The organism is Microcoleus sp. Z1_A1 (assembly GCF_036700305.1).
Classification (GTDB): Bacteria; Cyanobacteriota; Cyanobacteriia; order Cyanobacteriales; family Microcoleaceae; genus Microcoleus.
Window position 1 is genome coordinate 1 of sequence record NZ_JAUBOR010000018.1, and the last position, 57671, is coordinate 57671.

Annotated in this window: 56 protein-coding genes; 29 read left to right on the forward strand and 27 right to left on the reverse strand. The window is 45.9% G+C overall.

Features of this window, described 5'->3' with window-relative positions:
• Positions 1-130: 130 nt before the first annotated feature.
• From QT973_RS13895 to QT973_RS13925, 7 genes are all read right to left on the reverse strand, one after another.
• Positions 131-2026, reverse strand: a complete 1896-nt coding sequence (locus QT973_RS13895; protein ID WP_333391542.1) for a hypothetical protein — start codon at positions 2024-2026, stop codon at positions 131-133.
• A 425-nt stretch (positions 2027-2451) separates the two neighbouring features.
• The gene (locus QT973_RS13900) at positions 2452-3291 is read right to left on the reverse strand and encodes a HEAT repeat domain-containing protein (protein WP_333157467.1); all 840 of its coding nucleotides are present in this window, start codon (positions 3289-3291) and stop codon (positions 2452-2454) included.
• A 237-nt stretch (positions 3292-3528) separates the two neighbouring features.
• Positions 3529-3801, reverse strand: coding sequence for a phycobilisome linker polypeptide (locus QT973_RS13905; protein WP_333055307.1), 273 nt, complete (start codon positions 3799-3801; stop codon positions 3529-3531).
• A 172-nt stretch (positions 3802-3973) separates the two neighbouring features.
• Positions 3974-4843: a phycobilisome linker polypeptide gene (locus QT973_RS13910; RefSeq protein WP_333209621.1), complete on the reverse strand. Its 870-nt coding sequence runs from the start codon at positions 4841-4843 to the stop codon at positions 3974-3976.
• A gap of 193 nt (positions 4844-5036) precedes the next feature.
• Positions 5037-5852, reverse strand: a complete 816-nt coding sequence (locus tag QT973_RS13915) for a phycobilisome linker polypeptide (protein WP_333209623.1) — start codon at positions 5850-5852, stop codon at positions 5037-5039.
• 148 nt (positions 5853-6000) lie between these two features.
• The gene (gene cpcA / locus QT973_RS13920) at positions 6001-6489 is read right to left on the reverse strand and encodes a phycocyanin subunit alpha (protein ID WP_006631256.1); all 489 of its coding nucleotides are present in this window, start codon (positions 6487-6489) and stop codon (positions 6001-6003) included.
• Positions 6490-6591: 102 nt separating this feature from the next.
• Positions 6592-7110: a phycocyanin subunit beta gene (locus tag QT973_RS13925; RefSeq protein WP_332948147.1), complete on the reverse strand. Its 519-nt coding sequence runs from the start codon at positions 7108-7110 to the stop codon at positions 6592-6594.
• 1280 nt (positions 7111-8390) lie between these two features.
• Here QT973_RS13925 and QT973_RS13930 point away from each other — a divergent pair.
• The 6 genes from QT973_RS13930 (at position 8391) to QT973_RS13955 (ending at position 18271) form a co-directional block, all read left to right on the forward strand.
• On the forward strand, positions 8391-11213 hold the full coding sequence (locus QT973_RS13930; RefSeq protein WP_333055312.1) for a cation-transporting P-type ATPase: 2823 nt from the start codon (positions 8391-8393) through the stop codon (positions 11211-11213).
• A 439-nt stretch (positions 11214-11652) separates the two neighbouring features.
• Entirely contained in the window at positions 11653-12885 is a 1233-nt protein-coding gene (locus QT973_RS13935; RefSeq protein ID WP_333055313.1) for an AAA family ATPase, read from the forward strand.
• 585 nt (positions 12886-13470) lie between these two features.
• Entirely contained in the window at positions 13471-13869 is a 399-nt protein-coding gene (gene psb27, locus QT973_RS13940) for a photosystem II protein Psb27 (protein WP_333055314.1), read from the forward strand.
• A gap of 358 nt (positions 13870-14227) precedes the next feature.
• Entirely contained in the window at positions 14228-15871 is a 1644-nt protein-coding gene (locus tag QT973_RS13945; protein WP_333313642.1) for a family 10 glycosylhydrolase, read from the forward strand.
• Between the two features lie 425 nt (positions 15872-16296).
• A complete protein-coding gene (locus QT973_RS13950; protein ID WP_333274541.1) occupies positions 16297-16920 on the forward strand; it encodes a restriction endonuclease subunit R in 624 nt (207 codons plus the stop codon).
• A 73-nt stretch (positions 16921-16993) separates the two neighbouring features.
• Entirely contained in the window at positions 16994-18271 is a 1278-nt protein-coding gene (locus QT973_RS13955) for a bifunctional sterol desaturase/short chain dehydrogenase (protein ID WP_333391545.1), read from the forward strand.
• A gap of 158 nt (positions 18272-18429) precedes the next feature.
• On the opposite strand, the gene QT973_RS13960 is transcribed toward QT973_RS13955, so the two are convergent.
• A complete protein-coding gene (locus QT973_RS13960) occupies positions 18430-19029 on the reverse strand; it encodes a glyoxalase-like domain protein (protein WP_333055319.1) in 600 nt (199 codons plus the stop codon).
• Between the two features lie 120 nt (positions 19030-19149).
• Here QT973_RS13960 and QT973_RS13965 point away from each other — a divergent pair, with 120 nt between their 5' ends.
• Positions 19150-19554 (forward strand): gamma-glutamylcyclotransferase, encoded by a 405-nt coding sequence (locus QT973_RS13965; protein WP_333055320.1) that lies wholly within the window; start codon positions 19150-19152, stop codon positions 19552-19554.
• Positions 19555-19574: 20 nt separating this feature from the next.
• Here the strand turns inward: QT973_RS13965 and QT973_RS13970 are convergent, their stop codons facing one another.
• Positions 19575-20243 (reverse strand): response regulator transcription factor, encoded by a 669-nt coding sequence (locus QT973_RS13970; RefSeq protein ID WP_333055369.1) that lies wholly within the window; start codon positions 20241-20243, stop codon positions 19575-19577.
• 290 nt (positions 20244-20533) lie between these two features.
• Complete coding sequence (locus tag QT973_RS13975; protein WP_333055321.1) at positions 20534-21136, reverse strand: ATP-binding protein; 603 nt, start codon at positions 21134-21136, stop codon at positions 20534-20536.
• Between the two features lie 202 nt (positions 21137-21338).
• Here QT973_RS13975 and QT973_RS13980 point away from each other — a divergent pair, with 202 nt between their 5' ends.
• The 4 genes from QT973_RS13980 to QT973_RS27050 all read left to right on the forward strand — a co-directional run bounded on the left by QT973_RS13980 (position 21339) and on the right by QT973_RS27050 (position 24556).
• A complete protein-coding gene (locus QT973_RS13980) occupies positions 21339-23777 on the forward strand; it encodes an NACHT domain-containing NTPase (RefSeq protein WP_333055323.1) in 2439 nt (812 codons plus the stop codon).
• An 88-nt stretch (positions 23778-23865) separates the two neighbouring features.
• Complete coding sequence (locus QT973_RS13985) at positions 23866-24147, forward strand: type II toxin-antitoxin system ParD family antitoxin (protein WP_333055324.1); 282 nt, start codon at positions 23866-23868, stop codon at positions 24145-24147.
• A complete protein-coding gene (locus QT973_RS13990) occupies positions 24144-24458 on the forward strand; it encodes a type II toxin-antitoxin system RelE/ParE family toxin (protein ID WP_333055325.1) in 315 nt (104 codons plus the stop codon). The genes QT973_RS13985 and QT973_RS13990 overlap by 4 nt, the downstream gene beginning before the upstream one ends.
• Positions 24443-24556 carry an NACHT C-terminal helical domain 2-containing protein gene (locus QT973_RS27050; protein WP_445243033.1) on the forward strand — a complete coding sequence of 38 codons (114 nt, stop codon included), beginning with the start codon at positions 24443-24445 and terminating at the stop codon, positions 24554-24556. Before QT973_RS13990 ends, QT973_RS27050 begins: the two co-directional genes overlap by 16 nt.
• Positions 24557-24772: 216 nt before the next feature.
• Here QT973_RS27050 and QT973_RS13995 read toward each other — a convergent pair whose 3' ends face one another.
• The 3 genes from QT973_RS13995 to QT973_RS14005 all read right to left on the reverse strand — a co-directional run bounded on the left by QT973_RS13995 (position 24773) and on the right by QT973_RS14005 (position 26762).
• The gene (locus QT973_RS13995; RefSeq protein WP_333055326.1) at positions 24773-25378 is read right to left on the reverse strand and encodes a zf-HC2 domain-containing protein; all 606 of its coding nucleotides are present in this window, start codon (positions 25376-25378) and stop codon (positions 24773-24775) included.
• A 139-nt stretch (positions 25379-25517) separates the two neighbouring features.
• The gene (locus QT973_RS14000; protein ID WP_041622468.1) at positions 25518-26177 is read right to left on the reverse strand and encodes a sigma-70 family RNA polymerase sigma factor; all 660 of its coding nucleotides are present in this window, start codon (positions 26175-26177) and stop codon (positions 25518-25520) included.
• Between the two features lie 93 nt (positions 26178-26270).
• Positions 26271-26762 carry a molybdenum cofactor biosynthesis protein MoaE gene (locus QT973_RS14005; protein WP_333055327.1) on the reverse strand — a complete coding sequence of 164 codons (492 nt, stop codon included), beginning with the start codon at positions 26760-26762 and terminating at the stop codon, positions 26271-26273.
• Between the two features lie 636 nt (positions 26763-27398).
• Between QT973_RS14005 and QT973_RS14010 the strand changes: the two genes are divergently transcribed.
• Positions 27399-27803, forward strand: coding sequence for an SH3 domain-containing protein (locus QT973_RS14010; RefSeq protein ID WP_333055329.1), 405 nt, complete (start codon positions 27399-27401; stop codon positions 27801-27803).
• Positions 27804-28083: 280 nt separating this feature from the next.
• On the opposite strand, the gene QT973_RS14015 is transcribed toward QT973_RS14010, so the two are convergent.
• Positions 28084-29064: an aspartate carbamoyltransferase catalytic subunit gene (locus QT973_RS14015; RefSeq protein WP_333055331.1), complete on the reverse strand. Its 981-nt coding sequence runs from the start codon at positions 29062-29064 to the stop codon at positions 28084-28086.
• A 32-nt stretch (positions 29065-29096) separates the two neighbouring features.
• Here QT973_RS14015 and QT973_RS14020 point away from each other — a divergent pair, with 32 nt between their 5' ends.
• Entirely contained in the window at positions 29097-29234 is a 138-nt protein-coding gene (locus tag QT973_RS14020) for a hypothetical protein (RefSeq protein ID WP_333055332.1), read from the forward strand.
• A gap of 469 nt (positions 29235-29703) precedes the next feature.
• The gene (locus tag QT973_RS14025) at positions 29704-29922 is read left to right on the forward strand and encodes a DUF4327 family protein (RefSeq protein ID WP_193973492.1); all 219 of its coding nucleotides are present in this window, start codon (positions 29704-29706) and stop codon (positions 29920-29922) included.
• Between the two features lie 144 nt (positions 29923-30066).
• Here the strand turns inward: QT973_RS14025 and QT973_RS14030 are convergent, their stop codons facing one another.
• The 6 genes from QT973_RS14030 to QT973_RS14055 form a co-directional block, all read right to left on the reverse strand.
• Positions 30067-31308, reverse strand: a complete 1242-nt coding sequence (locus QT973_RS14030) for a protein kinase domain-containing protein (protein ID WP_333055333.1) — start codon at positions 31306-31308, stop codon at positions 30067-30069.
• 803 nt (positions 31309-32111) lie between these two features.
• Entirely contained in the window at positions 32112-34415 is a 2304-nt protein-coding gene (locus tag QT973_RS14035) for a serine/threonine phosphatase (protein WP_333313651.1), read from the reverse strand.
• A 481-nt stretch (positions 34416-34896) separates the two neighbouring features.
• Positions 34897-37473, reverse strand: coding sequence for a DHH family phosphoesterase (locus tag QT973_RS14040; protein WP_333391548.1), 2577 nt, complete (start codon positions 37471-37473; stop codon positions 34897-34899).
• A 118-nt stretch (positions 37474-37591) separates the two neighbouring features.
• Positions 37592-38407: a PD-(D/E)XK nuclease family protein gene (locus tag QT973_RS14045; RefSeq protein ID WP_333055337.1), complete on the reverse strand. Its 816-nt coding sequence runs from the start codon at positions 38405-38407 to the stop codon at positions 37592-37594.
• Positions 38408-38423: 16 nt separating this feature from the next.
• Positions 38424-38792, reverse strand: coding sequence for a DUF433 domain-containing protein (locus QT973_RS14050; RefSeq protein ID WP_445243032.1), 369 nt, complete (start codon positions 38790-38792; stop codon positions 38424-38426).
• Positions 38793-38889: 97 nt separating this feature from the next.
• Entirely contained in the window at positions 38890-39558 is a 669-nt protein-coding gene (locus QT973_RS14055; protein ID WP_333233680.1) for a Uma2 family endonuclease, read from the reverse strand.
• Between QT973_RS14055 and QT973_RS14060 the strand changes: the two genes are divergently transcribed.
• Positions 39557-39691, forward strand: a complete 135-nt coding sequence (locus tag QT973_RS14060) for a hypothetical protein (protein WP_333055341.1) — start codon at positions 39557-39559, stop codon at positions 39689-39691. The two genes, QT973_RS14055 and QT973_RS14060, sit on opposite strands and share 2 nt — an antisense overlap.
• A gap of 14 nt (positions 39692-39705) precedes the next feature.
• Here the strand turns inward: QT973_RS14060 and QT973_RS14065 are convergent, their stop codons facing one another.
• The 3 genes from QT973_RS14065 to QT973_RS14075 all read right to left on the reverse strand — a co-directional run bounded on the left by QT973_RS14065 (position 39706) and on the right by QT973_RS14075 (position 42804).
• Positions 39706-39966 (reverse strand): hypothetical protein, encoded by a 261-nt coding sequence (locus tag QT973_RS14065; protein WP_333055342.1) that lies wholly within the window; start codon positions 39964-39966, stop codon positions 39706-39708.
• Between the two features lie 321 nt (positions 39967-40287).
• Positions 40288-40872 carry a PAP/fibrillin family protein gene (locus QT973_RS14070; RefSeq protein WP_333391550.1) on the reverse strand — a complete coding sequence of 195 codons (585 nt, stop codon included), beginning with the start codon at positions 40870-40872 and terminating at the stop codon, positions 40288-40290.
• 255 nt (positions 40873-41127) lie between these two features.
• Positions 41128-42804 carry a glycosyltransferase family 4 protein gene (locus QT973_RS14075; protein WP_333391552.1) on the reverse strand — a complete coding sequence of 559 codons (1677 nt, stop codon included), beginning with the start codon at positions 42802-42804 and terminating at the stop codon, positions 41128-41130.
• Between the two features lie 412 nt (positions 42805-43216).
• Between QT973_RS14075 and QT973_RS14080 the strand changes: the two genes are divergently transcribed.
• The 9 genes from QT973_RS14080 (at position 43217) to QT973_RS14120 (ending at position 53472) form a co-directional block, all read left to right on the forward strand.
• Entirely contained in the window at positions 43217-43456 is a 240-nt protein-coding gene (locus QT973_RS14080; RefSeq protein WP_190659900.1) for a DUF3134 domain-containing protein, read from the forward strand.
• A gap of 130 nt (positions 43457-43586) precedes the next feature.
• Complete coding sequence (mraY, locus tag QT973_RS14085) at positions 43587-44702, forward strand: phospho-N-acetylmuramoyl-pentapeptide-transferase (protein ID WP_333055345.1); 1116 nt, start codon at positions 43587-43589, stop codon at positions 44700-44702.
• Between the two features lie 331 nt (positions 44703-45033).
• A complete protein-coding gene (locus tag QT973_RS14090) occupies positions 45034-46017 on the forward strand; it encodes a glycosyltransferase (protein ID WP_333055346.1) in 984 nt (327 codons plus the stop codon).
• 498 nt (positions 46018-46515) lie between these two features.
• Positions 46516-48375 (forward strand): NAD(P)H-quinone oxidoreductase subunit F, encoded by a 1860-nt coding sequence (locus QT973_RS14095; protein WP_333391554.1) that lies wholly within the window; start codon positions 46516-46518, stop codon positions 48373-48375.
• Positions 48376-48479: 104 nt separating this feature from the next.
• The gene (locus QT973_RS14100; protein ID WP_333055348.1) at positions 48480-49199 is read left to right on the forward strand and encodes a carbonic anhydrase; all 720 of its coding nucleotides are present in this window, start codon (positions 48480-48482) and stop codon (positions 49197-49199) included.
• 290 nt (positions 49200-49489) lie between these two features.
• On the forward strand, positions 49490-51043 hold the full coding sequence (locus QT973_RS14105) for an NADH-quinone oxidoreductase subunit M (protein ID WP_333055349.1): 1554 nt from the start codon (positions 49490-49492) through the stop codon (positions 51041-51043).
• Positions 51044-51194: 151 nt separating this feature from the next.
• Entirely contained in the window at positions 51195-51581 is a 387-nt protein-coding gene (locus tag QT973_RS14110; RefSeq protein WP_333209654.1) for a NirD/YgiW/YdeI family stress tolerance protein, read from the forward strand.
• 109 nt (positions 51582-51690) lie between these two features.
• Entirely contained in the window at positions 51691-53013 is a 1323-nt protein-coding gene (locus tag QT973_RS14115) for a CO2 hydration protein (RefSeq protein ID WP_333209656.1), read from the forward strand.
• A gap of 252 nt (positions 53014-53265) precedes the next feature.
• A complete protein-coding gene (locus QT973_RS14120) occupies positions 53266-53472 on the forward strand; it encodes a hypothetical protein (RefSeq protein WP_333055353.1) in 207 nt (68 codons plus the stop codon).
• Between the two features lie 41 nt (positions 53473-53513).
• Here QT973_RS14120 and QT973_RS14125 read toward each other — a convergent pair whose 3' ends face one another.
• A complete protein-coding gene (locus QT973_RS14125) occupies positions 53514-53984 on the reverse strand; it encodes a hypothetical protein (protein WP_333055354.1) in 471 nt (156 codons plus the stop codon).
• Positions 53985-54165: 181 nt separating this feature from the next.
• On the opposite strand from QT973_RS14125, the gene QT973_RS14130 reads away from it, so the two are divergent.
• The 5 genes from QT973_RS14130 to QT973_RS14150 all read left to right on the forward strand — a co-directional run bounded on the left by QT973_RS14130 (position 54166) and on the right by QT973_RS14150 (position 55619).
• Positions 54166-54378 (forward strand): helix-turn-helix domain-containing protein, encoded by a 213-nt coding sequence (locus QT973_RS14130; protein WP_006631307.1) that lies wholly within the window; start codon positions 54166-54168, stop codon positions 54376-54378.
• 87 nt (positions 54379-54465) lie between these two features.
• On the forward strand, positions 54466-54678 hold the full coding sequence (locus QT973_RS14135; protein WP_333209659.1) for a helix-turn-helix transcriptional regulator: 213 nt from the start codon (positions 54466-54468) through the stop codon (positions 54676-54678).
• Positions 54679-54753: 75 nt separating this feature from the next.
• Positions 54754-54966, forward strand: coding sequence for a helix-turn-helix domain-containing protein (locus QT973_RS14140; RefSeq protein WP_242717445.1), 213 nt, complete (start codon positions 54754-54756; stop codon positions 54964-54966).
• A gap of 87 nt (positions 54967-55053) precedes the next feature.
• Positions 55054-55266, forward strand: coding sequence for a helix-turn-helix domain-containing protein (locus tag QT973_RS14145; RefSeq protein ID WP_006631308.1), 213 nt, complete (start codon positions 55054-55056; stop codon positions 55264-55266).
• 158 nt (positions 55267-55424) lie between these two features.
• Positions 55425-55619, forward strand: coding sequence for a hypothetical protein (locus QT973_RS14150; protein WP_333055357.1), 195 nt, complete (start codon positions 55425-55427; stop codon positions 55617-55619).
• A gap of 38 nt (positions 55620-55657) precedes the next feature.
• Here QT973_RS14150 and QT973_RS27055 read toward each other — a convergent pair whose 3' ends face one another.
• The 3 genes from QT973_RS27055 to QT973_RS14160 form a co-directional block, all read right to left on the reverse strand.
• Positions 55658-55783, reverse strand: a complete 126-nt coding sequence (locus QT973_RS27055) for a DUF6939 family protein (protein ID WP_445243099.1) — start codon at positions 55781-55783, stop codon at positions 55658-55660.
• A 111-nt stretch (positions 55784-55894) separates the two neighbouring features.
• Positions 55895-56434, reverse strand: coding sequence for a cold shock domain-containing protein (locus QT973_RS14155; RefSeq protein ID WP_333259958.1), 540 nt, complete (start codon positions 56432-56434; stop codon positions 55895-55897).
• 137 nt (positions 56435-56571) lie between these two features.
• Positions 56572-57657, reverse strand: coding sequence for a DMT family transporter (locus tag QT973_RS14160; RefSeq protein WP_333211114.1), 1086 nt, complete (start codon positions 57655-57657; stop codon positions 56572-56574).
• Between the last annotated feature and the right edge of the window lie 14 nt (positions 57658-57671).

Genomic DNA, 57671 nt, shown 5'->3' on the forward strand with positions numbered 1-57671 from the left:
GGCGTCCCGCCCGTCCTTTTTGGACGGGCGGGACGCCCATCCCACAATAACAATTAAAATTGTAAGTTATTTAATTCGCGATCCTTAGTTAAAGAGTCGAATCCGCAAAAAACTCGACTCGATACCCGCGCTAGGAATTCTTGCGCTGTGCATCCTCACCGCCTTGGCGCTTCCGATAAGACTTAGCCCAAGCATAGCGCTGCGGATTTTTTTGCAGCAGATATTCCACAACTTCCCGACGCTTCTCATCCTTAGCATTTTTGACAACCTGCTTGAGTTCGGAATCTATATCTTCTGATTCAGCACCGCGTTTAATTGCCTCGTTAAACCAACGCTCACCCTCTGAAAATTGACTCCGCTCAAAACAAATAGCTCCCATCAAAGTGTAAGGATGATGACTCTGAGGCTGATACTCAATAGCTTTGAGCGCGCACTTTTGTGCATCATCTAATTTATCAATATCTCGGAAAGCACCGCCCCTCGTTGTTAGCAAAGCGGACTTGAGCTTATTTTCTTTGATTTGGTCGAAGTCCAGATTTTCTGTCACCTGCAATGCACTTTCCGGTTCATCTGCCTTGCGCCAATGACTGCTGGCGTTGGGCAAGTTCCATTTATTTCCAGTGCGCTCATATTCCTCCTCATAGAAACGCGCTTCAAGCCTGTGGTAGGCAATAGCAATCCTTCCATGACTAGCTAAAAGTTTCTGTTGTATTAACTGAACAACTAACACAGGATCTAGACGCTCTTCTTTCTCCAATTTTACCATGATTGCGTAAAACGGATCGAAAGGGAAATCACGATCTATAATCCGATACTTGACCTTGAGAGCAGCAAATTCCTTTTCTTGGGCAAAAGTAATTACATCCTCACGTCCATTCTGTTTCACCCAATCAATATCAGCCTCACTTAAATGCTCTCCCGATTGGATTTTGGATTTCAGACTAGCAACATAGTTTTCAATAGCAAAAGTAATTACATCATCACGTCCATTCTGTTTCACCCAATCCAAATCAGCCTCACTCAACTGCTCTCCCGCTTGAATTTTGGACTTGAGACTAGCAGCATATTTGTCAAGCGCCAGAGTAATTGTCTCAGTTAGTTTACGCTTTTTCAGAAAGTTAATATCCGGCTCACCTAGCGGATTTTCTAAATCAATTTTTTTGAGAACTTTATACAGATGGCTAGAGAGGGATGAATCCTCATAAGTAGTAGCTTTATACTTAACTTTCAGTTCAGCAAAGTGCCGTGTTTGTTCCATCTCCAAAACAATGCTAAGCGTTTCGCTAAGTTGATGCTCTTCCAGCCAGTTAAGTTCTGACTCGCTCAACTGCTTATCTGCCTCAAGATTTTTCAGGATGGGATACAACGGACTTGATACAGATGTTTCTGGGTATTCACTAGCTTTGTACTTATCCTTGAGTTGGGCAAACTCAGCTTCTCTTACAGCTTCTTTTTCTTGAAGAATTCCCAGGGTGTCAAATAGTTCTTGTTTCTTCAGCCATTTAACCTCTGAATCATTTAACGGTTTTTCAGCTTCTAGTTTATTCAAAATTTGATAGAGATGACTTTCAGGCAATGAGTCTTGATGTTTTGTGGCTCGGTACTTAGCCTTTAGTGCAGCAAATCGCGCCATATCTTCAACGATAGCAACTGTTTCAGTAAGCCCGTGTACTTGTTGGAGATATTTAACTTCTAAGTTAGTTAGCTGATTTTCTGATTCAAGTTTCCAAAGGATAGGATACAAAGCACTGGACATGGGTACCCCTCTGGTTACTTTAAACTTAGACTTGAGTTGAGAAAATTTAGCATCGAGTTTTTTGGGTTCTTCCTTCTTACGTTGTGGCTCTTGCTCGATAGCTTTTCTTGTTTCCAAAAGCTCATGCTCTTGTAACCAAATCCACTCAAATTTAGTAATTTCCAATTCTAAATCAGCTTTTCGCAGAATGAGATACAGAAGACTAGAGGGAGATGAATCTTCATATTTTGTTGCTTGATACTTGGACTTCAGCGCTGCAAAATGTTGCACCTGGACTTCAAAAGCGTCGTTGCTCATGGTGAATCCCCCGATTTATACTTCTAGCCGCTACACAACCATCTCCCAGCATTCCGCGATCGCCCGCAGTCAAAACCCAAACTTTTTTAACTGAAAACTCATCCAGATGGTAATATTATTTTAACAGTTCGGTTTCACCAACTACAGCTACAAACCTCAGTATTTTCACTGAAATTTATAATAATTAGTACCTAAAGCCCCCTCCCTCATTCCATCAAATAATCGGTCATAGATTCACCCGGATCAAACCGATAAAATAGTTTTCAACTCCATGAAATACAGATATGCGGTAGGCCAACAGCACGGCGCTGTCTCCTGAAATGTGCTGTCTCCTGAATGTAGGGCAGACAATTGAGAATCGCTACAGCAATCCTATTTCAGTTGTGAACTAATTTTTTTTAAAGTAAACTATCCATTAAATCCATAACGCGGATAGCCTCATCTGACAAAGATAGAGATTCTTGTTGATTGAGGTGATGCTCCAAAACTCCTTTGAGCGCAATCAATTTCAGGCTATTTTCTGCTAAAGTTTCAGAAATAGCTTGCGCTCCCGGCAAATAGCCGATCGCCCCCAAGTCCATCAAAGCCGATCGCCTCAACTGCAAATTAGCCCCATTCAAAGCACTTACCAACCGCTCTCCGTAAACCCGCTCACCAGTTAACTGATACATCGCCCGCGCCGCAGCGTACTGCACCCGCTCCACAGAATGTTCTAAAAAAGGTGAAATTAGGGGTATTGCTTCTGTCGCTTGCAGGGTTCCCAAAGCTTCAATTACCGAGTCGTAAGGTTGCACGAGGTGCGATTTTCCTGGCACTCGCACAGCCACAGCTACGCCCCCATCCAATAGCTTCATTAGCGGCTCAATAGAATCGCGATCTCCCAGCATTTCTAGAGCTTGAGCCGCCGCTTCCCGCACGTAATAATCGGCGCATTCCAAACAGCGAATCAGGGCAGGTAAGGCTTGTTTGTCGCCCAATTTACCCAGGGCCCGCGCCGCATTTCGCAATAGGGAATAGTCGCCGATTTTCGTTTGTTCTGACTCTTCTTCCAATGCGGCAATTAAAGCTGCAATAGCTGCCGGTTCCTTGACTCGAAATCTGCCCACCCACCAAGCAGCATAATACCGGAGACTGTAATCTTGGGAGTGCAAATTTGCGATCGCCTGTTCAACAGTTAAAGACTCGCCCTCAGCTACACCCGCCGGCGGTGAGTCGGATTCGTAATAATTCATAGTCATTAGTTATTAGTTATTAGTTATTAGTTATTCGGCTCTTGAAATGGCTGCTATCCAGAAAAAACCTGCAAGGGTTAGGGAAACTGGCCGATTAAAATCGCTACTAAACAGACAAAACCCGCCGGGGCGGGTTACATTAACTCTTAGTCCGCTTGGAGTGGACGAAAGTTTGTCTAGGAGCGATTTTCATCGCCCCTTCTAGCTTGTGTCGGAGCGATTTTCATCGCCCCTGCAACCAAACTATTGGTGATCGTGGGATGATTCATGGGATGATTCTGCACCCGCGTTTAAAGGATGAATGCTGACAATTTTCCCGCCCATGCGAGTAATCCGCTGCATTTCTTGATTCATCCGATTGTAAGGCACAGTGATAAATGTACTCGCGCTCGATCGAATCGAATAATCCACATTATCTGTTTCATCGCTTTGGCGCAAGCCGACAACTTCATACCGAAAGCAGCGACTAGCCGAAGCTGTATTGCCACTTTTTCCAGCTACAATTTGACCCAACATAAGCTTCTTGGTAATTGGTAATTGGTCAGTAGTCCTTAGTCCTTAGTCCTTAGTCCTTAGTCCTTAGTCTCTAGTTCAGAATTTACGCAGAACCTAATTATGTAGGTTTCCGTGCACCTCGCACCTTACGCAGAAACTAATTATCTAATGACTAATGACTGATGACTAACAACTAAATTGGAGTAATGCTGGCGATTTTCGCGCCCATGCGTTGAAATTTCTGCATTTGCGAGGACAACTCCTCAACAGGTACGATGAAAGCCTTGCTGCTGCGGCGCACGCTGGGATATCCGCCCGTGCGAATGCCCGAAACTTCCACGCGCACCAGCCGCCCTTCTTTGCCGTAAGCTGCCGCACCGCCGAAAGTGCTGGCGGGAGTTACGTTTCTGGCGGAAGGCCGATATGCCCAACCTTCGTTACCGCCAGAAGGCCCAACTACAGCCGTAGCGGTGTTAGTGCCGAGTTCGACAGCTAAGCGAGAGATATTGCCTTCTAGCTGAGATGTATCGCTGTTTGCATAGCCCCGATACAACCGGAACATCCGGGTAAAACCGACGGTTTTTTGACCGCGCTGGGTGTTAAAGCCGCGGTAGTAAGGGACGATACTTTCGCCAAAGTTTTCTTGATACTCTACTGAATCGATGTAAGAATCAATATCAGCGTCGTAGCCTTTTGTTTGGTACAAATCTAAGTGCTCAATTACTTCAGATTCGTCGTAGGTAGCGCGACCGAGCAAGTGTTTGTAGTTTAGTTCGATCGTCCGAGTTTGGAAGCTGTTGTAGAAAAACTTGGTTTTGTACAGTTCTGACTTAGCTACAGCGCGTACAAATTCTCGTACACTCAAACTGCCGTCTCGCAGCAAAGACTCGGAACTTGTAAGTCGCTCGGATTTCATTAAATAGTCGTTGCCGAGCACCTGACGGTAAACGGCACGAATCACCGTTTCAACGTCGTCTTTGGTGTAGTTCGGGCGCAATTCTACCTTCGGCGCATCGCTCAATGCGGATGTGCCCAGTCTGGACGCTGCTGTTGTAATCGCCACCAGATTTTCTCCTAAATTATTAATGACAAAAGTTTTATGCTTCGTTGCACTTGAAATTTTTAGGACTAAGGATAATATGCCTCAAAGTAGGGTGTGCACTGCACACCTTACCTATACATATAAAATTGAATAATTTTTTAGCCTTAGTCCTAATTTGCTAAAGACGTTTCACAAAAACGTCAATACACAAACTTTAAGCTGTGGTAATACTTACCACTTTGCCGCCACGTTTGTTGATTTGCTGCAAGCGGCTCGAAAGTTGCTCGTAAGGCACGAGATATTCGGTAGTAGTCCGCCGCACTTGGGGCAGAAAATTACCCGCACCTTGCATTGCGGTGACTCGGTAGAGTTGGTCGCGAGAACCGCCGGATGTGCCGCCAAGGGCTTTTCCGGTGGAGGCCGTGTATATCGGCGAAGCCATATTTCTCGCTACTTCCCAAGTCAGCCGGGCTTGGGTTTGGTTTTGCGATCGATCGCTGGAAGCAAAACCCCGGTACAGTTGAAACATCCGGTTAAAACCGACGGTTTTTTGACCTCTTTGAGTCGCGAAACCGCGATAGTAAGGCACTACACTTTCGCCAAAATTTTCTTCATACTCAACGGAGTCAATGTAAGAATTAATTTCAGCTTCGTAGCCTTCTGCATTGTACAAATCAACGTGGAAAGCAATTTCCGACTCGTCGTAAGGAGCGCGGCCCAACAAATGCTTATAATTAAGCTCAATTAACCGCGTTTGCGAGTTCGGATAAAAAAACTTTTTCCGATAGGTTTCGGAATGTGCAATTGACCGCACAAAATCTTTCACTGAAATCTGCCCTTGCAGCAGCAGAGATTCAGCACTGGTAAGTCGTTCGCTCGACATTAAATACTCGTTGCCTAAAACTTGGCTGTAAGCAGCGCGAATTACTGCTTTCGCATCCTCTTGCGTCCAGTGGGGGCGCAGTTCTACCCGTCCCGCTTCTTCAAATGCTTTTATTCCCAACCGTTCTGCAGCTGCTAGTCCCGCCATCTTCGCTTCTTCCTTTTTTGCTGTAAAAATTGAAAACTGCTTAAAAAAGTATTTGCAAAACTAGGCTTGGATCGCAGATGCCCGGAATTGTAAACAACCGCTAACACTTAAGCTAACAGCAGCTTACAATCCCGGGCATCACGCAAATCTAGCTCAGAGCGTTGATTGCGTAGTCGATGTAGGAATTCGCTTCAGTTGCAGCGTCGCCACTGAGACCGTGGTTGCCTTTGATGTACTTGAGAGCTTCAACGTACCAGCTAGGAGACAATTCAAATGTCCGGTTGATTTCGTCAACACCTGCAATCAGGTACTCGTCCATCGGACCTGTGCCACCTGCAACTAAGCAGTATGTTACCATCCGCAGGTAGTAGCCGATGTCGCGAGAACACTTGGCTTTACCTGTTGGGGTAGAAGCGTAGTTCGGGCCTTGCATTTGTTGCGTGTACGGGAATTTGTTGTACACAGCTTGAGCTGCACCGTCGATCAAACGCTGAGAGTTGGCGGTCAACGCTTTGGCTGCTTCCAAACCTGCTGCTGCTTGGCGGAAACGGCCGAAGGCGACTTGCAGTTCAGTGCTGCTCAGGAAACGGCCTTGAGAATCGGCTGCGGTTACTGCTTCAGTCAAAGGGGTTTTCATTGTTCTGGTTTCTCCCTAATGTTGTGTTGTTTTTGTACAAAAATGATTGTTTGCAAAAATGCGATGCTCGCTTCTTTACAAGAAAGGTTCGCTTGGCTATTTTTAGCCGACTGCACTAGCTGCGCGGTCGAAGTAGCTGCCGATTTCAGACATTAGCGAGCTACAATCACCACGGGTAACACCGTTGGGGTCGTTAGCGATCGCAATTGCTGCTTCCTTCATTTTTTGCACACCGGCTGCAACTGAGCCACCGGGAACTCCCAGAGCTTGGTATGTTTCACGCAGACCGTTCAAGCAGCGGTCGTCCAAAACGCTGGCGTCGCCTGCAAATGTTGCATAGGTGACGTAGCGCAAGATGATTTCCATATCGCGCAAGCAAGCTGCCATGCGGCGGTTGGTGTACGCATTGCCACCAGGAGCGATCAGTTGTGGCTGTTCGGCGAACAGGGTGCGAGCTGCATTGGCTACGATGCTGGATGCGTTGCCGGTGATGCGGTTTACTGCATCAATCCGCTTGTTGGCGTCGGAAACCATGCTGCTGAGAGCATCTAGTTGACCCTGAGCTAGAAATTCGCCCCGAGCGTCAGATTGGGAAACCACTTTTGTAAATGCGTCAAACATGAAAGAACTCTCCTACTTGAGTTAATTGAGTTTGGTTGCGGTATAAAACCGTTAAGTTAAATTTGTTCAGGCTACGAGTGCCTGCAAGGGTTGAAATTTGATGCCAGCTAATCTGCTGGTCCGATCGAGTTTTCCCTTTCCGCTACCTGCACTATTGTTACATCGTAACGGACGTTTAAGAAACCTTAGAAATTTTAACATCTTTTATGAGATGCGACAAACCTTGTCAATCAGTGTTTTTGTTAACTTTGGCCTGTCGTTTCAACCCTCTGATAATCTTTATACAACGCCCGCCCATCTTTGTTTATTACAAATTATTACAGAAAGTTATCTCTCTAAGAAGGGAAATGTCTGGGTGGAGAAGTGCAGGCTAATCTCCTTCCTGCGATAGATGCGGGGTTGCACAACCCAACGCACAGTTTGCTTCCCTCGCCCCAGCAGTCGCGGTTGAACCGCCCCGAACCCTCTCGTGGGCCGATCGCCTTTGTTAGCTTTCTGTGGAAAAGCGGGATTGTTAAGAAGTGTTAAGTAAATTAAAGTTTTGGTAATAGAAGGCTGGGGGAACAGGGAAAAAACCAAAAATTCTGCCCAATGTCAGGAGGCCTGCAAAATTCGGTGTGGGAAAAATCCCCAAGATTGTGAAGCCCCTCGCCAGAGCCTCAGCTTTTGCCGGAAATATCACCATTTGAAGAGTAAACTCAGCCGTTGGGCATTGGGTAAAAGCCGAAGAAATTGCTAATTTTTAGTAGTAAGGTGGATAGGTGCTATCAGATACATTTAACCCGGTAAATCCAGGATTGCGCCTCGATATACTGTGTATGGCAGATCGGGCATCGCTTTTAGCGATCCCTAATAGGGAGGTATCTCTCAAAGCTTTCAACAAAATATTGAAAGCGCTATTCAATGCGTTACGTTTTTGGGGGCTGAGCCGTTACGCTTACTACGAAACTTTTTCGCTTAGTCCGATGCTTCGGCGCTGGTTTTAAACGGTAGCCTATCCTATTACATACTGCCAATGTCTACCGCTATCTTCTAAGAGTTTACAAGAATTCGTTTACTATACGAAAACAGCCGTAGGTCTACAAACGGCGCGATCGAGCCACCAGACGCATTGAAGTTAAAAGCTTTTTGCTTCCCCGGCATCGAAGCGCCCAAAACGAGTAGCAAGTTAAACAGTTTTTTATTCAGAACTCAAAACTCTCTCTCTGTAATCAGCCAGATGGATCGGCTGTAGCTGTCCGGCCGCAACCACCTTTATCCCCCATGCTCGATCGTAATTTATGTCTTCAAATTCTCCCTCTTCTTGGCACACCGTAGCAATTGACCAAACTCTCCAGCAGCTAAGCAGCAACAAAGACGCTGGCTTGAGCAGCAAACAGGTGTCAGAACGCTTGCAGCAATACGGCCCCAACGAACTCGAAGAAACAGGAGGCCGCAGTCCGTGGTCGATTTTTGTCGATCAGTTCACCAACATCATGTTGTTGATGCTGATGGGTGTGGCCGTGATTTCGGGTTTTTTGGACATCAGGTCGAATACTTTTCCCAAAGATGCGATCGCCATTTTTGCGATCGTCATACTCAACGGCATTCTCGGCTATTTCCAAGAGCAAAGTGCTGAAAAAGCCCTCGCAGCCCTCAAAAACCTCGCTTCCCCCCTAGTCAGAGTCCTGCGGGACGGCAAAACTTCGGAAATAGCCGCCAAGGAACTCGTACCCGGAGACGTAATGCTGTTGGAGGCTGGGGTAAAAATAGCAGCAGACGCACGCTTGATCGAAACATCAAATCTGCAAGTCAGAGAATCTGCTTTGACAGGAGAAGCCCTAGCAGTAACCAAGCAAGCCGATCTAGAACTTCCAGAAGATGCTTCCTTGGGCGATCGACTCAACCTGATTTTTCAGGGCACAGAAGTTGTTCAGGGACGAGCAAAGGCGATCGTCACCAACACCGGAATGAAAACTGAACTGGGCAAAATTGCCACCATGCTTCAGTCAGTAGAAACCGAACCGACTCCCCTGCAACAGCGGATGAGCCAGTTAGGAAATGTTCTAGTCTCCGGTGCCCTAACCTTAGTCGCAATTGTCGTCATCGGCGGCATGATTACCTTCCAAAACGGCGGCATCGGGTTCGATACCAGCAGGTTTGAAGAGTTGTTAGAAGTTTCTCTAAGCATGGCTGTGGCTGTGGTTCCCGAAGGACTCGCAGCAGTCGTGACAGTTACTCTGGCACTCGGAACTAGGCGGATGGTGAAGCGAAACGCCCTGATTCGCAAACTCCCTGCGGTAGAAACTTTGGGTTCGGTAACTACCATTTGTTCTGACAAAACAGGTACTCTGACTCAAAATAAAATGGTAGTTCAGCTAGTGTCTACGGGCGACTGCACTGTCGCCGTCGCAGGGGATGGCTATGCCCCGATCGGAGATTTTACCGATCGCCTGACAGCGGCCAAAATTAATAATTTAGAGGAATATCCAGAACTCGAATCTTTATTAATTGCCTGTGCAGTTTGCAACGACGCAGTATTGCAACAAGAAAAACAAGAATGGCAGATTTTAGGCGACCCCACAGAAGGAGCTCTGCTTTGTGTAGCGGGAAAAGCAGGCATTTATAAGGAAAAACAGTCTCAATTGCTGCCGCGGACGGCGGAATTTCCTTTTTCTTCCGAACGCAAGCGGATGAGCGTGATTTGCGAAGTGCCCGGCCGATCAGGACATTCGGGATTTCCCGCAGAAACAGGACAGCAGTCGAATTATTTGATGCTGACCAAAGGTTCTCCAGAGTTGACTTTGGAGCGCTGCAAAGGCATTATAGTCGGCGATCGAGTACAACCTTTAACCCAGGAAATGCGCGATCGCATCCTCGTCGAAAACAACAACATGGCAAGCGGCGGTTTGCGAGTCCTCGGGTTTGCGTACAAACTCTGGGAAAGCCTGCCGCCCGAAGGTTCTGAGGAAATTAGCGAACAAGACATGATTTGGCTGGGACTCGTCAGTATGCTGGACGCCCCGCGGCCGGAAGTGCGGGAAGCTGTGGTTAAGTGCCGCAATGCTGGCATTCGGGTGGTGATGATTACAGGAGACCACCAGTTGACTGCAAAAGCCATCGCCTACGATTTAGGTATTGCAACAGAGGGCGATCGAGTTCTCACCGGTCAAGAATTAGAAAAGCTCAGCCAAGAAGAACTCAAACAGCAAGTCGAACAGGTTAGCGTTTACGCCCGCGTCTCCCCAGAACACAAATTGCGGATTGTCCAAGCTTTGCAAAGTTGGGGCAAATTTGTCGCCATGACCGGCGACGGCGTTAACGACGCCCCCGCCTTGAAACAAGCCGATATCGGCATCGCCATGGGGATTACCGGCACCGATGTCAGCAAAGAAGCTAGCGATATGGTGCTCCTCGACGACAACTTCGCAACTATTGTCGCCGCCGCTGAAGAAGGGCGAGTGGTTTATAGCAATATTCGCCGCTTTATTAAATACATTTTGGGCAGCAACATCGGCGAAGTTTTGACAATTGCGGCCGCACCTTTAATGGGTTTGGGAGGAGTGCCGCTGACGCCGCTGCAAATTTTGTGGATGAACTTAGTAACAGACGGCGTTCCCGCTTTGGCTTTGGCGGTGGAACCGGGGGAACCGAACGTGATGAAAAGGCCTCCTTTCAGTCCGCGAGAAAGTATTTTTGCGCGGGGTTTGGGTTCTTACATGATTCGGATCGGGATTATTTTTGCAATTTTGACGATCGCAATGATGTCCTGGGCTTACGGATATACTCACTCTCCCGGACACGGCAATCCAGATGCTTGGAAAACAATGGTGTTTACAACTCTTTGTTTGGCACAAATGGGTCACGCGATCGCAATTCGGTCTAACACTCAGCTAACTATCGAGTTAAATCCCTTGACTAATATTTTTGTTTGGGGAGCTGTGATTGTTACTACTGCTTTGCAATTAATGCTGATTTATGTTCCGCCACTGAGAGCATTTTTCGGCACTCACTATTTGTCGCCTTTTGAATTGCTAGTTTGCTTCGGTTTCAGCGCTCTGATGTTTGTCTGGATTGAAATGGAAAAACTGTTTGTGCGCTTTTACAACAAATCTAGGAAATAGTGTTAACGGCTGACGGATAGTGAGCTAAGTTTGATTATTAGCTAGAGCGCTCGATTGGGTACTAAGCTGTTGGGCATTTAAAAGAGGATAGTAGGGTGCGGATCGTACATAAGTATTTCCCATATCCCGCCAGTGTTCGCGGATGACGCACCCTACCTCTATCGTTATTGGTTTAAATGTGTAACAGCTTATTTTCAAGAAGATCCGCCAGGGTTGAAACCCCTGGCTCACAGCGAAAGTCATTGCTACGAAAACTAAATAGATTGTGTCACAATTAAACATTTATTAGTTCGTTATAATGTCATTACGAATGCAACGTTCGGCGAAAATCGCCATCGTAAAGGCTCACGGCTACCAACCCTTAATGTTCGCCCTACGATGACTGTATTACAATTACCAATTACCGATTACCAATTATCGATTACCAATTACTAATATTATGTATTTGAAAACGCTGCACCTACGGCAGTTTCGGAACTACTTCGATCAAAAGGTAGCGTTTGACGCTCCCAAAACAATTTTAGTAGGAAATAACGCTCAAGGAAAATCTAACTTATTAGAAGCGGTAGAGTTGCTTTCTACACTAAAAAGCCACCGGGTAGGGCGCGATCGCGATTTAATACTCGACTCAAAGCCGATCGGGCAAATTGATGCTACACTCGAACGTCAAACCGGAGCGATCGACTTAGCTTTAACTCTTCGCTCAGGGGCGCGTCGGACACTGAAGCTCAACGGTGAACCGCTGCGCCGCCATTTAGACTTTTTGAGCGTCTTAAATGTAGTGCAATTTTCTTGTTTGGATTTGGACTTAGTGCGGGGCGGGCCCGAAGGAAGGCGTAATTGGATCGATCGCCTAGTCATCCAGTTAGAACCGATTTACGCTCACATTTTGCAGCAGTACAACCAAATTTTGCGCCAGCGAAACGCTCTGTTGAAACGTTCTAAAGAAATCAGGAAAGCGGAATTTTCCGACAGTTTTGACAAGATGCGATTTATTGCACCCGAAAGTCCCGAACCAGAAAATACAGAAGACTTACCAATTCCCAATTCCCAATTCCCCATTCCCAGTTCAGAATTAGCTTTGTGGGACGCGCAGTTGGCGACAGCGGGCGCTCGCGTTATCCGCAGGCGCGATCGAATTTTGGAGCGTTTGATGCCTTTAGCTCGAAATTGGCACCGTTCAATTAGCGGTTCAGCAGAAGTTTTAGATGTGAAATACGATGCTAATATTGAAGTAAGTTCAGAATTTATCGCTAAAGACAATCTCGAAGGAGTGCGGCAAGCATTTTTAGAGAAAATTCAAAAAAGGGCGATCGCAGAACAGTTTCAAGGAACCACTTTAGTCGGCCCCCACCGCGACGACATTACATTTACCATTAACAATACCCCAGCTCGTCAATACGCATCCCAAGGTCAGCAGCGAACTCTGGTATTAGCATTAAAATTAGCCGAACTGCAGCTTATTGAAGAAGTCGTCGGCGAAGCGCCTTTACTGTTGCTCGACGACGTACTTGCAGAACTCGATCTGAGTCGCCAAAATCAACTTTTAGAAACAATTCAAGAACGATTTCAAACTCTGATTACTACAACTCACCTAGGCGCTTTTGATGCTCAGTGGCTGCGACAAACCCAAATTCTCTCCGTCGTTGCCGGACAAATCAATCGATTTTAGATTTTAGATTTTAGATTTTAGATTGACAAATTTTCTGTTTCATGGTATGAGAACAAAAAAAAGTAGAAAGTGGCATTATTACCTCAATTCGAGATAGGATAAAGGTTAATTTTGATTACCGCTTTCGCTTCCATTTTTGTAAACCTTGTCAACGACCCAGGTCTAAAGACACTGGGCTTCTAGCCTAAGACTTAAACCACAGTTGACCAGACTAAGTACCTCGCGTACTACGTTAACGGTAAGAGTTTAAAGACCTACCAAGGGATGCGAAGCTAGTTCCTTGCTCTAGAAATTTAGGATTAAACAGACTTATTGGGTTAAATCAGTGTCCTAGATATAGTACCGGCCGTTAACTTTGTCGAAGCTAACATTACCCCGAAAGGGAGGCTCATAAAAGAGCGAACATTATGCGTACAGGGTTGCGAAGTTTGAGATGGTAATTGTCCCATCGAAAGTACACTACAAAAGTACACCGAATCTAGCAATCCCAAGGCGGTAATGGAAAGATTCACGCCGGTTTCAACCGCCGAGTCGTTTCCCTCTCAGCACTCTTCGTGACTGAGTTTCCCACTTACCGAATTTTTTATGAAGCATTACATTTCCCGTCTGTTAGCCCTGGTATTAGTTGTTGTCATCGGCGTAGCGGGCTGTACCAATGTTCCCGCCACTCTGAGTGGAGATTATGGCCAAGACACATTAGCATTAGTGAACAGCTTGAGAACAGCGCTCACTTTGCCAGAGGGCACGCCGGAAAAAGCAGCCGCTCAAGCCAAGGCTCGCACGAGTATCAACGATTTTTTTGCTGAATACCGCCGCGATCCCGCTCTTACCAAGCTGGCCTCTTTCACGACAATGCGGACGGCATTAAACTCTTTGGCCGGACATTACAGTTCCTATCCAAACCGTCCCGTTCCTGAAAAATTGAAAAAGCGTCTTGAGTCAGAATTTCAGCAAGTAGAAGCTGCTCTTAACAGAGGAGCTTAATCTCAAAATTTAGGATCAAGGATAAATTTCACTAATTCATCTTTCATCCTTGATATTTGAGTGTTAACAATTTTTAGTAGAAATATCAACTGCTTTTAGCGCCCACTGTATTCAGGCGCTTTTTTATGCAGCAGTTAGGGAAAAAATACTGCAAAACCGTTTAATCGCGGAGTCTTGTCTTACCCGATCGCCCTTATTGAATTTAAATAGCCGCCAGATAGAATTTGCACTGTGCGATCGACTTGTGCCATAACTAGGTCAACAGAAAAAAGTAGAAAATTTGTAGCTGCTTGTGGAGCGCGATCGCAAAAATGCGATTGCCACCCAATTTAAACCAGAAACCCCATTCAACTCTCCCATGAAAATTGCACCAACTCGCATCGCGAATTTTCAACACCAGCGACGCTTTTTAAGTGCGGTAACTGCTGTTTTAACCAGTAGCATCATCAGCCAACTTGTGTGGCCGTTTATCGGAAATCAACCAGCTTTTGCCCAAACATCAGCCTATTGCCAATTATCCCCAGAACAGGTAAATCAAAAAGAAGACTTGCGCCGCGCCGCCCTGTCGGGAAAACGGGAATCTCAGCAAGCATATTTTGCTGTTTTGAACAAACACGCGCGGGAAATAGCAGAATGCCGTAAAAAAACTTGGCCCGAAACCCAAGCAGTTTGGCTGCGTTTGTATCCCTGCGATGTCAGACCCGGAGAACTCGATCGAGTATTAGACAAAGTTGTGAATAAAGGCTACAACCAAGTCTATGTCGAAGTGTTTTACGATGGTCAAGTGCTTCTCCCAGTTGCAGACAATCCTACGGCTTGGCCTTCTGTTGTGAGAAATCGCGGTTACGAGAAATACGACTTGTTAGAAAGGGCGATCGCCAAAGGCAAACAACGAGGTTTAAAAGTTTACGCCTGGTTATTTACCATGAACTTTGGCTATAGCTATGCTCAGCGTCCAGACAGACAGCAAACCCTCGCTATCAACGGTAAAAATCAGACAAGTTTAATAGTAAGCGAAGACGCAGCAATTAACCAGGACTTCGGAGAAGTTCCGGGCAATCAAGCCTTTATCGATCCGTACAACCCACAAGCACGGCAAGACTATACTTTGTTAGTAAATCAAATAGTCAAGCGCAAGCCCCAAGGAATGTTATTCGACTACATTCGCTATCTAAGGGGCATCGGGCCCGCTTCAGTTGCTACCAAAGTTCAAGACTTGTGGATTTACGGCCCAGCATCGCAGCAAGTTCTTTTGCAGCGGGCTAGCAATCAGCAAGGGCGAGATTTAATTCAGCGATATTTGACTAAAGGATTTATCAATACTACTGACGTTCAAGCAGTAGTCAAACAGTATCCAACTGAGCGAGAACCTCTTTGGCAGGGTCGAATTCCGCAGGCGATGTCAGTAGCAACTCCACCTTCTAGAAGCCAGAATGCCGCATCAAGATCGGCCTCAACAAATCCCGCCCCTAACAAGCCAAACCCTGCAACTCCCACACCAAAACCGACACCGCGGCTTCCCGATACCGGCACTCTGCAAAAAGACCTGTGGAAACTGAGTGTTGCTCACGCCGTTCAAGGGATTTTAGATTTTTTTGGACTAGCTATTCAGCCAGCTCAAAGGATGGGAATTCCTGTAGGAGCAGTGTTTTTTCCTACTGCAAATCAAGCGATAAATCAAGGGGGATATGATTCGAGATTGCAGCCTTGGGACAGCTTTCCGGCTGCCGTAGAATTCCACGCCATGTCTTACGGAAATTGCGGGGATGTAAGCTGCATTGTCCCACAAGTGCAGCGGACTGTAAGTTTAGCGCCTCCGGGAGCAAAAATCATTCCTGCCATTGCTGGAGATTGGGGAAAACCTCTCAAAAATCGACCGTCTTTGGAGATTCAAATGGCGGCAATTCGCTCGGCGACTCCGCAAATTAATGCGGTAAGTCATTTTGCTTTTGGGTGGCAAGAACCGGAGGATGAAAGGGCGCGGCAAACTTGCCGATTGTAGATATATTCCTGGACGAAAAGGGTGTCATCATCTTGTTTTATGGTTGCGGAGCCTAAAAGCGTAGATTTTGGATCAATAAACCGGGTTTTTCTATCGGAATCGGCTGCGAACCACGATTGATTTGCCTAAAAAAACCCGGTTTTTGCCTCAGTATTGATTGAGTGCGATCGACCTTTTGCAAAAAAAATAATTTACCCAACTTTTAAGCTAGCTGAACAATCAGGCATAATGAGATTGTTCAAAAATTGCTGGAAATGCAAGCGGGACAAAAACAGCGAATTGCCGATCGCAAATCCCAATGAACAGACATCTGGGCCAAATTAACTTACTCAGAATTTCATCTGCGTTCATTTGCGTTCATCTGCGGTTAAAAATCCAAATTCTGCTAAACTTATTAATAACCATAAAAGCCTTGCTTAATCATAATGCAAAAAGTACAAGCAAGAGATATCAACCTCCGCTATCTAATCGATAACTTCGGTTTACAGCGAGTTCGCAACAGCGAATTTTTCCGAGAATGGCAAGAAAACTTACCCGAAGTAACCGACTCAGAAAAACAATTGCTCGATCGCGTCCAAGACATATACTTCAACTTGGTAGACAACCCGCCTGTATTGGAAAATGCAGTCAAGCTAACAATCATCAGCCCCATTTTGTTTATTGCCGGTCTGTATGAGTCTCCTTTTCAAGTCAAAGCCGAAAAGTCGATCGCAATTCAAGAGGAAGACGAAGGCAGAATCATCGAAGGCAGAATAGATATTTTAATTATGAAAGCAAACTTGTGGGTGACAGTAATAGAATCCAAACAACTTTCGTTTTCAACAGACGAAGCAATCGCACAACTCCTGACATATATGCTGGCATATCCGAACCCAGAAAATCCTACTTTTGGAATTATTTCCACAGGTGCTAACTTCAATTTTGTCAAGTTAGTTAGAGGCGAAACTCCCCAGTATGCGCGATCGGCTGAATTTGTTATTTCCAATCCCGGCAATGAATTGTACCGCGTTTTGCAGATTTTAAAACGCCTGAGTCAACTTCCAGACTAGCAATAAAAGCCATTTTGAGTTATCTTTCAAAACAGACAATCTCTAATATCTCAAATTTCAAACTAATGTGAGCATGGTAAATTACTGGATAGTCGGCGCTGTGGCAATAGCTTCTGTCTGCTGGGCAGAAATAATACGAGACTTTTATCACGTCGTGTCCCATTATTGGGCACCCCTGCAAAAGCTGCACACTTGGCATCACCGCGTTTTCCGCCCGAATTTGACCCCCGTCAGCGAGACAATTTACAAGCAAGCACACTGGCGTCACGACGTGCCCGAAGGTGCGGCGATGATGGTTTTGGGCTTGTTGCTGTGGGTTGTAGCTTATTTTGGGCTGCCGGAATACCACTGGGGTGCAGCAGCCGGTTGTATTTATACTTTAGGCTTTTTGTTGAGCGCGATCGCCCGCGGGTGCGGCATCAAAGGCGCAGACGAATTAACAGACATCACCCACCAACCGGGAGACTTCCTGACTCCCCCTGGCAAGTGGTTAGTTAATAAACCTTATCACTGGCGGCATCATTTCGACAATCAAAATGCTTACTATTGCGGTACTTTCACCTTAATAGATAAACTTATGGGTACAGCACTTTCTCTCAAAGGCAAAACTGTAGCCGTCACCGGTGCATCGGGAACTTTAGGACGTTTGCTACTCAAACACCTGCACAAAGCTGGTGCAAAAGTGATCGCCCTCTCCTCTGGAAATGAGGAAATTACTTTCAATTTAGACGGCGAAAATTTACCTGTAAAAACCGTAACTTGGCAAGCTGGCCAAGAGGCAGACTTAGCCCTATTGTTAGAAAAAATCGATATTCTCGTCATCAATCACGGGATTAACGTACAGGGAGAAAGAACAGGAGAGGCGATCGCCAACTCCTACGAAATTAACACTTTTTCCGCGTGGCGGCTGATGGAACTCTTTTTCTTAACAGTCCGCACTAACGAAAACATTGCTTGCAAAGAAGTCTGGATCAACACTTCAGAAGCCGAAGTAATTCCCGCTGTCAGTCCCCTGTACGAACTCAGCAAGCGCGCCCTCGGAGATTTAGTCACCCTGCGCCGGCTAGACGCACCCTGCATCGTTCGCAAACTAATTTTAGGGCCGTTTAAAAGCAACTTAAACCCGATCGGCATTATGTCTCCAGATTGGGTAGCGCAGCAAGTTGTCAAACAAGCTAAAGCTGATGCCCGCAATATCATCGTGACAATTAATCCTTTGACTTTTATCATTTTTCCAGTCAAAGAGTTTTTTGTTTCCCTCTACTTCCAAATTTTCAGCCGGAAAGCGATTTCAGAGATTAAAGCAGTGGCGACATCGGAAAAATCTAGCGTTGAATCTAAGATTAATTGACAAAAAAGAAACCCGGTTTTTTAGATAAACCGGGTTTCTAACTTGGTTCTAACTTGGGATGTAATACCAAATTCGGCTTTAATACCCCTTTTATTCTTTAGTCGCTCTCTGCCGTGACCAAAGTTTGTGTAGGATAGCTTTTAACCGCTGAGTCTTATTTAATTACTAACCTCAGCCATTTCAATCACGCGGCCATCGTAATCCTTGACCAAAAAATTCAGCGGCTTTTCCCGGCGAATTTTATAACTAATGCCGCGAGTTTGTACCCTCATCAATAGCTGATCCAAACAATCGCGATCGAAACAAACGTGACGCGGACGATTTTTTTCCCCTGCACCGGCCCCGCTAATAATGTGCAGTTGGGTATTTTTCATCAACTGATACCACAAACCATCGGGACTCCCCAGCGTTTGAGAGGTCGTTGCCCTCCCGACATTCGGCGACAAATACAGCGGATCAATACCTGTTGTGCCCAAAGTTTGCTCGTAATTGTAGTAGTAGTGCAGTGGCACTTCTGCTACGGGCAGGTTTAGCATACCTTCATAGAACTCCCTCGCTTGTCCGAGATCCGATACCATCACCGTGTGTACCTTCGGAGCACTGGTGAGAAACATCCACATCGCCCCCGCATAGGCCGCCAGCAGCATCACCATAATCCCTTGAGTCGAAAACAAGCTGTCAAGGGGCAGGGACGGCAAAAAAGAGCTCAAGTACAAAGGCCCAAGTCCAAAAGCAATAAAACTAACTGCTAGAGTCATGAATTATAAGAAAGGGTAAACAACGAAATTTATCAAGATTGCAGTCGCGATCGCCCGCGAGACTTAAACTATTAGCTTAGCCATCTATGTTAGCAAAAACTAGCGGTTAGGCCCTACCCGATGAAAGTCTTTGTCTACGGCACTCTCAAACCGGGGGAGTGCAACTACCTCCGCTACTGCGAAGGAAAAGTTGTGAATGCTTACCCCGCGATCGCCCGCGGTCAACTTTTTGCGCTGCCGATCGGCTATCCTGCGATGATGGCCGGAGATGGCACAGTCTGCGGTTTTCTCCTCTGTTTCGCAAATTCGGCTATTTTGGACGATTTAGACCGATTGGAAGACTATCATCCGCTGCGGGAACCGACACAAAACGAATATCAACGGCAGGAAATTGAAATCTTCGATCGACACCTCAAACCTTTAGGCACGGCTTGGGCTTACTTCATGTTACCCGATCGCGTCCGTTCCCTAGGAGGCATCTGGCTGCCCCACGGCAGGTGGGAAAATCGGTTTTTCACCAAATAAAGTGGTTAATGCCGATGAGCTTAGGAAATAGCCCTTGCAGTGCGATTCGGCGGCTCGAACCTGTAACCGTAACCCCGAATTGTTTTAATAAACTGCGACGCATTAGCATCAACTTGAATCATTTTCTTGCGAATCTGACCGATATGTACGCTAACAACGTTCTCTTCTCCTGTGTCGTTGCAGTTCCACCCCCAGATTTTTTCGATTAGCTGTTGGCGACTCCAAGATTGATTGGAATGACTAGCCAAAAAATACAAAATATTAAATTCCAAGGCTGTTAACTTGATAGTGCGATCGTTGAGTGTTGCTTCCCGACGCGCTGAATCGATCGCGAACTGATCGAATACAATACGTGATGAAGTGACAGGCCTCATCCGTCTCAACACAACTTCTATACGAATTGCCAACTCCGCCAAACCAAAGGGTTTGCAGATATAGTCATCAGCACCTGCAGACAGGACTTTAATTTTATCACCTTCGTCTGTGCGGCTGCTTAGCATAATCACAAAAACATTAGTACGGCGCTGCATTTCCTGGCAGAGGTGATAGCCTGTAGTATCCGGCAAATTCCAATCAAGAACGACTAGCAGTGGCTTTAATTTCTCAAACAATGTTAAAGCCGTCTCGCCATCTGCTGCCGAATCTACTTGATATTTCTGATTTAAAAAGCGATGAACTAGAGTGCGGATGGATGAGTCACTCGATTTTAGATTTTAGATTTTAGATTTTAGAATTGAAGCATTGAAGCATTGACTTGCGCGAGATAAATACGTTCGGCAAGTTTCATCGAATACAGGTTTTTTATTTCTGGACTGATGAATCCGGGGGCTTGTATCCTGGATGCTTTCGGTCATCATCCACAACGAGAATCTTGGGAGTAGTATCAGTAGTCATCACCAAAAAGTTTCTTTCTTTTGTCAATTTCAACCGGGCTATTAAAGAACAGCTTTAGTGAAGCGAAAATCCCAGGTCGTTCCAACTAATACAGACTTTTTTCTGGCAATTCTTCTTTCAACTTCGCTTGGAAGTCAAAAGGCTCTCCCCAATCCCAAATTTTTACTTCTAGGTGTTCGTTAAATACCCTTATTTCAATCTCTATCCGAGTTTCTAATGGCAGATTTTTGTGAGCGTGGCGAACAGCATTCGTAAACCCTTCAATCACAGCAAGTTTACACTGATGCAAAACGACTAGGGGAATGATTGGTAGAGGATCTAAAAAAACTGTATCAACCCACGATAAAACTTGAGCAACAGCCTTGATATCAGTATTTATGTGAAGGCTATTTTTTTTAACTTGCTGGTTAGAACTTGGCTCTGATTGCGGAAGTCGTTGCTTTTGAAACCAAAAATTAAAGCTGGTTAAAACATCTATCGCCCGCTTAAAAAAACCATCTTGAATACTGTCTTGGGATGATACTATACCAGGCTGCTGATAATATTTTACAATGAACAGACAGTTTCTGCCGTCAGAAGTGCGGGTATAACTTAGCTCATCGGCAATTTTGCCAATAATTTTTATACCTATCCCACCTGACGGAATTTCATCTATGTTATCTATCATGGTGCTATCCTTTGTCATCATTTAATGTGTACTTTTTTACCTAAAAAAGAGAGTGGCATTCGGAACGATTAAGTTTGCATGATTTATGCCTGACTTTTCGCGTAGGCCGTGCAGTTGTTGTCCTGATCATTTTCTCTTTTTTGCTCAGGTCTTGACAAACTCAGTTTGCGATCGCTAAACTGAGGGAAAACTGATATTGACAATTAGATAAGTAAATTATATAATGACAACCCTCAAAGCCTCTGAAGAGGGATTAGTAAAAATTAAGCAAGCTAGAAGAGAAAGGGGCTCGACCATAGAAGACCCCAGATGGCTAGTAGAAGCTAGTAAAACATTAGAACCCGATCGAACTTGGACAGAGGCCGGGCCTTATGCTGATGGCCTCTCCCTGCCAACTTGGAGGCGTTTTTTAGGAGGAAGAGAACCCATTAAGGCTAATGCTTTCAAGGCTTTCTGCACGGTTTTGCAGTTGAATTGGGAAGAAATTGTCGATCGTCCTCCTTTAGCCCCCTCTTACCAAGGGAGGGTTGGGGGGGTTAAAGATTTTTGCCAACAGCATATTGATTCGGTAGTGCAAGAGATACGGCAAAAATGCCACAGCAAAATTCAACAGCTTTACAGCAAAATGCAACTGTTGGATATTGCACAGCCCGTTGATGTCAGCAACCTCTACGTTGAAGTCAACATTTTGGAGGAAATTACCAGTTGGCAGCCGGGAGAAATTAGCGATTTACTGAGAGACTTCAACCCAGATGCGGATAACTTTAACCGCTTGGGATTAGGTAAAGTATGCCAGAAACGAGTACCAGGATTGGATGCCGTGAAATCTCACTCTAAACTGATGGTACTCGGCAAACCTGGTTCCGGTAAAACTACCTTTTTGAAACACATTGCCATTCAGTGCGATCGCGCAAAATTTGAAGCCAACAAAATACCGATTTTTATCCCCCTAAAAACCTTTGCTGCAATCGCTAATCTTGACTTATTAGAATATATCAGCGACGAATTTGCCAGTTGCGGAGTTGAGGCGCGATCGCAAACTGAATCTGTACTTAGTCAAGGCAGATGTTTGATTTTATTGGACGGCTTAGATGAAGTGCCAGAATCAGATAGCGATGCAGTCGTCAGACAGATTCGTCAGTTTGTCCAAAAGTATTACAACAATCAGTTTATTATTACCTGTCGAATTGCCGCGGCTAAGTACCGATTTCACGACGAAGCTTTTACCTGTGTGGAGGTAGCCGATTTTAATTGCGAGCAAATCGCTGCCTTTGCGAGCAATTGGTTTGTGGCTTTTTCCCAGAATATGGAGGCAGGGAAAGCTTTAGCATCTCAATTTGTAGAGAAGCTGAAACTGCAAAAAAATCAGCAAATCAGAGAACTGGCAGTAACGCCAATTTTGCTTAATCTGACTTGTTTAGTATTCCAAGCCAAAGCCGATTTTCCATCCAACCGAGCCAAGTTGTATGAGGAAGGAATGGAAATTATGCTCAGAAAATGGGATGAAACTAGAGGCATTCTACGGGATGAAGTTTATCGCGATTTGAATTTGTGCCGCAAGAAACATTTACTTGCTTTTGTAGCAGCTATTACTTTTGAGCGGGGCGATTATTTTTTTGAAAAAAACACAGTTCAGCAATTGATTGCCGACTATCTAGCTAATTTGTCCGATGCCACAACTGACCGCGTTCAGTTAGAAATAGATAGTGAGGTTGTCCTGAAGGCGATCGAGGCACAACATGGATTATTAGTGGAGAGGGCAAGAAGGATTTATTCGTTTTCTCATCTAACATTTCAAGAGTATTTCACTGCTAGAGAAATTGTTACCAATTCCGATCCACAAGCTTTGGAAAAACTGGTCAGCCACCTGACCGAGAAGCGTTGGCGAGAAGTTTTGTTTTTAGCAGTTGGAATGTTGCAAAAAGTTGATGACTTGTTGCTGTCAATGAAACAGCAAGTTGATGGGCTGGTCGCTGAGGAGGAGCAGTTGCAGCAGTTCCTAACATGGATCAACAAAAAATCCCTTTCTGTTGATTTTCCCTACAAACCTGCGGCAGTTAGAGCATTTTACTTGACCCTTGAATATCCCCTCCTTGACTGCGGCTTTGCCCTTTCTCTTGACCCTTATCTGAAAAAAGTTGTGGGACAAGCTTTGGAACAGGTTCTTAACCTTGCACTTGAAGGTGCTCTTGACCTTGCCCTGAATACCGTCCTTAAGGATGCACTTGAGCCTACCCTTGGTTACATCAGCCTTACCCTTGAACGTACCCTTGTCCCTAACCTTGACCTTGTTCTTGACTCCGACCTTGTACCTGCCCTTAAGCCTGAACAAAGGCAAGGGATACAAGAACTTCTGGAACAACTGCCCGATCCAAAAAGTGACAAAGAGATATTTGCAAAATGGTGGCAAGATAACGGTCAGTCTTGGGATAAGCGATTAAGACAAATGATGATTTTGTATCGCGATGTGCGCCGCGTTTGGCAATTTAGCGAACAGCAGAAGTCATTGCTGAGGAAGTATTACGATGCTAATAAATTGCTGGTATATTGCCTCAATAGCGCTTCTAATGTATCTCCTGCTGTGCGGCAGGAAATTGAGGAGACATTGCTATTACCGATCGCCAATATTCAAAAAACCAGTGACAAGTGCGATCGAGTTTAATTGATCGCCATCGCCTTCCCCTTCGCCTTTACACGGAGAGAGCCACTGGAAATGATATAATGGCTAAAAGTTATTAGAAGTAAAGCGTATGAACATTACTCTAAAACCTGACCATAATAAATTCATTGAAGCCCAAGTCAAAAGTGGCAAGTATTCTTCGGTGGATGAGGTAATTGCTGCGGCCTTGGAACTACTCGCAGACAGAAGCGATCGGCAACAGAGCGATCGTTATCAAGAATGGGTCGATGAAACTCGTCCAAAAGTAGCGGCCGGACTAGCTCAGCTTGAACGCGGCGAAGGAATTGATGGGGAGATAGTTATAGCTAGATTGCGGGAAAAATTTCGCAAAATGCGGGAAAATCAACAATGAGCCGCTACATTATTTCCCCTGAAGCCAGTCGCGATCTCAATGAAATTACCGATTACTTTGCAACGAGAAATGTAGAAGCTGGTGAACAATTTATTGAAGACTTTGATAAAAAGTGTCGTAATTTAGTTAAGTTCCCCAATATAGGGCGCAATTACGAAGAACTAGCTCCTTCTGTGCGGGGAATTCCTATCAGGGGTTACATAATTCTTTATCGGGCACTGGACAACTTAATTGAAATTGTTCGGATCGTGAGGGGAGAACGGGATTTACCTTCTCTATTTTCTGATGAGGATGAGTGCAATTGCTGGTAGATTGCCTCAATAGCGGTTGTAGTGTATCTCCTACTGTGCGGCAGGAAATTGAGGATGCATTGCTGTTGCCGATCGCAAATATCAAAAAAAATCGGTGACAAGTACGCGCGTGCGAAACTATCCCGTAGGGAATCGCCCGCTCTAATTCCACTCGCTACCTACTCCCATATTAAGATGCGATCGCCCCACAATTCGTCATTCAAAGCCAGGAAAGCGTCAAAGGATATATCCACCTTGAAAAACTGGGAAAAACGGCAAAAAGCCCCCTTTTTTAGGGAGCTTAGTAACTTCCGTTATTGCTCAAAACAGAAATCCTACTGCGGCTTTGGCAATGACTTTTGAGGGGTTGCTACACCAACTTTGGGAATATCCACGATCGGTGCATTCACCCCAAGCATCAAATCGTTAGGATTAACCATCTCCACCAGAGGCTCGTTTAAAGCCATCATCAAACCGTCAGATTCAGCAGGAACGGGCGATCGAGCAAACTGAGGAGCAAACAATTGGCGGCCGCCACCGACACCAGACACCACCGCAACCAACAAAGCTGCGATCGCACCTCCACCCAAAATCCAAGTTTGTTTCGGCTTGCGTTCCACCCGCTGCAAAACCTTCGTCGCCAACTCCTGTGCAGATTGTTCCGCAGCAGGCACCGGCATTGCCTGAAAGCTCTGCTGCATCATCAGCAGTCGCGAGTACAAACGCTTCGTAGTGGGGTCATTTGTCAGCCACTCCTCAACTTGCCGGCGTTCTGTCGCCGTCACTTCACCGTCGAGGTAGGCACTTAGCAATTCAAAGCGATCGCGCATCATAGTAGTTACATTGCCCTGGGCATAATTGTTGTTAACTTGATTTTGGGCGAGTGAATCCCCGACGCCTTGCTGATTTTGATTTTTATCGGATTCAAAGTTACCCTTCATATTTCACACTTGCTCTAATTGGGGAATCACGCACTCGCTATTAGAATGATTTACTGCTTATTTATATTTTAAAATAGAAGTTTTGATGTCACAGCAAACTTCATCAAATCTTCTTAACCCGCCTCTGAAATTACTCTTGCTAATTACCATCAAGATATTTTTGCAATTCCAACTGCAATCTTTGGCGAGCTCTAGCAATTCTCGACTTGACAGTTCCCAGAGAAACTCCGGTCATTTCGGCTATTTCCTCATAGGCTAAACCTTCTATTTCTCTCAAAACAATTGTTGTGCGGAATACTTCCGGCAAATCTGCGATCGCCACCCGCAACTGGTCGTAAAATTCTCTCGTCGTCAAATCTTCATCAGGCCCCGGACTGTCTGCCGGAATTTCCCAATCAACCTCGCCATCTTCCAGAGTACGAGGTACGTCGAGCGACAGCGGAGTTCGCACCCGTTTGCGCTTCCGCAACTCATCGTAAAACAAATTAGTGGCGATGCGGCTCAGCCAGCCCCGAAATTTAACAGGCTCTTGCAAGCGGTTAATATTGCGGTAGACCCGAATCCACACTTCCTGAGCCAAGTCTGCTCGGTCTTGCCAGTCAGGGGCCAAGTGATAGAGAACCCTGTCTACGTGGGACTGATACCGCTTCAACAGTTCTGAAAAGGCCGTGGTCTCAGGTCGATTTCCTTCCTGACACCGCAACACCAAGTCATAATTAGAGAGTTTTTCGGCTGGCAATTGCACTCTTTGAACGGTCGCCACAACCGCAGACCAGGACACGGAAATAAAGTCGCTCATCGGTGGAATTGGCTCATCGAACATTCCACACTTTTTGACGTTAGGAGATCGTAACAAGTTCCCCTCTTCTATCTCAAATCTCAAATCGATTGACTAATGCCCGACAACCTCGCACGCTCCAATACTAACCCAACTGCTAGAACCGTCGGCCCAATGTTCCTTTTTCCAAATCGGTACATTGTGTTTGAGCGTATCTATGGCGTACTGGCAAGCTGCAAAGGCCGAGTCCCGGTGGGGACAGCCAACAGCCACCAGTACGCTGATTTCGCCTACCTGCAAGTGTCCGACGCGGTGGTGAATGGCGACCCGATTGACATCGGCCCACTGGCGGCGGATTTCAGTAGCAATTTGCTGGAATACTCTCACGGCCATCGGTTCGTAGGCTTGATATTCTAGGGAAACTACAGCTTGACCGTCAGTTTGGTTGCGGACTGTACCGCTCATCATTACCACCGCTCCGTTCGCGGGGTCATCTGCCAAAGCGTATATTTCCTCTACAGACAACGGCGCTAAGGTAATGGCGAAGCTGTCTGATTCATGGCGTTGAGGAATTGTGCCGATCGAAAGTGCAGCCAAGGAGTTCATTGCGAAAGAATTGGTGCTGGAGAAGTTAATTGATCTTGACACAAATCAAGTCGCGATGGATTTGTCTTGCATTCTTGTCGGGGACATAGGGCGACTAATCTTGAGACCCATCTTGTAGCACGGGTAAGAGCTCGACTCCATCGCCCCGAACTTCTGCACCAGTGCGATCGGCTACACTATGACTGACCAGAAGCAAATTAAGATCGTGCTTGAAGACGAGCCGGATGCTTGTTCGATCGAATTAACTGCCGATATTGCTGTAGCAATTCAATAAATCAGCACCAAAATAAGTAGTGTCATTCGCAACTCAGTACAAGCAATTTCCAACCCCAATCGATAACTTCGTTCCCTTTTGAATGAAACAGTTAAGTTTAATTGAGCCCGGAGTTCCGATCCGCGTCTGCAAAATTTTGAGCAGTCGATGTAAACTTTATTTATTTTTTTGTTCCGGAAAGCTACATCAATGACATGATATACCTGTGCAGGGTTCAGGAAAATTAGCCAATACTCGGCAAAAGCAAGACCTTAACGCCATTTTGTGGCTTTTATGAAACATAAGTTAATAATTTGGGCTGTTAATTGAGGTTTTGACCTGAGTCTGCACCAATAAAGGTTAACAACAATCACGAGGAAACTATGGAAGCACTAGCATTGAGCCACTCTTTTGTTGCTTATGAATCTCCAGAGTCCGAACTCCAAGTCAAGTCGTTAGACCAACTGGGCTTGAAAATTCCTAATTCTGCATGGATAGGCGTTGCAGGTATGGCAGTAGCCCTATCTGTTCTGAGTGTCGGTGGCGAAGCCCAGGCCGCAGGTTGCTACCGCAAACACTGTGGCCATCGCGCCCATCACGGTCATCACAACTACGCCAAAGTTGTCACCAATGGGGGCCGACTGAATATCCGCAACCGCCCCAGTAGCTGTTCTCATGTAATCGGCAAGTTATATCGTGGAGACCACGTAAAATTAACCGGTCGTTACAAAAACGGCTGGGCACAAGTCAAAGGTGGCGGCTGGGTATCTGCGTCCTGGCTTTCCTAACTCTTAACTAGAGCACTTGACATTTCTAGAAAGAGTTTTAATCGTTACCCGGCCATACTGGGTAACGATTATTGTAAAGAGGCGATCGATCCTGAAAATCATGGAATATCCGAAATTCATGACCACGAATTTCAAAGGTGGTATCAAGCCCCCGGATTTATCCGTGGAATCAATCCAAAATCGAAAATCCAAAATCCTCAAGAAAGAGCATTTATCTCGCGCAAGTCAATCGAAAATCCAAAATCCAAAATCTAAAATCGATTGACTAACAACTAACAGCCTAAACTTTACCGCCGCCGATTAGATAAAGTAATGCCATCCGCACCGCCACGCCGCTGGTAACTTGCTGAGAAATCAGGCTAAACTGGGCATCGTCCATCAAATCCGAACTAATTTCCACGCCGCGGTTAACTGGGCCTGGGTGCAACACCTTCACATCGGGCTTGCAGAGTTTCAGTCGATCGCGCGTAATCCCGTACAAAGAATGGTACTCTCGTAAACTAGGCAGCAAATGGTCGCTCATCCGTTCCTTTTGCAGCCGCAAAGTCATCACAAAATCAGCATCGGCCAAAGCAGGTTCAAGCTGCCAGTGCAAAAATAACTTGCCTTCCCTACCATCGCCACACTCAGCAAACAACAGCGGTAGCAAAGTCGGCGGCCCGGCCAAATGAACCTCTGCCCCAGAAGCCGTTAAACTCCAAATATTAGACCTAGCCACCCGCGAATGCAAGATATCGCCCACCACAGCAATTTTTTTGCCCGCTAAAAGTTCCAGCCGCGGATTTTCGTTATCTAACAGAACACAAATAGTAAATAAGTCTAGCAAACCTTGCGATGGGTGTTCGTGCTGGCCGTCTCCAGCATTGAGAACGCTGACTCTTGACCCCAAGCGATCCATTTCCGAAGCAATCGTGCTGGGAACTCCAGCTTGTTCGTGCCGGATTACCATCAAATCCGTTCCCATCGCCAGATAAGTCTTAGCCGTATCCAGAATAGTCTCCCCCTTCGTTAGAGAAGAACTTCCAGGGGTAAAATTCAGCGTATCCGCTGACAGCCGCTTCGCCGCCAACTCAAAACTATTGCGAGTCCGGGTAGAAGGTTCAAAAAACAAATTCGCGACCACTTGACCCTGCAGGGCCGGCACTTTCTTCGTGCGGCGGCCGAGCACATCCCGAAAACTGGCTGCTGTTTGCAGCACCGTATCGTATTCGTCCGAGGTAAAATCAGCCAGAGTGAGAATGTGTCGCCTTGTCCAAGTCATACAATTTTAGATTTTAGATTTTAGATTTTAGATTGAATCAATCAGGACGGACGATGGGTTTGGAACTTGCTGGTACGCCCGCTGTGCTGTCGCCTTTGAATGTTCGATCGACATTTAGGGGTGGCGATCAACAGTATCCAACAATTTTCGATCGCTTTTGCGGTCAGTAGAGTTATAATCGGTTTATGTAGTTCACATCCCACTCTCACAGCGAACCCAGCGTCGAAGGTGAAACAGGTGTGGTTTACCCGCAGGAAAGCGGAAATTACGCTGTAGCAGCGAAAGCGCAGTAGTTGCAGTTTCTCCTACGCAAACTCAGCCTTTTCCAGAACAAGCCGAGCGCAGCCCTTGCATCTACTACTATGTGGAAACAATTGAGGCGGCAAACCTTCCACTGCCGATCGACAGCATACAGTGCGACATTTCACAGATGATTAATTCTTTGAAGTCGGTCTTGACTATTCAGTCTTGCTTATAGGGCCTTGTCAAAACGAACAGTGTTGAGATACAAGTTGAATATGTAGCTTCCCGACTAAAATCTACACGTATCTTGGCTAGACTGTTCTTGGCGAAACTGCGATAAAGAGTGTGCGCTGGGAAGTGGTAATTACACAAGATTTAAACAATTCAAGAGGTATTATGAGCCAGAAGGTGATACAGCCGATGGTTAAGTTCCAGCGTCAGGTGCATTCTCTCGTCACGTCTGACATTATCAAGCCCACAGACAGTATTTGGAAAATTGCTCTGCTTTACGGCGACGAATGGCCGTACTGGAAACAGCAATTGCTAGAGTTTGATTTTTCTATGCAAGACCCCGTGAGCGAATTGATAGCTGTAGAAGCTTGGGACGAAGAATAACAGAGGAGACGGAGGACTGGGGTGTCGGAGAGAAATTTTGAGGCGATCGGGTAAATTTTCTTTCATAAATTTCCGTTGCTAAATTCTTCCCTCTTCCCTCGGACCTTTGCTCTGTTCCTAATGACTAATGACTTCTGACTTCTATTAAAGGGAAGCTGCTAAAGCTCGAGCTAATTGTTGAGCAGTTTGAAAGCGATCCCCAGGCTTAGCTGCGGTGGTTCGCAAAATGGTGTCCCGCAGCTTGGGGGCGATCGTCGGAATATTATCGAGCTTAAACCCGTAACCTCCCGGTATTTTCCCGTAAAAGTTTTGAGGGCTTTGGGCCGTTAGCAAAAAAATTAAAGTAGGCCCAATAGCATATAAATCCGACTGAGGGAGAGGCTGTCCCCGGTCTTGTTCTGGTGCGGTGTAGCCTTCAACGCCGATGCGAGTGCCCGGAGGAGTGCCGATTTCTTTAACGGCACCAAAATCCAGCACTGTAATGCAATTGTCGCGGTGGCGCACCAGCAAATTAGCAGGTTTAATATCCCGATGGACGATCGGGGGTTTTTGAGAGTGAATGTAGTCCAAAACCTCACAGGTTTGGATCATCCACTCTATTGCTTGTTGGGGAGCAACAGGGCCGCGGTTGTAGATGCGTTTTTCTAAATCCTCGCCGTGGAGCATTTCCATCACCAAGTATTTTTTACCCCCTTCCACAAAAAAGTCAAAAAACTGAGGAATTCCCCGATGGTGGAGGGCCTTGAGAGTTTTAGCTTCACGTTCAAACAGTTCTTGAGCTTTGGCGATTTGAGCCATATCAGCATTCATTTCCTTGAGGACTACCAGAGAAGCGGCGGGGGAACTTCCGGGTTGTTGAGCTTTCGCTTTCTCTCGATCCCAGGCTAAAGTCGTTGTCCCCATACCGCCTTGGCCCAAAGTTCTTAGCACTTGGTAGTGGCGCACCGTGCGATCGACTTTAATCGGTTCGCCGCAGTGGATGCAGAATAAATTCCCCTGCGGGTTTCCCGCATGGGTACATCTCGGTGCCACGAGATTGACGGTGGGGTTCGCCTTAATTTTGCCGCCGAGTTCAATAGTAATCACTTGGAAATGCAGAATTGGGCCGCCCCGCGCCAACTGGATCAGGGCACCGTCGGATATCCAACCCTGAGACATGAGAATACCGTTAACCAAAGTGCCATTTGTCCCCGAATTGACTAAGTACCACTGGCTGGATCTCCCGCTATTAACTCTTTGCAGTTCCAGATGCTGCCGCGACACTAGAGCATTGGGGATCACAACGTGATTTTCAGGAGAGCGGCCGATGCGAATAATGGATTCGCTCTGGAAACTCCACTGTTGCAGGGGGGTTTGTTTTTCTGGATCTAAAAGAGTCAGCAGCATTTTCGCTTGATGTGGTTGAACTCCCTAATGTGGCAGTGAGAGTTGGCGGGAATTTACAGATTAGGGGCGTAGGGCTTTGAAAAATTAGAAATTAAAAATTAATTATGAGCTTCACACGTTAGTTTCAGGAAAACTTTATAATATCCTGATTATGATTAAAGATTTCATAAACCATGAATTTATAAATAGTTTTTGGGGAACAATTATTCATAAAATTTGTGAGGGGTCGATCGCTCCTTAAAAAACAGTCGATCGATTTAACAATTGCCACAACAAAAACTAGGTAAACAATCGCTAAACTTTTACGTAAATTTGATGTAGCAGCAGATTGTGATGTCAGCCCCACATATATATGTAGAGAAGACACTTCCCACGTTGCCCCGATAGCGATCGAGTATAAAACAGATTTTGCATCAGCCCGCCTGCAGACTAACTTCATTTTAGTTTATTTTTTTTCATTAGACTAACTATTTTTGTAAGTGAAAGCTCTTTCAACAATGATGAATCCACTTACTATCAAGCAACTTTATTCGGTAGATTTCCTGAACATAGTCTCAAAATTAAAGCTACTGATAAATGGTTGGTACTCCACAGCTTTTCTGCAATCTTATGGGTCTGCAATCAGTTTTTGAACACTCAAGCTGAAGCTGCTTTAACACCGGATACCTAGAAAACAGAGCGAGAAGTAAAGCTTTGCCCGGAAACGACAGAAGCTGTTTTTTTTCTATGCAACAATCGGAGGTTTAACCCAGGCAGTCACGGGGGAAAGCGCCACCTTTGGAAAAGTTGGCAGCATCCAAATTCTAAAATCGAAATGCGCCTACCTGCGCCCGAATGATAATTGCCGTGATATTGTCGTGACCGTTGCGTTTGTTGCCGAGTTCAATCAACTGGGCAACTCCCTGGTCGAGATCAGCTTGGGGATTGAACAGGGGTTCGAGAGTGTTCTGCCAGTGAGTTTCCAACAAATCATTATCTGTCAGGCCGTCGGAAGCCAAAATCAACAAAGTATCTTCGCACAAGTCTAAAAACTGCACCTCTGGCTTGAGAAAATTACTGTCTCGCGGGCCGATGGCTTGAGTTAGTTGATAGGCGTCGGGACGGGCATAAGCAGTTTCCGGGTCAACCCCGCGCTTAATTTCGCGCTGGCCTACTTCGTGGTCTGAGGTGATTTTTTCTAGGGTTTGTCCCTTTCTCAGTCGGTAGAGGCGGCTGTCGCCGACGTGGGCAACGGCGAATTGGGTGTCTTGAACTAAGACTGCGACTAGAGTTGTACCCATGCGGGCGCTGCCGGAGCGTCCGTCTTTTTGATTGATTTCAAAGATGGCTTTGTTGGCTAGCAGGACTCCCTCGCGGATGGTGTCTGCCGGAGGTAGTTGATTTTCCCAACGGGTTTGAAAGAATTCTCTGAGGGTTTCAGCCGCTAGTTGACTGGCTACTTCTCCGCTGTCGTGTCCGCCCATGCCGTCGCAGAGAATGTAAAGCCCTTTGGTTTGAAAAATGCGACCGAAGGAGCTTTCGAGTTTGTTTAGCTGAGTCCAGATGCTGAAGAAGTCTTCGTTGTGGTCGCGCGTGCGGCCAACATCGGTGAGGCCTGCGTCTTCTAAGCTGTAAATCTGGAGTGGCATGGGCTGGGTTAAGACCTCGCCAACTTCGGGGGGGGACTCGTCGGGGCTGCGGTAATGCCTGCGCGTCGGGGTTGAGCTTGGTGAAGGTGCGGTTTGGAGTTCGAGGGGAACTGTTTCTAGGCGCGATCGCAATTCTTCGATTGTGTTAATCTCGCCTCTGTACATTTGTTGCAGCAGTTCGAGCAATGCGCCAAACTGAGTGCGATGATCGGACTGGCTAAATATCACCTGCCACAATTGCCCCAAATCTACCAGTTGCAGGTTGGAGCCGGCCGGTTCGGGATAGAGGTATTGCAGCCGCAAAGAAGCCAAAGAAAAGGAAGAGTCGGGGTTGACTCGCAAATTTGTCAGTTCCAACAAGCTTTGCCGACAGCGCCAGGGTTCTAGGGCAGCCCACAGTTCTGTCATTTCGTGCAGCCAGTATAAAATTTGCTGGGTGGAAGTTTCGGGTTGATTCCAGCGTTCTACCAGCGGCGGCCATTGGGAACAGTCTTCTAGCAGCAGCACTGCCTGTTCGTTGTCTGACCAGCTATCGTGAATGACTGGCAGGTTTTGAGAGAATTGCCACCGGAGTGCCAGATAAGGTTCAGCTATGCCTTGGCAAAGCTCTGCTAAGGCGGGATTGGTTGAATTTTCTCCGTCTTTGATTGCTGCGGTGTAGGGGGATGTTCGTCTGGCGACGCTGGCAGAGTTGGCTGCTAGCATGGCTTTGAGCGGTGACATTTCCAGCGGCTGACAGTCCAAGACTGTTACTGCTACTGTGTCTGAGCGTTTTCTCGGCGGCACGGTTTCTAGGAGTTGGTAGCGCTGCTGAGTGTCTAAATAAGCTCCTGCTGGCTGGGAAGGGATGACATATTCTGAATTGGGGATGGGGAATTCTGGAGATGGGGGGGAGATGTCAGCTATGTTTGGGCTGTCGGGGTTCTCGGTTGCTTCCGGGATTTGTTGAGGCTGTGGTGCGGTTGTAAAATGCTGCTCAGATGGGGTTATTTCGCGCTCTGGTGCTGTAGTAGAGCTTTTTTCGGTTGTTTGAAAGGATGCTGGTACGATCGCCCCCACGGCTACCACAGGGTCAATTTCTGTGCTGCTGAATTCGCCGTCGCTTGGCTGTGGAGAAGTTGATGCGACTGCTATTGGGGGTTCGGCTGGGGTGGTTATTTCGGTTTTAATGGCGTCTGTGATTGGTTCAGGAGAGTTTTGGCGCGATGCGATTTCTGGAACCCTCTCTGGTTTTTGGGGAAACTCGGCTGGGGGTAGGGTGGACTCGTCTGCCTCGACTGCTGGAAAATTCGATCGACCGCAGATAATGGCCCGCCACACTTGACCTGTTGCGACGCCGCAATTCTGACATAATGCGGCGCTAAAAGCGACTTGGGCACCGCATTCGTGGCAAGGTTTGTAAATTAGGGAATTTCCGCATTGTTGACAAAACTTGTTTGGATTGGGATTTTCAAATTGGCAGCGGGGACAGAGAAGCATAGGGGTTTTAAATTGGAGATGGGCGATCGAGTGAAAGCGGTGGGGAGTTTTGGGTTGTGGCCTGTGAGTTAGGAGTTATGAGTTTTGGGCCTGACTCGCAACGGATAACTCTCATTGCCCTATGCCTTATTTTATCGGGATGAATTCAGAAGTAAGATATTTCTTAGAACTGAGATGTTGCATCGGTGTCAGGAATAGGCTTCTTAAGCCACATCTACAACAACCTCTCTCGCTTCAGGGCCCCAAACGCCAGCCCCACCGGCGGTAACAGCGTGCGGGCCCGACAATAAAAGTTATCTCATGAGTGGAACGGGCCGAAGAGCCCGTTCTTAACAATGGTGCAATATGTCAGTCAGAACTCATGTGTTGCACCATTCTCAATTACTTGTTTAGGAACAGGCAAGATGCCTGTTCCACAAGAAAATTCCTTCTTTGTGGAACAGGCATCTTGCCTGTTCTTGACAATAGTCCAATATCTCAGTTAGAAGAGAATTGCTGTAGAATCTTCTTGGAAAACGGTTTCTCGGGCGATCGACACAATGGTGGAAAGGGGTACTTCACAGAAATATTTCCGCCGGAATTGTTCTTCGGATACTGCTGCTAGGAATTGCGCTGCAAAACGGGCGGCGATGGGGGAATTTGGCACTGAGGATTGGATGGATTGGCTATGTAATAACTGTTGGGGGATTTGCTTTGGCGCGTCTTCCTGCTGTGCGGTTTCGGGTTGTCTGGTGATGTGGAAAGCTCGATCGCGATAATTGATTTTAAAACCGAGATATGTTAGGGTTTTGAACCCTAGTTGCAAGGATGTGTCGCTGATGCCGAGTTTCTGGCGGAGTTGCTGTCTGGTGACGGGTTTTTTGGTGCGGCTGAGGTATTTGGCGATGCCGATTAGCTGTTGGCAGATTTGCTGTGGGGGTACGAGTGGGGGTAATGTGTAGGCGATCGCGAGTTTTTTCTGAGTTTGCTGTGCTTGGCGAAACCAGATCCGCAGTTCGTCCCAGCTTGCGGGGCATTCTTTGAGGACGATCGAGTTGTCGCGATCGACCTTTTGGGAATTGTAAACTAGATTGTCGATCGGCATTGGAGATTCTAAGTTTGTGCTGGCTGCTAACAACTCTTCATCATTATTTGTATTGCGCCAGTCTACGATCCAATCTATTTTAGTTGGGGAATTGATTTGATTGTCTTCCGTGCGTTCCCGCACTGCTATGAGACGCACTTCATACCGAGATTTGTAAGTATTAAAATCGAGTTCAACGGTGACATCGCAGCGGCCTTGGGGAACTTCGTTTTGATTGTGTCCCCACCAAATGCCGGGAAATCCCGTATCGGTAGATTCATCCCTAATTGTAAATTCTGTTTTAAGATATTCTACTTTTTGCCCTTTCAAATCCTTGATTTTTTGATTCCATAGATTTTCAAACCAGCAGTTTTCAATCAGCAATTTGGGTGCGGGGTTGCCCATACCGCACGGTTCGAGCAATTTTAGTTCTTGAAATAAGTCTTTGCCTAATTCGGAGACAGTAATTTTTAGGTCGGCTTGAACTGGGGCGGCTGTTAAACTATCTGTACTGTATTGTTGTCGCAGTTGCTGATTTACCGCATCGGTAAATAGGGGGATATTTTCAACAGGGAGACTCAATCCGGCTGCAAAGGGATGACCACCAAATCTGTCCAATAAATGCGCTTGGTCTTTGACTAATTGGTAAAGGTCAATTTGATTGGCAGAACGGGCGGAACCCCTAGCTATTTTAGATTTTGGATTTTGGATTTTGGATTGGGGGAGTGTTGGTAATTCTGGGTTTAAGGAATCGATAAATTGTGTTTCCGGGGAATTTTCGTTAATTTGTTCGCTTCCTTCTGTGCTGAATAAAATCACGGGGCGGCCGTATTCTTGGGCGATTTGTCCCGCTACTAATCCTAATACTCCTACGGGCCATTGGGGGTCGCTGAGGACGATGACGCTAGTAGTTGAGAGGTCGAGTTTGGCTAGTTTGTTGGCGGCATCTTTGGCAACATCTTTTTGTAAAGATTTGCGCCGGGAGTTGGCAATTTCGGTTAAATTTGCTAGTTCTTCGCAGCGTTTTTTGTCGCGGCTGGTGAGGAGTTCTACGCAGAAGCTGGCGTCACCTTGAATGCGGCTGACGGCGTTGATTCGGGGGCCGAGGCCGAAGGAAATGTCGGTTGGGCGATCGCCCGATCTTTTGCACAGTTCGAGCAATTTTGCAACTCCTGGACGGGTGGGATTTGTGAGTTGTTTTTGCAGTTGTTCGATTCCGAGTTGTGCTAGATAGCGGCAGTCTCCTGTGAGTTGGACTAAATCGGCAATTAAGCCGATCGCTACTAATTCTAATAAATCTGCGATCGGGCGCTGCGGAATATCCGGTAATGTGTGATATAATGCTTCAATTAATTTGTAAGCTACTCCCACTCCTGAAAGGTTAAATAGTTGGTGGTTTGGGGGAAAGTAGCGGGGATTGATAATGGCTGTAGCTGGCGGGCGATCGTCCGGTAATGTATGATGGTCGGTGACAATTGTATCGATGTTTAAGCTGGTGGCATATTCGATTTCGGCGATGTTTGTACTGCCTGTATCGCAGGTGATAATTAAGCTAATTTCCGCTTTTGCTAAGGCATCTATTCCTGGGATATTGAGTCCGTGAGATTCGGTTAAGCGGTTGGGAATGTAATAAGTTAGTTGGTCATTTTGAGTAAAAAATTCTCCCAGTCCATCCCACAAAACGGAGGTTGAGGTAATGCCGTCGGCGTCGAAGTCTCCCCAAATTGCGACTTTTTCGCCGCTGTTGCGTGCTTGCTGGATTCTTTCTATTGCCCAGTTCATTTCTAGTCCGAATTCAAAGGGACTTGCTGGTTGGTAAAGTTTTGGATTTAAAAAACCGGGTATTTGTTCTGGGTTGTGAATTCCTCTATACCAGAGAAGTGCGGCGGCATAGTTTCCGGGGAGTTCTGGTGCGTGGTTCCTGACAGCTTGGATCAGCCAAGCTGGGGGTTGGGATAGGGGTTGAGTTGGCAAATTTTGAAGTATTTCTGTCATAAGTTATTTCATTAATTCCTGTAGGGGCGGGTTCACCAACAATCTTTCATTCACATCCACAATATCTATAAACCCGCCCCCACCGGGCGACTAATAGTTGCATAGTACAAGATTTGAATTAAATAAATATTTCATCGATTATAGCAAGATTTGGTAGCCAATCTGTAGGAGTTTCTGCGAGAAGATCGGGTGAGGTAATTTTTGTGTCGGTTGTGCGGTTGCAGCGAGTGGCAAATTGACAGGAATCGCAAAGATTGGAACTAATTTCTACTTGGGGTAAGAATTCGCCGCCTTCGGTATAGCGCTGTCGCCAGTCGGTTAGCTGCTGCAAGAGGTTGGTTAAATCTTGTTTTGTGCGATCGTGTTCTGTTTGGTTGTAATAAAATGTGAGTTTTTGCGGCGGTTCTTCTCCTTGCAATTGTACGAACCAATATGTCATGGAAACTTGTTCGGGGGAATAGTCGCTGGTTTCTACTAGAACATATAAATAGAGGCGAGTTTGCCAACTTTCAGCTATCCATTTTGACTTTTGAGGGCGGGGATAGGTTTTCCAGTCGAGAATTTGGGCGGCGTTTGGTTCGGCTATTAGCAAGTCATAGATAACGGTGAATAGGTAGTCTTGGAAAATTAGGGTGCGGGGGTGTTCGGCTTGGCGGAAAATTCTATCGCTATTTTCTGAATTGGCGAAAAGTTCGGGTGCGGTGTTGATAAATGCTGCCACACAGCGTCCCAGTTCGGGGTCTTGTTGGATGATGAATTCAATGGGAAGTCCGAGTTCTCGCTGCTGCATTAATAGGTGAAAGTGGCTTCCCCATGTGAGTTTTTCTTTGTGTTCTGGGGATGCGGTGGTGGCTAGGAGTTCGAGGTAGCTATGTTGGAATTTGCGGGGGCATTCTTCGAGGATTTTGAGTTGGGTTTGGGAGAGTCGGAGCATTTTTATTTAAGGATATTCATATTGTTTGTTGCTGCTGCTTGTAGTTAGAATCTTCGTCGCAGTCAATAGTACCGAACAATTCCAATACTTTCAGTTGTTTTCTCATTGCAGCTTTAACAGCAGGATGAATCAATTCTTCAGGAATTCGATTGCGCTCAATATAAGTATTTATTTCTTCTTGGTTATCCAAATAAAAGCTCAGCGCGTCAAAAATTTGAGCTAATTTCAGGTGAGGTAAGTGCATGGGGATTTCTTCAGGAGTAATACCCAAACGCCACAATTCAACGATCGCCCGAACGGAAGTCCTGGTTCCTGCGATAATTGGTTCGCTTTGCAAGATTTCAGGGTGACGTGCGACATAACGCGAAACAGATTGTAGATTCATGGCAGATTAACAGGGCAGAGATATTTTTATTATATGTTATAATTGAGGCTATAAGTGTGTAAAAAAGTAAGGGCGATCGCACTTTTCGTCAACCTATCTACAACTTCCCAACTTGTTGAGCAAACCACATCGCCGCCGTCCCATTTCCCTCACCCAAAAGTTTCAAAGTCTCCGAGAGTAAAGCAATTGGCAATCCCTCAAGAGCACCGGAAATTTCGCATTCTTGATATTTCCCGTTTTCCTGCAAGCGAAATGCCAAAACTCTCTCACCCTTAATATCTACTACCCAATACTCAGGAATTCCCAGCGCAGCATACAACCGCTTTTTTTCATCTAAATCGCTGGCCAAAGTAGTATCGGAAGTTTCTATAACTAAATCGGGGATTCGCGATTTATTCAGATTGACTCGGCGCGGTTCACCTTTTTGCCACTGGATGAATTCTCCGCCGACATATAAAATGCGATCGGGCGCACCTCCTCCCACCTTTGGCTTCTCAATTACACATCCACCCAAATCATCGAAAGCTTGTCCTCCTTTGCTGACAAACCAAAATCCAAACACCAGAGTCAAGAGGTTGTTAAATCTGGCGTGATTAATTCCTTCATTACCCATGTCTATCCAAAGATATCCTTCATAAAAAAATATTCTGGCTTCCTCCAAAGATGGATCTTCGCAAGCCGCTACATAATCTTCCCACGTCGCGGCTTGCCATTGGGGAATTTCACCCACTTGAGACACGATGAATTTTGGAGTTGTATAAGTCATGATTCAAAAGCAAATTGAGGATATTTTTATCCTAACTGAAGTTGATATTTATCTGCTGGATGCCCAGAAACCGGGTTTTTGCGAAAATACTCGTTACAGCCCGCAAAAACCGCAAAAAACCCGGTTTCTTTGATTTTGATGCGGTGTTTATCGAATTGCTGTGGGCGCCGCAATTGGTACTTCTAAGTCTGGTTGCAAGTCAAAGACTACGACAAGTGTTGCTTGAGGCATGAGTTGACGCAGACACAGCAAGTGCCCGTCAGCATCCGATCGACTGCGAAATCGCCCCACAATCGCCCGCTGCATACTGGGCATGAGTTTGGCAATCGCCCAAGGGTAAAGGCGTTTTTGGTACGCGATCGCACTAGGATTCGCTGCGAATCCCTGTTGATAACCGTTTTGTGGCATAATCGTGTTGTATTCGTAAGGAGTACACAAAAGGCGTTAGTAAGTTTCTTCGCGGGAATGTACTAACGCCTTTTCCATTAAAATTCAAGCACATATCACAAGAATTGTCAATTGTCAATTCTTAACGCTAAGTTTTAACGGTTATCCTATCTGAAGCTTTTATCGGCTATGGATTTGAGGGTTTTAGTAAGTGTTGAATTGTTTGCAAAAGTGATATATTTTTGATTGTTAACCGCAAATGAACGCGGATAAACGCGGATGAAGGAAAGATAAATTTAGTATGAGTTAAGGGGCGATCGCACTTAATCACACATCACAAAATCACTCTTTTGTTAATACAAAAACACTGTCTTTATTCCCCCGTCCAATCCGCAAATCTTTATCCAAATAAGTGACATCCAGCCATCCCTGCTGTTCGCGAGTATCCAGCCCGAAATCTACAGCAGCGAACTTTTTACCCGACTCAATCTCATTGATAAACTTCCCCGGATATTCATAGCCAATCAACCTGCTTAAACCTACTATAGACCGCTCAAACTTCACCTGCACTCGCCGTTCGGAAGTTGGCTCAAATCTTGCTGCTACACTGACAATTCCTTCCAAATAAGGCAAGCCGTAAAGTTCGCCAATGTTGTAAATTTTAGATTCTTTGACGCGGATAGATTGATAAATTTGACCCAATTTCACCAAGGGAAAACTGTCGAGATTCAGCAGTTCGCGGCTGGTGGTGTACAATAACCGCCAATCTCCATTTAAAAGCTCTGGGGCTTCGACAGGGCGAGGCGTGGGGTTGTAATCTTCCAATTGGGCGATCGCACTTAAAATCGCTTGCTTGTCGCTAGCCGTAGCCAGCAAACCGCGATTCTTACCAGCAATTATCTCTAAGAGTGCAGATTTTCTAAGCATGATTTTTTAAGAAGGAAGAACACGGATTTTGACACGAATACACGGATTAATTATCGAAGGTGAGGCAAAAGTCAGACCGCTCTTTTCTTCTGTCTCAAGCGAGAGGGAGGAAATTTTGTGTACTAGCGATATTAATCGCCGATTCCGCAGAGTATTAAGCTGTTGTGCATTTAAATAGAATGTCAAAAAACAATCTAATTCTTGTGGGGTGGGCGTCTCGCCCGCCCTGAATATGCAATTTAAATGCGTGACAGCTTAACAACTAATAACTAAGATATCAAATTTCACCAAATAAAGCAAAGTCCGATACAGGTCGGCTAATTCTTGCTCGTTTTTAACGTAGCGTCGGATAAGTTCCCCCACGCCGATCGCACCTTCCTGCTTAATTGTCTCCAATATCTCCATCTGAATGTTAACAGATGTTCTCCTATCCTCACCAAAACTGGTAAACCTAATTGTCTGTACCTGCTTGAAAAGTTCTGGTGTGGCGATCGCACCCAGACTCAGCATCATCTCATTGCTTAAACTTCTAGTCGCATAATTACCCAATACCCGAAACGGATCGTCGCCTAGGGGATAAGGCGGCTTCCCAGGTTTTAAAGGTGCTGACTCCGGTGCCGCAATGCGAATTTCTGCTAATTCCCGCCACAATTGTTCGTAAGCAGCAATTACTACTTTCCAATCATAAATTTCCCTCGCCCTTAGTCTGGCATTTTCCCCCATCCGCTTTCTCAATTCTGGGTTTTCAATTAATTCACACAACGCCAGGGTGCAAGCATCAATGTCAACTGCTGTGGCGAGGGAAGTGTGACCCATGTAAGTCGGCCAATTTAAGCTGCCGTCGAGATAATTTAGGGCTAAATCTAAACAAGATTCGGGGGGCGGGATGAGTGTGGGAATGCGGAAGCCGTCTATTTCGTGGCGTACAGATTCTTTGTATCCGTTCCAATCGGAGACTATGGCCGGGAGTCCGTTCGCCATGGCTTCTATTGGTGTCAGTCCGAAGGATTCTTGAATGTTGTCGGAAAGCGAAATGAAAATGTCGGCCGCCGACCAAATATTTATTCTAATTTCGGGCTGTCTCCCATCTAAAAAAATAGCATTCACCGAGGGACAAAATATTGGCGCGCTCTTTTTAAAGTCGGGTTCTTCTCTCGGATCTTCGATCCAACCGGCTTGAATTAAGTGGATTTTGGCTTTTGTCTGTTGTGCCGCCCGTTCTAGGGAGATGTACATGGGTACCGGATGAGCTTTTGCAGAAAAAGTCAATCTACCGACAAATAACACAACAATATCTTCGGGATAAATGCCGAGTTCTTGTCGCATTTGGTGGCGAATATTCACTGCTTCCACACCCTGCGGAAACGCGCTGCAATCGACTCCGAGGGGAATAACGGGGAATTTGACCAAAATTTCCGGTTTACCGCCGTTGCGCTGGGCTAAATATTCAGACCACTCTCTCATAACTCCTTCTACTGCTGTTTTCACGGCGGCAGATGTGCAGATCAGGGCGTCCCAAGGCTGCATGGGTGCGGTGATCAAATCGCCGATCGCCTCCATGATGTATTTTGTACCGATCGTGTGAGTAACGCCGCAAACGCTGTAGGCCCGCTGATCGACAAATCTGCGCGCCCAAACCATCTGCGACAGAACCGGATCGGGTCGGTAAATTGTGCCCGGTTGAGATAGCAAATCCGGTCGTTCCATGGGAATCCAGCGGACTTTCCGAGGTGTTTGCAGCCAAGGTTGGATGTGCGAACAAAACTCTTTAAAGGTTGTTTCGCTATCGGCGCAACAGTAGAGAGAGTCGGCGGTTCCGTGTTGGACTAAGCTTTTGAGAAACCCTTCTCCGGCTGAATGACGCCCCAGAAGTTTTTTGCCTCCGGTGTGGTAGCCCTCTTTGTTGTATAAAACCGCTGCCGTTATATCCATTCTGAGATTTATTGCTTGAGAGTTGACTGAAGAAGCCAGAGGGCATTCGGGATCAGGCTTTGATGAAAAACCAGGAGACTGTTGTGAATCAAACCCTTGCTGTTAGGGAGGCTTGCAGAACAGGATCGCCGCTTGTCCCGCGATATCTTAAAGACGATCGTCTTAGAGTACAATGCTTACGGCTAAAGAAGGATTGGCAAGAGCGGATTTTAGTGCTATCCTCATGCCCATGCTTGGGGGCGATCGCCTTTTGGGTCTCCCATCTTATCCGATCCGGAACCAAACAGTGCCTGTGGTATAATGCTTTAGCCTTGCTAAATGCCCGATTTGCAAGTGCTTGATCAAAGCAGCAGTTCGTCGGCAAAACGTTACCTCTACTCGATCGCGTCTTTGTCTTTAAAAACCGATAATCATGTACAACCCATCTCTGCGTCAAATTCCTCGCCATTTACCTGCGGATGTAATTCCATTAAAACAGCAATCTTCTCTTTTAGACTGGTTGGAATCTAACAATCGCCTGTTAGCAAGGGATGTCCAAGAACCCGACTATCTGCACGAAGAAGAAATTTCTGAACTGATGGCAGTTGACGACAGTCCTTACGATGATTTAGAAGATGAAGTAGAAGAGGATGTGAGTGTAGGCGAAGAATAACGGGTAAAAGGGTGAAGAAATCAACCGGAAACAGGGAAGAAAAACTCAGAGATTTCTCAATCTCCTGTATCGCACCCTATTCCCCCATTGTCAATTGCTTATTCTCAAATAGTGTGTGGTGAGGAGTGTTATGGATAACTTTTTGGATGAGAAAATCTCTTTTAGTCTGCCTTTCAAACTTACAGGCAAGAATTTATTCCTGCTGCTGGGTTTGGGGCTCGGCACTGTAGCGATCGGTTTAGATGTAGTAGCGGGTAGATTTTTGAATTTACCTGCATCGCTATTTATGCCGCTAGTTGTTTGTGCTGTAGTTGCGTCGGGGTTGGGCTATGCAGTGGTGCCCGTACTCCAGCAACTAAAAGCAGGACAAATAATTCGCGAAGACGGCCCCCAAGCCCATTTGAAAAAAGCGGGAACGCCGACAATGGGAGGCATCTTTTTTATACCTGCAGGGGTAGCAGTCGCTTTACTTTGGTCTAAGTTTAACTTAGATGTTGTTGCCGTATCGGCTTTAACTTTAGCTTACGGTTTCATTGGCTGGCTCGATGACTGGCAAATTCTGCGACGCAAGTCGAACAAAGGTATTTCACCTCGGATGAAATTGGCTTTGCAAATAAGTTTTGCTGCTCTATTTTGTCTGTGGCTGATGTTTCATCAACCTGCAATTTCTACGAATGTTGCTTTGCCTTTCGGTTGGGTATTGCCGTTAGGTTTGCTGTTCTGGCCGCTGGCTGGTTTTGTGCTAGTTGCCGAAAGCAATGCTACTAATCTTACCGATGGTGTTGACGGGTTGATGGGAGGTTTGGGGGCGATCGCACTTTTGGGATTGGGCGCATCTGTAGCCTCAACTTCGCCAGAATTAATGATATTTTGCGCTTGCATCAGCGGCAGTTGTTTCGGTTTCTTAGCACACAACCGCAATCCAGCCAAGGTGTTTATGGGCGATACAGGTGCTTTAGCTTTGGGCGGTGCGTTGGGTGCGGTAGCTTTATTAACAAATAGCCTTTGGATATTATTAATTATCAGCGGGATTTTCTTTATTGAAACGCTGTCAGTAATTGCTCAAGTAGGTTATTACAAAGCTACAAAAGGGCCTGATGGAATCGGCAAGCGTCTGTTAAGAATGGCTCCACTGCACCATCATTTAGAGTTGTGCGGGTGGTTGGAAACTCAGGTTGTTGGCATTTTTTATTTAACTAACGGGGCGTTAGTGTTAATGATTCTGATGTTAACTAGCAACATTTGAGAAGAGATTGCGTGACGGATTGCACAGGGGATGTAAGAGATATTTTCTACTATTTCATAGAAACAGGCAAGATGCCTGTTCCACAATAACTGAATGCAGTTGTGGAACAGGCATCTTGCCTGTTTAAGGCTCGGAAGTTATAATTTTGAGAATTGATATCCTCAGTTAATGCAATGGAAATTAGTAACACTTTTTAATTATTTGAATAACCGCGAAGAGGGTTCTAGGACAAAGGAAGAACTACATTTGCTTATTTATCTTCCTTAGCGCCTTCGCGGTTCGTTTAATCTTACTCAATATTAGTTATGCTATCGTTTACGGTTGTTTCTGAATGACTAAAACGTTTTTACCGGAGGTTTCGGTGGTTGTGCCTGTTTACAACGGCGAGATGGATTTGCCGGAGTTGATCGAGTGCCTGCGATCGCAAACTTATCCGCCACACAGAGTAGAATATCTCTTAGTAGACAACAACAGTCGCGATCGCACTTCAGCAATCCTCCAAACAGCAGCCTCTAACCCCCCCTCACTCCCCCCCTTGGTAACGGGAGGAAGCAATTTCAATCACATAACCATTCGCCACCTCACCGAAAATCAGATTCAAAGTTCCTACGCCGCCCGCAATCAAGGAATTCGCGCATCCACAGGCGAAATCATTGCATTTACCGATGCAGACTGTCGCCCGGAATCTGACTGGCTGGAAAATTTAGTTAAGCCATTTGTTGACTTAGAAGTAGGAATTAGCGCTGGGGAAATACTCGCTTTGCCCGGTAAAACTATCTTAGAACAACACGCCGATCGCCAAAATACTTTATCTCAAAAACATACCCTCGCTCACCCTTTTTGTCCCTACGGTCAAACCGCCAACTTAGCTGTACGGAGGCTAGTCTTACAACAAATAGGATTATTTCGCCCGCATCTCACCAGCGGCGGCGATGCTGACTTGTGTTGGCGGATTTTGCGCGAAACATCCTATAAAATGTATTTTGCCGAAAATGCGATCGTCCGACACCGCCACCGTTATACAATAAAACAGTTGCAAAGTCAATGGTATCGGTACGGCGAATCTAATAAATATTTGCACGAACTCCACGGTGTCGATTTGATGCGAGAATTGACAGCACCGGAATATTTTTATCGGCTGGCTAGATGGCTGTTAAAAGAATTTCCTGTGGCTGCTGCCAAAAGTGCGATGGCCCAAGCCGATATGGTAGATTTGTTTAATACGCCGATCGGTCTAGTGAATGTTAGGGCAAGGGCGATCGGACAGCGCCAAGCCAAACTTCCTTTAGCAGCTTGGCAGATTGAGCGATTTTAATATTTTAGACCATAAGCACTTCACGGGCGGGGAGGATGCCCAACTCCTACTCCCCACAAAAAAATTGAATTCTTTGTGGAACAGGCATCTTGCCTTTTCTAAATAAGCATTTCACGGGCAGGCAGGAAGCCCAACCCCTACTCCCCACAAAAAAATTGAATTCTTTGTGGAACAGGCATCTTGCCTGTTCCTCAAAATGGTGCAAGATGTGCGATCGACAAATATTCGTTTGTACACCATCCCGCCCCTATATACCTATAAGTAGAGGTTATCGGTATAGATAAGTATGCTGAATCAGAAATATGAAAATTTAACGCAATACTTAATATAAAATTAATAAGTCTATTCTTCCCGCCTAGTATCAAAACAACGAGTAACTCGAATACTGACGCCAAAATAGCCTCTAATTCTGCCTTCTGGCTTTCGCCGTGCTGTTGTTTGCCCGATCGGAATTATTCTCAGAATTTTAAATTTTTGTAACCTTTACAGGTAATGCCAATGGCTCAAATCTTACTCCAGACGGTTTGGTTTATACCTTGCTATCCACTCATCGGTGGAGTTCTGTCGATACTGTGGTTTCCGGCAGTTACCCGTCGCACGGGGCCAAGACCATCAGGTTATGTGAACGCCATATTAACGTTGTTCGCTTTCCTACACGGCGTCATCGCCCTCACAGCTATCTGGAACCAACCAGCGCAACACCAGTTCATTCCCTGGCTGAATGTAGCAGGTTTAGACTTAACAATTCCCGTTGAAATCTCTGCTGTCACCGTCGGGGCGACAGTTTTGATTACTGGACTGAACTTGCTGGCGCAGATTTATGCTTTCGGTTACATGGAAATGGACTGGGGCTGGGCGAGATTGTTTTCCCTGATGGGGCTGTTTGAAGCGGGGATGTGCGGCTTGGTACTGTGCAATTCTCTCTTCTTCAGTTACATGATTTTGGAAGTTCTGACTTTGGGTACTTACCTGCTAGTCGGGCTGTGGTTCAATCAGTCTTTGGTGGTGACAGGAGCCCGCGACGCTTTCTTAACCAAGCGGGTGGGTGACTTATTCCTGCTGATGGGAGTAGTCGCAATTCTGCCGCTGGCTGGAACTTGGAATTTTGACGAGTTGGCTGTTTGGGCCGAGACTGCAAAGCTTGACCCTACTGTAGCGACGCTGTTGAGCTTAGCTTTGATTGCTGGCCCGATGGGTAAGTGCGCTCAGTTTCCCTTGCACCTGTGGCTGGATGAAGCGATGGAAGGCCCGCTGCCGGCGACGATTTTGCGGAACACCGTAGTTGTGGAAACTGGTGCTTGGATATTGATTAAGTTGCAGCCGGTGATTGCTTTGTCGCCCGTGGGTGTGAAGACAACTATTATTGTAGGTGCTGCGACGGCGGTTGGTGCTTCATTAATTGCGATCGCCCAAATTGACATCAAGCGCACGCTTTCTTATATAGTCAGCTCTTACATGGGCTTAGTATTTATCGCCGTCGGCACCGGACAAGCCCCGACAGCCCTGACATTGATATTTGCCTACAGCTTGGCAATGGGTTTGCTGGTGATGAGCATCGGTTCGGTAGTTTGGAACAGCATCACTCAGGATGTCCGAGCTCTCGGCGGTTTGTGGAGAAAGCGGCCGATATCGGCGATATCGTTTATTGTCGGTAGCGCTGGATTGGTGGGACTGCCGCCCTTCGGCTGTTTCTGGGCTTTAGAAGACTTCACATCCGGGCTTTCGCAAACTCACCCTTTCTTGTTAGGAATAGTGCTGTTTGTAAACGGCGTCACTGCTTTTGGCTTGGTGCGCGTCTTCGGTTTAGTTTTCGGCGGCAAACCAAAGCAAATGACCGAACGCTCGCCGGAAGTTCACTGGCCTTTTATCTTGCCGATGACTGTTTTAATGGGCTTTACTTTGCACGTTCCGCACTTGCTGGCGGCGTGGCATTTAGTGCCGGGGGCAAGTTTGAATTATACCGCAACTGGATTGCTAGTTTTGTCAACGGCGATCGGCATCAGTGCCGGAGCATTTGTTTACCTGAACGAAAAATGGGAAAAACCGGTACGAATTGGTTCTGAAGCTTTGCAAGACTTTTTTGCTTACGACTTTTACACGGCAAAACTTTACCGGGTGACTGTGATATTTGCAGTCGGTTTAGTTGCTCAAATCATCTCGTGGTTCGATCGCAATATTGTTGACGGATTCGCGAACTTAATCGGTTTTGCAACGGTTTTCGGCGGGCAAAGCCTCAAATACAACGTTAACGGTCAAACTCAGTTTTACGCCCTAACAATTCTGTTCGGAGTAGCAGTTTTGGGACTACTCATAAGCTGGCCTTTGCTAGCTCGCTTGTCGCTGATTGTAGGCGGGTAAAGACATATAAAATTGAAGATTTTAGGTGACAGTTTTAATCTAAAATCTTAAAAACCTGAAATCTTGAACAAAGATTTCCCACTCGTTCAAATAAGGCAGCATAAATGACCTCAGACAACAGACACTTCAATCTTTCCCGACGCAATTCCCTCAAATTTGTCGCAGGAGCCATTGGTACAGGGATACTCGCAGCAGGAGCAGGCGCTGATTTGGCTGCACCCGAACCAGCAATTGCTCAAAATGACATGACTCCCGATGCAGCTTTGCAAAAGTTAATGAGCGGGAACAAGCGGTTTGTTGAAAAAAAACGCCGAGGTTTTAACCAAAACTTATCCGATCTCGCCCAAGTTGCCATATCTCAAAAACCTTTTGCTGCTATTCTCGGCTGTTCGGATTCCCGTTTCCCTTCCGAGATTATTTTCGACCAAGGATTTGGAGATTTATTTGTCTGTCGAGTCGCCGGCAATGTGGCGACTCCCGAAGAAATTGGCAGCCTGGAATTTGGCACGTTGGTGTTGGGAGCAAAAGTGCTGATGGTAATCGGGCATAAAAGGTGCGGTGCGGTAGAAGCTACCATTAAAGGTGCTCAAGTTCCCGGTCAAATTGGCAGTTTGCTCGACGCCATTAAGCCTGCTGTAGAAAGCTCAAAAAACCAAACGGGCGATCATCTAGAAAATGCTTCAAAAGCAAATGTTATCCTGCAAACTAGAAAATTAAAAGCATCTCCAGTGATCTCTCAGTTAATTCTGGAGAATAAACTGAAAGTGGTGGGTGGCTATTACGATTTAGATACGGGTCTCATCAATAGGTTGGTTGAGTCTTAAACAGTTAACAGTTAACAGTTAACAGTTAACAGTTGACAGTTGGTAGGGGCTGTGCCCCCGTGCCCGCCCCCAGAGTTAGTTGACCTGGGACAGTTGACCTGGGACAGCAAGGGGTTTTAACAGCCTACAATTGACAGTTGACAATTGACAGCGAGGGGTTTGTAACAGCGAAAAATTGAAATTTGACAATTGACGCTTGATAACTATCAACTATCAACTCTCAACTCTCAAAGATTGACTATCAACTATCAACTCTCAATAGATTCTTTACTCTTTACTCTTCACACATTATGCTTAGTGCCTTGCTCTGGTTGCCCGCGTTGGGCGCTGCGGTAGTCGGGTTCCTGCCCGGAAACATAAATGGGATGCGCCTGCGTTCAATAGCATCGGCTTTTGCAGCAGCTATTTTCATATTGAATATCTGGCTGTTAACTCAATTCGATCCAGCAAATTCGGGACTGCAATTTCAAGAATATTTGCCTTGGATTCCACAATTAGGTTTGAGCTACAACTTGGGCATTGACGGCTTGTCCTTGCCGCTGCTGGTTTTAAGTGCTTTGCTGACGCTATTAGTCATTTACGGCACGGGCGAAAAGATGGAGCGCCCCCAGCTTTACTACGCTTTGATTTTGCTAATCAATGCTGGTATTGCCGGAGCTTTGATGTCTCAAAATTTGCTGCTGTTTGTACTGTTTTACGAAGTAGAATTAATTCCTTTTTACCTGTTGATTGCGATTTGGGGCGGAAAGCAGCGGGAATACGCTGCCATGAAGTTTTTGATCTACACGGCAGTTTCGGGACTTTTAGTGCTAGCAGCATTTTTGGGTGTGGCTTGGCTTAGCGGTTCTTTAAATTTCGATTACAGTGCGATTACCACTCAAGAATTGCCGAGAAATGTGCAGTTAATCCTGCTAACAATTTTGCTAATTGGGTTGGGAATTAAAATTCCCTTGGTGCCACTGCATACTTGGCTACCGGATGCTTACGTGGAAGCTTCGCCAGCAACAGCAATTTTGCTGGGAGGGATTCTGGCGAAGTTGGGAACTTACGGTTTAGTGCGGTTTGGCTTGCAGATGTTTCCCGAAACTTGGTCGATTATCGCTCCCGGTTTAGCGATTATCGGGACTGTGAGCGTGATGTACGGTGCTTTGAGCGCGATCGCCCAAAAAGACATCAAACGCATGGTAGCCTATAGTTCGATCGGGCATATGGGCTACATCCTCGTTGCCTGCGCTGCGGGTACGAAGCTGGCATTAATCGGTGCAGTCGGGCAAATGGTAAGCCACGGCTTAATTTTAGCTTTGCTATTTTATTTAGTAGGCATCATCGAAAGCAAAGTCGGCACGCGAGATTTGGACGTGCTCAACGGTTTGATGAATCCGATGCGGGGTTTACCCACGGCTAGTTCCCTGTTAGTTTTGGGCGGCATGGCAAGCGCCGGCATTCCCGGTTTGGTGGGTTTTATTGCCGAATTTTTAGTATTTCAAGGCAGTTTCTCTATCTTTCCAATTCCCACTTTAATCTGCATTTTAGCTTCGGGTTTAACAGCCGTTTACTTTGTGATTCTGCTCAACCGCACCTGTTTTGGGAAGTTGGACAATGCCACGGCTTACTACCCTCCAGTTACGTTTGCTGAAAATATGCCGGCGCTGGTTTTGGCGGGCATCATTTTCGTGTTGGGAATTCAACCTGCTTGGCTGCTCAAGTGGAGCGAATCGACTACAAATGCGATCGTTGCTACTCTGCCGGCTGACAGGAATACCCAAGTTGCTATTAGCTATCCTTGGAAAAAATCAGCGATTGAAATCGCCTTTACACAAACGAAGTCTGTCTCCGCAGACTGAGATAGTTCAGCGATTAAAATAGGGTCGGCACTTGCCTTGTGTCCGACTATGCTGCCTCACAAATATCTACTCGTTACTAGGCTCTGTATCCAATTTTAATGCAAGATTTTGGACGCAGAGCCTCCAGATAAATACCAGGAGATGAGCGCTCATGAAACCGAAAAAACTTTTCAGTTTATCCGCCGTTACAACCCTTCTTTTAGTAATGGCAACTTCTGCTTTTGCACAAGCTATAACTCGAATTCGCGATTTGCCAGCATCGAAAACAGGAATTACCATCTCTGGCCGAGTAGTCGGTTTTGGAGAAGCTGATGAAAATGAGTGGATTTTAAATGACGGCAGCGGTCAAGTTAAAGTCGATGCCGGCCCGCGCAGGTGGCGCAATATTAATCTATCAGAAGGGGAAACAATTACCGTTGTTGGCGAAATGGATGACGGCGAATTTGATGCTTTTTCGATAACTCTGTCGAACGGATCAATTATCAACATCCGCTCTCCACAAGGCCCGCCTCCTTGGGCTGGAAAAGAGGAAAAATAACTGTAAAAAGCAGCGCTATCTTTCCGAAAAGCATGAGATTTGGGAGAACCTAATTCCCGAATAGAGCAATTTATAAATAGTAAAATTCAGTCAAACAAAGGAAGAAACAATGGTACAAACCCCTAATAAACCAGCAACTAAACTACCCCCTTCAAAACACGAATTTGCCGAAATAATTCACAGACTGGAAGCGGGCGGCGCTATGATTCCAGATACGCCGGAAAATCTGATGCAAATCATCGCTATCTGGAAAGCTTACGCGGTGCCGATGGACTTCTACTGGCGGGATTTGCTTTACATCGCCGAACGAGTATTTTTACACCCGCTTCCTTTCTTTAAATACTTTTTACCGCAAGAGTATTTAGATTTACAAAATCACTATGCAGGCGACGGTGCAGATTTGCGGATTTGGCGCGGTACTGGAAGTGTCCACCCAGAACTTTTGGAGTTCATGGAGAAGGGTGAAACTGGTAAACTCCCGCGACTGTTCCATCATTTGTGGCACGATCGCATTAACATGGAATTTGCCGAAGAGTGCATGAGGTCAATGCTTTGGCACCGGGGCTTGTACGTCCCAACCAATCAATTCGATCCTTATTTGGACAGTGACGAATATAAAGCTAATGCCGATCGCGCAATTAAAGCTTACTTCAAAAAAGACCCGTTCATGCTGGCAATTCACAAAGCATTTCCCGAAATGTTTTTAGAACAGTGCCGCCAAATGTCTTATTACAGCAATCTCGGTTTATTCTGGGAAGTAATGGCACCAGTGTTTTTTGAAGTTTCCGACTTGTACGACGAAGGGAAAATTACCACAGTCCCGCAGGCGATGGATTTCCTAGTAAATGGCATATTTGCGATCGCCGGAAGACCCATTTACCACCATGTCCAAATCGACGGTGAAACCTACGAAATCATCCCCAAATCTAAAGGTTTCACTTGGCTTTACGAAGCAGCGTTACCTTACGTGGAAGCTGTATTTTATCGCACTTCGCCATTCCGAGGCACCAAATCTTACAACGCTCAAGCTAGAGAAGTTCCTGACGACCAAAAAGACTTCCACTACGGAGTTTTGTATGCAGACAAATTCCCGGTAGGTACGGCGGGGATTCCGCCGACTTTGCTAGCACAAGATATGCTGCATTTCCTGCCGCCTTATTTGATGGATTTCTACAAACAGCGCTGTCGCGGTGAAGATGATATCCTAAATCAAATTGGGGTGACATTCCAGCGATCGATGTACTGCGTAACTTCGGCGGTGATTCAAGCGTTACGGACTGCTCTTTTGTATCCTTTAGATGACCCGAATCCAAAGCATTTGAAGGCAAATCGGGCTTTCTTTGAGTCTCAGATCGATCGCTTCTGTCGCCCGGAATACGGCATGAAATATGCTGCGAAGCTCAAGAATATTCAGACTTCGGATTATAGGTAAAAGATGTTTGCGGGAGGCATATTAGCTTCCAAGTCCGCCAATCCGTTAGTCCGCCAGGGGTTTCAACCCCTGGCTCAAAGCTCAAGTCGGTTGAAACCGACTGGGAAAAATCAGAGCTTTTTAAGCCGTTTCAAAAGTCCTATAATATTAGATTAGTTGGTCTCAGAATTATTCATCTCTCTCTTCTCTTCCTCTGCGTTCTCTGCGTTCTCTGCGGTTTAATCATTCCGATATAAAAAATAATCAATAACTATGGACAGCAAACAGCTAGCCAAATATATCGAAGCAACCGATGGGATTTCCAAACCTTGGCTGTTGGTGCAACTGCGGCTGAAAAAATTGCAAGAAAGGCGATCGGAGATTTCTGCTGAAGAGTATATGACAGAACTTACCGATATCCACAAAGATTTAATGAATCTGGGGGAATGGTGGCTGGGAATCGAAGATGAAGTGTTTTAAAATTTAATTGAAAGTTCAAGTAGGATTAAGTCGAGCGCACTTTAAAATTTATCCATCAAATCTTTTTCTTGGGCATAGACATCTCGTAGCTGTTGCAGCGCGGGCCCAGAAATGACCGATTTAACAGTAGCTACCAATTGGCCCCACTCTAGCAAGCTGTCAACGGAAACAGCTTTTTTGAACTTGTACGTGTAGAATTTAGTCCAAAATGCTGGTGCTTGCTTGCTTTTCCAGCGTTTGTACCATCTGCCAAAATCTTGAAGTGCGATCGGCTGTACTTGTAAAATAGGAGGAAAATCGGCGTAGCTAACAAAGCGGCTGATGCCTTTGGCGTGAACGTACACCATGTAACGACAGCATTCGATGCGGTAAATCTCGTCTGCTGTGATATTGAACAGGAGTGCAACTGTTTCTTCGGTAACGAATCTCGCCAGCGGATGCAGGATTGGCGATTTGTGAATTATTCTGGATTCTGCGATCGTCCGCGATTTTGCCGGAGTTTCTGATATCATGGCTAGTACACCTCTGGATATGGTTAGTAGACTTCTGGATATGGCAAATGCACTTTTTGATAGAAAGAAATAATCTGTCCAGATTAGGTTTTACAGACGATCGCCCTTTAGTTTTCCAGGCCGGGGGGCGATCGCTCTTTACATATAAAATTGTACGACGCAATTGCATCAACTGTCAAGCATGGGTTTAGTCAGGCTAAAAATTCGGGAACTAGCGGCGGAGAAGGGCTGGACGCTTAAGGAAGTATCCGATCGTTCCGGGGTAATTTATAGCACTGTCAGAAGCTATGCTCGTCGTCCTGAAATGGCAATGGTTGACTTTACTTGCCTGCGGAAGTTAGCTCGGACTTTTGATGTGATGATTGAGGATCTGGTTGAGGTTTTGGAGGAATAGGTCGATCGACCTTAAGTTGTCTAGACCGGGGGCGATCGCTTTTTTAGATGCAATTATCTTAAAACGCAACTGCATTATTTGTCAAGCATGGGTTTAGTCAGAGTTAAAGTGCGAGAGCTAGCGGCCGAGAGAGGCTGGACATTCAAGGAGGTGGCTGAGCGATCGGGCGTTGGTTACAGCACCATCAGAAACTACGCCCAATGTCAAGGCATGACAACCGTTAATTTTGCCTACTTGCACAGGTTGGCTCGCACGTTTGACGTAATGATTGAGGATTTGGTGGAGATTTTGGAGGAATAGGTCGATCGCCCACGATATTGACGGATTTTCTGATATCATGGTGAGCCAACCTAAGAATTGCATCCACTCTCAAGCATGGGTTTAGTAAGAATTAAAGTCAGAGAACTAGCTGCTGAGAAAGGTTGGACATTCAAGGAAGTTTCAGAACGTTCTGGGGTAATGTACAACACTGTCAAGCATTATGCTCGTTGTCCAGGGCTGACAACGGTTGACTTTACTTTGCTGCGGAAGTTAGCTCGGACTTTTGATGTGATGATTGAGGATTTGGTTGAGGTTTTGGAGGAATAGGTTGATCGGCCTTAAGTTGTCTAGACCGGGGGCGATCGCTTTTTCAGATGCAATTATCTTAAAACGCAACTGCATTATTTGTCAAGCATGGGTTTAGTCAGAGTTAAAGTGCGAGAGCTAGCGGCCGAGAGAGGCTGGACATTCAAGGAGGTGGCTGAGCGATCGGGCGTGATCTATAGCACCATAACCAGCTATGCTCGTCGTTCAGAAATATCAATGGTTGACTTTACCGCCCTGTACAAGTTAGCGCGGGCCTTTGATGTGATGATTGAGGACTTGGTGGAGATTATTGAGGAATAGGTCGATCGCCCTTAAGTTGTCTACACCGGGGGCGATCGCTTTTTTTTATTTTTTCCACTATAGCAGGATTAACTGTACTTACTCAAACATTATTGTACTTAATCGGATTGAGGATGGTAACATCAAGGAAAGTTGTTATTAATAGTTGATTATTCTTCGTGGCTAAAACTAATACTGCGATCGCGGTCAGTTCCGTGATCAAGGAAGTCATTCAAAAACAAGCGCTAGCGACCAGACTAACTCAGAAAGAAGTAGTGTATTTGGGAATGCTGGCAATTGATGCACTCGATAAGGAAAGCCGCCAAGAGTTGGCCGATAAGGTGCATCAAATGCAGGTGAATGGAGAGATTTGAAGCGGAGGAAAACCAGGTCAACAGTTTAATCTTTACGGCTAAAATGGACTCAACTTTATCCAAGGTCGATCAGCTTTCGATGTAATATCAACAATCTCGGCTTGAGAATATGGGCCGCGTATCACGTCAATTTTCTTTCTTTTGCTTTCGACGTAGAGTTGCATAGTCAAGTGGGGGCTCAAGTAAATCCACCATAGCAAAAACGGCGATATCAACTTCTGGCTTCTTCCTTGAGCAATCCGTTCCGGTGCAGCACGGCTGTTGGGATGCTGGGGCTACCTCGGTGCTTTACGCCAACCATTGGCGATCGCCTCTGACTCTGTGCAAAACCATCTCTCACCGCTAGCTGGATCGATAACTGTTGATTCGTAATCTTCCATGCCTGGAAGGTGATAAATCTTATTGCCTGTATCGATCGAGATGTTGCCTTTGATAGTACATCCTGGTTTTGCGATCGATGTAATTGGAGAAGGTGAACGACTAGGACTAAACTCGATTGTAATAACCACAATGACAGCCAGAATCCCAATACCAAAAACTGTTTTGAGTACACCGCGTTTCTGTGGTTTCTGCTTTGTTGGCTGATGTCGAGGTGCAACACCTTGAATTGATGCTCTAGTTGCACGTACTTTCCCGTCTGTTTCAGCAACTTCCTGGTACAAAATCGTATCTCCAACTTTTGGGCGACGACTTGCTTCCTTCAGCGCACTGATATGCAAGAAAACTTCTTTACTGCCATCATCCGGTTTAAGGAAGCCAAACCCCCGATCGTCTTTCCAGGTTGTCAGTTGCCCTTTATTCAGAACAGGTTTCATAAAATTGAACTTTTATTCGTGCTTAACAGACTCAGCCAACCGCTTCGCCTTCTGGCGCCGACGAACATTAATCGGACTATTGCGAATATCAACTTCTAGGGTTACTTATTGTAACTAAGAATCTGTAGTATTAACCATTAAATCCCTTTGAATCCCACCTCCATATCCATCTCTTTTGCCGGACTTACAGGAGGTTGAGGCGCGGGTTGGGTTTGCTTGCGAAAAACGCCAATTTGATTGAGAACGATCCCGATTAAAATGATGCTGCCCCCGATGTATTGAGCTCTTGTTGGCGTTTCCGATAAAATCAAATAGGCGGCTAAAATCCCCGCGATCGGACTAAACGAACTGGCGAGGGATACATCTGCAGCGCCCGTCGTTTTTAGTCCGGTAAACCAGCACAGTTGTCCGCCCACAACAATAATCCCACCGTAGAGGAGCATCCACTGCCAGAGGAAGGGCGAAAAAATATCGATACAGTGGGTGGGAGTATATAAGATTAAAACAGCCATAAAGAAAACAACTGTTCCCAGTGTTGTTCTGATAATAGAGAACAATCCTAACGGAATTTGTTTGAGCGTGACTTTACTAATAATCGTCGAAATGGCTAACGCGATCGCCCCGGATGCTGCCATGAATTCGCCTCTGCCGATCGTCAATCCGCCCATGTCCATCATATCGGTAGTCGGTGCTTGCAATACAATAGTCAGTGCAACACCCACAAACGAAACCATCGCCCCCGCAATCACCCAAAGATTGACGCGATCGCCCAAAATTAGAATGGACAGCGCTAAAATCAGAGGCGGCTCAATGCGTCCAATCAGTACCACATTATTGACAGCGGTTAAATCCAACGCCATAAAAGTTAAGGCTGGAGCCAATGCCCCAGATAGCAAAGAAATTCCCATCAACCCCCACCATGTTTTACTGGGAATCGATCGGAAATTTTGCACTGTACATTGCTGGCGATAAACCAGGAATAAAACTGCTAACGCGCAGAGATTCCCTACAAATAAAACATTACAAAGTGAAATCAAATTTCTGCCGTTTATCGGGTTCTGCGCTCCTAAATCGGTCAGTTTGCGAATGACAGAGTTAGAGGCAGCAAAAATGAGGATTGCTAGTAATAAATAGGTTCGTCCAGGGATGCGGTTGAATAATTGAGACACGATAATATCAACATGAATATATAATGCCATATCTTCTTTATACCACTGTTGCATAGGCGGTAATTGAC

Bases quoted from the DNA above. Each gene is read 5' to 3' on its own strand.
- QT973_RS14040 (WP_333391548.1), bottom strand. From the start codon at position 37,473: ATGACAGAAATACTTCAAAATTTGCCAACTCAACCCCTATCCCAACCC.
- QT973_RS14060 (WP_333055341.1), top strand. From the start codon at position 39,557: ATGATTCAAAAGCAAATTGAGGATATTTTTATCCTAACTGAAGTTGAT.
- QT973_RS13955 (WP_333391545.1), top strand. From the start codon at position 16,994: ATGGTAAATTACTGGATAGTCGGCGCTGTGGCAATAGCTTCTGTCTGC.
- QT973_RS14075 (WP_333391552.1), bottom strand. From the start codon at position 42,804: ATGGATATAACGGCAGCGGTTTTATACAACAAAGAGGGCTACCACACC.
- QT973_RS14135 (WP_333209659.1), top strand. From the start codon at position 54,466: ATGGGTTTAGTCAGAGTTAAAGTGCGAGAGCTAGCGGCCGAGAGAGGC.
- QT973_RS13945 (WP_333313642.1), top strand. From the start codon at position 14,228: ATGAAAATTGCACCAACTCGCATCGCGAATTTTCAACACCAGCGACGC.
- QT973_RS13995 (WP_333055326.1), bottom strand. From the start codon at position 25,378: ATGAAGGGTAACTTTGAATCCGATAAAAATCAAAATCAGCAAGGCGTC.
- QT973_RS14000 (WP_041622468.1), bottom strand. From the start codon at position 26,177: ATGAGCGACTTTATTTCCGTGTCCTGGTCTGCGGTTGTGGCGACCGTT.
- QT973_RS14130 (WP_006631307.1), top strand. From the start codon at position 54,166: ATGGGTTTAGTCAGGCTAAAAATTCGGGAACTAGCGGCGGAGAAGGGC.
- QT973_RS13915 (WP_333209623.1), bottom strand. From the start codon at position 5,852: ATGGCGGGACTAGCAGCTGCAGAACGGTTGGGAATAAAAGCATTTGAA.
- QT973_RS14050 (WP_445243032.1), bottom strand. From the start codon at position 38,792: ATGAATCTACAATCTGTTTCGCGTTATGTCGCACGTCACCCTGAAATC.
- QT973_RS14090 (WP_333055346.1), top strand. From the start codon at position 45,034: ATGACTAAAACGTTTTTACCGGAGGTTTCGGTGGTTGTGCCTGTTTAC.
- QT973_RS14115 (WP_333209656.1), top strand. From the start codon at position 51,691: ATGGTACAAACCCCTAATAAACCAGCAACTAAACTACCCCCTTCAAAA.
- QT973_RS14140 (WP_242717445.1), top strand. From the start codon at position 54,754: ATGGGTTTAGTAAGAATTAAAGTCAGAGAACTAGCTGCTGAGAAAGGT.
- QT973_RS27055 (WP_445243099.1), bottom strand. From the start codon at position 55,783: ATGCAACTCTACGTCGAAAGCAAAAGAAAGAAAATTGACGTGATACGC.
- QT973_RS14145 (WP_006631308.1), top strand. From the start codon at position 55,054: ATGGGTTTAGTCAGAGTTAAAGTGCGAGAGCTAGCGGCCGAGAGAGGC.
- QT973_RS13980 (WP_333055323.1), top strand. From the start codon at position 21,339: ATGACAACCCTCAAAGCCTCTGAAGAGGGATTAGTAAAAATTAAGCAA.
- QT973_RS13975 (WP_333055321.1), bottom strand. From the start codon at position 21,136: ATGATGACAAAGGATAGCACCATGATAGATAACATAGATGAAATTCCG.
- psb27 (WP_333055314.1), top strand. From the start codon at position 13,471: ATGAAGCATTACATTTCCCGTCTGTTAGCCCTGGTATTAGTTGTTGTC.
- QT973_RS14025 (WP_193973492.1), top strand. From the start codon at position 29,704: ATGAGCCAGAAGGTGATACAGCCGATGGTTAAGTTCCAGCGTCAGGTG.
- mraY (WP_333055345.1), top strand. From the start codon at position 43,587: ATGGATAACTTTTTGGATGAGAAAATCTCTTTTAGTCTGCCTTTCAAA.
- QT973_RS13965 (WP_333055320.1), top strand. From the start codon at position 19,150: ATGAAAGTCTTTGTCTACGGCACTCTCAAACCGGGGGAGTGCAACTAC.
- QT973_RS13925 (WP_332948147.1), bottom strand. From the start codon at position 7,110: ATGTTTGACGCATTTACAAAAGTGGTTTCCCAATCTGACGCTCGGGGC.
- QT973_RS13960 (WP_333055319.1), bottom strand. From the start codon at position 19,029: ATGACTCTAGCAGTTAGTTTTATTGCTTTTGGACTTGGGCCTTTGTAC.
- QT973_RS14160 (WP_333211114.1), bottom strand. From the start codon at position 57,657: ATGCAACAGTGGTATAAAGAAGATATGGCATTATATATTCATGTTGAT.
- cpcA (WP_006631256.1), bottom strand. From the start codon at position 6,489: ATGAAAACCCCTTTGACTGAAGCAGTAACCGCAGCCGATTCTCAAGGC.
- QT973_RS14120 (WP_333055353.1), top strand. From the start codon at position 53,266: ATGGACAGCAAACAGCTAGCCAAATATATCGAAGCAACCGATGGGATT.
- QT973_RS14095 (WP_333391554.1), top strand. From the start codon at position 46,516: ATGGCTCAAATCTTACTCCAGACGGTTTGGTTTATACCTTGCTATCCA.
- QT973_RS13935 (WP_333055313.1), top strand. From the start codon at position 11,653: ATGTATTTGAAAACGCTGCACCTACGGCAGTTTCGGAACTACTTCGAT.
- QT973_RS13930 (WP_333055312.1), top strand. From the start codon at position 8,391: ATGTCTTCAAATTCTCCCTCTTCTTGGCACACCGTAGCAATTGACCAA.
- QT973_RS13905 (WP_333055307.1), bottom strand. From the start codon at position 3,801: ATGTTGGGTCAAATTGTAGCTGGAAAAAGTGGCAATACAGCTTCGGCT.
- QT973_RS13900 (WP_333157467.1), bottom strand. From the start codon at position 3,291: ATGACTATGAATTATTACGAATCCGACTCACCGCCGGCGGGTGTAGCT.
- QT973_RS13985 (WP_333055324.1), top strand. From the start codon at position 23,866: ATGAACATTACTCTAAAACCTGACCATAATAAATTCATTGAAGCCCAA.
- QT973_RS14035 (WP_333313651.1), bottom strand. From the start codon at position 34,415: ATGCTTCTCTGTCCCCGCTGCCAATTTGAAAATCCCAATCCAAACAAG.
- QT973_RS13990 (WP_333055325.1), top strand. From the start codon at position 24,144: ATGAGCCGCTACATTATTTCCCCTGAAGCCAGTCGCGATCTCAATGAA.
- QT973_RS14070 (WP_333391550.1), bottom strand. From the start codon at position 40,872: ATGCTTAGAAAATCTGCACTCTTAGAGATAATTGCTGGTAAGAATCGC.
- QT973_RS14015 (WP_333055331.1), bottom strand. From the start codon at position 29,064: ATGACTTGGACAAGGCGACACATTCTCACTCTGGCTGATTTTACCTCG.
- QT973_RS14100 (WP_333055348.1), top strand. From the start codon at position 48,480: ATGACCTCAGACAACAGACACTTCAATCTTTCCCGACGCAATTCCCTC.
- QT973_RS14080 (WP_190659900.1), top strand. From the start codon at position 43,217: ATGTACAACCCATCTCTGCGTCAAATTCCTCGCCATTTACCTGCGGAT.
- QT973_RS14155 (WP_333259958.1), bottom strand. From the start codon at position 56,434: ATGAAACCTGTTCTGAATAAAGGGCAACTGACAACCTGGAAAGACGAT.
- QT973_RS14065 (WP_333055342.1), bottom strand. From the start codon at position 39,966: ATGCCACAAAACGGTTATCAACAGGGATTCGCAGCGAATCCTAGTGCG.
- QT973_RS13950 (WP_333274541.1), top strand. From the start codon at position 16,297: ATGCAAAAAGTACAAGCAAGAGATATCAACCTCCGCTATCTAATCGAT.
- QT973_RS14125 (WP_333055354.1), bottom strand. From the start codon at position 53,984: ATGATATCAGAAACTCCGGCAAAATCGCGGACGATCGCAGAATCCAGA.
- QT973_RS14055 (WP_333233680.1), bottom strand. From the start codon at position 39,558: ATGACTTATACAACTCCAAAATTCATCGTGTCTCAAGTGGGTGAAATT.
- QT973_RS14010 (WP_333055329.1), top strand. From the start codon at position 27,399: ATGGAAGCACTAGCATTGAGCCACTCTTTTGTTGCTTATGAATCTCCA.
- QT973_RS14045 (WP_333055337.1), bottom strand. From the start codon at position 38,407: ATGCTCCGACTCTCCCAAACCCAACTCAAAATCCTCGAAGAATGCCCC.
- QT973_RS14030 (WP_333055333.1), bottom strand. From the start codon at position 31,308: ATGCTGCTGACTCTTTTAGATCCAGAAAAACAAACCCCCCTGCAACAG.
- QT973_RS14005 (WP_333055327.1), bottom strand. From the start codon at position 26,762: ATGAACTCCTTGGCTGCACTTTCGATCGGCACAATTCCTCAACGCCAT.
- QT973_RS14105 (WP_333055349.1), top strand. From the start codon at position 49,490: ATGCTTAGTGCCTTGCTCTGGTTGCCCGCGTTGGGCGCTGCGGTAGTC.
- QT973_RS14110 (WP_333209654.1), top strand. From the start codon at position 51,195: ATGAAACCGAAAAAACTTTTCAGTTTATCCGCCGTTACAACCCTTCTT.